General features: G+C 67.2%; 53 protein-coding genes, 1 tRNA gene and 1 pseudogene (1 of these 55 cut by a window edge). 30 read left to right on the forward strand and 25 right to left on the reverse strand.

Features of this window, described 5'->3' with window-relative positions; all coding sequences use genetic code 11:
* On the reverse strand, nt 1–251 hold the beginning of the coding sequence (gene rsmI, locus OXS27_RS06745) for a 16S rRNA (cytidine(1402)-2'-O)-methyltransferase (protein ID WP_267355159.1). The gene continues 706 nt to the left of window position 1, outside the view; only the first 251 of its 957 coding nucleotides appear in the window; the start codon lies at nt 249–251; its stop codon lies beyond the left edge, outside the window.
* A 135-nt stretch (nt 252–386) separates the two neighbouring features.
* On the opposite strand from rsmI, the gene OXS27_RS06750 reads away from it, so the two are divergent.
* Nucleotides 387–1,670 carry a penicillin-binding protein activator gene (locus OXS27_RS06750; protein ID WP_267355161.1) on the forward strand — a complete coding sequence of 428 codons (1,284 nt, stop codon included), beginning with the start codon at nt 387–389 and terminating at the stop codon, nt 1,668–1,670.
* On the opposite strand, the gene hemW is transcribed toward OXS27_RS06750, so the two are convergent.
* From hemW to rph, 3 genes are read right to left on the reverse strand one after another with little or no spacing between them, the layout of a single operon-like run.
* Nucleotides 1,671–2,846 carry a radical SAM family heme chaperone HemW gene (hemW, locus tag OXS27_RS06755; RefSeq protein ID WP_267355334.1) on the reverse strand — a complete coding sequence of 392 codons (1,176 nt, stop codon included), beginning with the start codon at nt 2,844–2,846 and terminating at the stop codon, nt 1,671–1,673.
* Between the two features lie 38 nt (nt 2,847–2,884).
* Complete coding sequence (gene rdgB / locus OXS27_RS06760) at nt 2,885–3,514, reverse strand: RdgB/HAM1 family non-canonical purine NTP pyrophosphatase (protein ID WP_267355163.1); 630 nt, start codon at nt 3,512–3,514, stop codon at nt 2,885–2,887.
* On the reverse strand, nt 3,511–4,224 hold the full coding sequence (rph, locus tag OXS27_RS06765; protein ID WP_243920092.1) for a ribonuclease PH: 714 nt from the start codon (nt 4,222–4,224) through the stop codon (nt 3,511–3,513). Before rph ends, rdgB begins: the two co-directional genes overlap by 4 nt.
* A 180-nt stretch (nt 4,225–4,404) precedes the next feature.
* On the opposite strand from rph, the gene hrcA reads away from it, so the two are divergent.
* Complete coding sequence (hrcA, locus tag OXS27_RS06770) at nt 4,405–5,460, forward strand: heat-inducible transcriptional repressor HrcA (RefSeq protein WP_267355335.1); 1,056 nt, start codon at nt 4,405–4,407, stop codon at nt 5,458–5,460.
* Between the two features lie 462 nt (nt 5,461–5,922).
* On the forward strand, nt 5,923–6,069 hold the full coding sequence (locus tag OXS27_RS06775) for a hypothetical protein (RefSeq protein WP_267355166.1): 147 nt from the start codon (nt 5,923–5,925) through the stop codon (nt 6,067–6,069).
* 24 nt (nt 6,070–6,093) lie between these two features.
* On the opposite strand, the gene OXS27_RS06780 is transcribed toward OXS27_RS06775, so the two are convergent.
* Both OXS27_RS06780 and OXS27_RS06785 read right to left on the reverse strand, forming a co-directional pair.
* Nucleotides 6,094–8,097: a methyl-accepting chemotaxis protein gene (locus OXS27_RS06780; RefSeq protein WP_267355168.1), complete on the reverse strand. Its 2,004-nt coding sequence runs from the start codon at nt 8,095–8,097 to the stop codon at nt 6,094–6,096.
* 272 nt (nt 8,098–8,369) lie between these two features.
* Nucleotides 8,370–9,179 (reverse strand): DUF1236 domain-containing protein, encoded by an 810-nt coding sequence (locus OXS27_RS06785; RefSeq protein WP_267355170.1) that lies wholly within the window; start codon nt 9,177–9,179, stop codon nt 8,370–8,372.
* Between the two features lie 235 nt (nt 9,180–9,414).
* On the opposite strand from OXS27_RS06785, the gene OXS27_RS06790 reads away from it, so the two are divergent.
* The 3 genes from OXS27_RS06790 to OXS27_RS06800 all read left to right on the forward strand — a co-directional run bounded on the left by OXS27_RS06790 (nt 9,415) and on the right by OXS27_RS06800 (nt 12,393).
* Nucleotides 9,415–10,779 (forward strand): MFS family transporter, encoded by a 1,365-nt coding sequence (locus OXS27_RS06790; RefSeq protein ID WP_267355172.1) that lies wholly within the window; start codon nt 9,415–9,417, stop codon nt 10,777–10,779.
* Between the two features lie 89 nt (nt 10,780–10,868).
* Nucleotides 10,869–12,050, forward strand: coding sequence for an alpha/beta hydrolase (locus OXS27_RS06795; protein ID WP_267355174.1), 1,182 nt, complete (start codon nt 10,869–10,871; stop codon nt 12,048–12,050).
* A gap of 55 nt (nt 12,051–12,105) precedes the next feature.
* Nucleotides 12,106–12,393 (forward strand): DUF2312 domain-containing protein, encoded by a 288-nt coding sequence (locus tag OXS27_RS06800; RefSeq protein WP_267355176.1) that lies wholly within the window; start codon nt 12,106–12,108, stop codon nt 12,391–12,393.
* A 43-nt stretch (nt 12,394–12,436) separates the two neighbouring features.
* Here the strand turns inward: OXS27_RS06800 and OXS27_RS06805 are convergent, their stop codons facing one another.
* Nucleotides 12,437–13,426: a phosphoribosylaminoimidazolesuccinocarboxamide synthase gene (locus OXS27_RS06805; RefSeq protein WP_267355178.1), complete on the reverse strand. Its 990-nt coding sequence runs from the start codon at nt 13,424–13,426 to the stop codon at nt 12,437–12,439.
* A 331-nt stretch (nt 13,427–13,757) separates the two neighbouring features.
* On the opposite strand from OXS27_RS06805, the gene OXS27_RS06810 reads away from it, so the two are divergent.
* Nucleotides 13,758–14,510 carry a Crp/Fnr family transcriptional regulator gene (locus tag OXS27_RS06810; RefSeq protein WP_267355180.1) on the forward strand — a complete coding sequence of 251 codons (753 nt, stop codon included), beginning with the start codon at nt 13,758–13,760 and terminating at the stop codon, nt 14,508–14,510.
* Here the strand turns inward: OXS27_RS06810 and OXS27_RS06815 are convergent.
* The 4 genes from OXS27_RS06815 to OXS27_RS06830 form a co-directional block, all read right to left on the reverse strand.
* Nucleotides 14,507–15,124 (reverse strand): PAS domain-containing protein, encoded by a 618-nt coding sequence (locus OXS27_RS06815; RefSeq protein WP_267355182.1) that lies wholly within the window; start codon nt 15,122–15,124, stop codon nt 14,507–14,509. The genes OXS27_RS06810 and OXS27_RS06815 overlap by 4 nt on opposite strands.
* A 361-nt stretch (nt 15,125–15,485) precedes the next feature.
* Nucleotides 15,486–15,561 (reverse strand) — tRNA-Phe (locus OXS27_RS06820).
* 106 nt (nt 15,562–15,667) lie between these two features.
* A complete protein-coding gene (yacG, locus tag OXS27_RS06825) occupies nt 15,668–15,850 on the reverse strand; it encodes a DNA gyrase inhibitor YacG (RefSeq protein ID WP_267355183.1) in 183 nt (60 codons plus the stop codon).
* Nucleotides 15,847–16,500 carry a Maf-like protein gene (locus tag OXS27_RS06830; protein WP_243920111.1) on the reverse strand — a complete coding sequence of 218 codons (654 nt, stop codon included), beginning with the start codon at nt 16,498–16,500 and terminating at the stop codon, nt 15,847–15,849. Before OXS27_RS06830 ends, yacG begins: the two co-directional genes overlap by 4 nt.
* 300 nt (nt 16,501–16,800) lie before the next feature.
* On the opposite strand from OXS27_RS06830, the gene OXS27_RS06835 reads away from it, so the two are divergent.
* From OXS27_RS06835 to OXS27_RS06880, 10 genes are all read left to right on the forward strand, one after another.
* Nucleotides 16,801–17,010, forward strand: a complete 210-nt coding sequence (locus OXS27_RS06835; protein ID WP_267355336.1) for a hypothetical protein — start codon at nt 16,801–16,803, stop codon at nt 17,008–17,010.
* A gap of 152 nt (nt 17,011–17,162) precedes the next feature.
* The gene (locus OXS27_RS06840; RefSeq protein ID WP_243920112.1) at nt 17,163–17,402 is read left to right on the forward strand and encodes a hypothetical protein; all 240 of its coding nucleotides are present in this window, start codon (nt 17,163–17,165) and stop codon (nt 17,400–17,402) included.
* A 273-nt stretch (nt 17,403–17,675) separates the two neighbouring features.
* Nucleotides 17,676–18,884 carry a polyhydroxyalkanoate depolymerase gene (phaZ, locus tag OXS27_RS06845; protein WP_267355185.1) on the forward strand — a complete coding sequence of 403 codons (1,209 nt, stop codon included), beginning with the start codon at nt 17,676–17,678 and terminating at the stop codon, nt 18,882–18,884.
* A 114-nt stretch (nt 18,885–18,998) separates the two neighbouring features.
* Entirely contained in the window at nt 18,999–21,626 is a 2,628-nt protein-coding gene (locus tag OXS27_RS06850; protein ID WP_267355187.1) for a TIGR02302 family protein, read from the forward strand.
* 69 nt (nt 21,627–21,695) lie between these two features.
* Nucleotides 21,696–21,881, forward strand: coding sequence for a twin transmembrane helix small protein (locus tag OXS27_RS06855; protein WP_244005905.1), 186 nt, complete (start codon nt 21,696–21,698; stop codon nt 21,879–21,881).
* Nucleotides 21,882–22,020: 139 nt separating this feature from the next.
* Nucleotides 22,021–22,650, forward strand: a complete 630-nt coding sequence (locus tag OXS27_RS06860; protein ID WP_267355192.1) for an acyloxyacyl hydrolase — start codon at nt 22,021–22,023, stop codon at nt 22,648–22,650.
* A gap of 13 nt (nt 22,651–22,663) precedes the next feature.
* Nucleotides 22,664–23,236, forward strand: a complete 573-nt coding sequence (locus tag OXS27_RS06865) for a cob(I)yrinic acid a,c-diamide adenosyltransferase (RefSeq protein WP_267355194.1) — start codon at nt 22,664–22,666, stop codon at nt 23,234–23,236.
* Between the two features lie 168 nt (nt 23,237–23,404).
* Nucleotides 23,405–24,154, forward strand: coding sequence for an electron transfer flavoprotein subunit beta/FixA family protein (locus tag OXS27_RS06870; protein WP_243920118.1), 750 nt, complete (start codon nt 23,405–23,407; stop codon nt 24,152–24,154).
* Nucleotides 24,155–24,221: 67 nt separating this feature from the next.
* Nucleotides 24,222–25,175: an FAD-binding protein gene (locus tag OXS27_RS06875; protein WP_243920119.1), complete on the forward strand. Its 954-nt coding sequence runs from the start codon at nt 24,222–24,224 to the stop codon at nt 25,173–25,175.
* Between the two features lie 186 nt (nt 25,176–25,361).
* Complete coding sequence (locus OXS27_RS06880) at nt 25,362–26,243, forward strand: 3-hydroxybutyryl-CoA dehydrogenase (RefSeq protein ID WP_243920120.1); 882 nt, start codon at nt 25,362–25,364, stop codon at nt 26,241–26,243.
* Between the two features lie 39 nt (nt 26,244–26,282).
* Here OXS27_RS06880 and OXS27_RS06885 read toward each other — a convergent pair whose 3' ends face one another.
* The 5 genes from OXS27_RS06885 to upp form a co-directional block, all read right to left on the reverse strand.
* Nucleotides 26,283–26,585, reverse strand: coding sequence for a hypothetical protein (locus tag OXS27_RS06885; RefSeq protein ID WP_243920122.1), 303 nt, complete (start codon nt 26,583–26,585; stop codon nt 26,283–26,285).
* Between the two features lie 113 nt (nt 26,586–26,698).
* Complete coding sequence (locus OXS27_RS06890; RefSeq protein WP_267355197.1) at nt 26,699–27,712, reverse strand: NAD(P)H-quinone oxidoreductase; 1,014 nt, start codon at nt 27,710–27,712, stop codon at nt 26,699–26,701.
* Nucleotides 27,713–27,819: 107 nt separating this feature from the next.
* Entirely contained in the window at nt 27,820–29,061 is a 1,242-nt protein-coding gene (locus OXS27_RS06895) for an ABC transporter substrate-binding protein (protein ID WP_267355199.1), read from the reverse strand.
* A 119-nt stretch (nt 29,062–29,180) separates the two neighbouring features.
* The gene (locus tag OXS27_RS06900) at nt 29,181–29,804 is read right to left on the reverse strand and encodes a DUF938 domain-containing protein (protein ID WP_267355201.1); all 624 of its coding nucleotides are present in this window, start codon (nt 29,802–29,804) and stop codon (nt 29,181–29,183) included.
* Between the two features lie 182 nt (nt 29,805–29,986).
* Nucleotides 29,987–30,622 (reverse strand): uracil phosphoribosyltransferase, encoded by a 636-nt coding sequence (gene upp, locus OXS27_RS06905; protein WP_243920127.1) that lies wholly within the window; start codon nt 30,620–30,622, stop codon nt 29,987–29,989.
* 592 nt (nt 30,623–31,214) lie between these two features.
* Here upp and OXS27_RS06910 point away from each other — a divergent pair.
* Nucleotides 31,215–32,904 (forward strand): annotated as a pseudogene (locus tag OXS27_RS06910) (methyl-accepting chemotaxis protein).
* 90 nt (nt 32,905–32,994) lie between these two features.
* On the opposite strand, the gene OXS27_RS06915 reads toward OXS27_RS06910, so the two are convergent.
* Together OXS27_RS06915 and OXS27_RS06920 are read right to left on the reverse strand one after the other, a co-directional pair.
* Entirely contained in the window at nt 32,995–33,459 is a 465-nt protein-coding gene (locus OXS27_RS06915) for a DUF2852 domain-containing protein (RefSeq protein WP_267355203.1), read from the reverse strand.
* Nucleotides 33,460–33,516: 57 nt separating this feature from the next.
* Nucleotides 33,517–34,176, reverse strand: a complete 660-nt coding sequence (locus OXS27_RS06920; RefSeq protein WP_243920130.1) for a TetR/AcrR family transcriptional regulator — start codon at nt 34,174–34,176, stop codon at nt 33,517–33,519.
* A gap of 262 nt (nt 34,177–34,438) precedes the next feature.
* Between OXS27_RS06920 and OXS27_RS06925 the strand changes: the two genes are divergently transcribed.
* The 3 genes from OXS27_RS06925 (at nt 34,439) to OXS27_RS06935 (ending at nt 36,557) form a co-directional block, all read left to right on the forward strand.
* Nucleotides 34,439–34,732 carry a hypothetical protein gene (locus OXS27_RS06925; RefSeq protein ID WP_267355205.1) on the forward strand — a complete coding sequence of 98 codons (294 nt, stop codon included), beginning with the start codon at nt 34,439–34,441 and terminating at the stop codon, nt 34,730–34,732.
* Nucleotides 34,733–34,859: 127 nt separating this feature from the next.
* Nucleotides 34,860–35,267: a thioredoxin family protein gene (locus OXS27_RS06930; protein WP_267355207.1), complete on the forward strand. Its 408-nt coding sequence runs from the start codon at nt 34,860–34,862 to the stop codon at nt 35,265–35,267.
* Nucleotides 35,268–35,387: 120 nt separating this feature from the next.
* Entirely contained in the window at nt 35,388–36,557 is a 1,170-nt protein-coding gene (locus tag OXS27_RS06935) for a glycosyltransferase (RefSeq protein WP_267355209.1), read from the forward strand.
* Here the strand turns inward: OXS27_RS06935 and OXS27_RS06940 are convergent.
* Both OXS27_RS06940 and OXS27_RS06945 read right to left on the reverse strand, forming a co-directional pair.
* A complete protein-coding gene (locus OXS27_RS06940; protein WP_267355211.1) occupies nt 36,524–37,429 on the reverse strand; it encodes a helix-turn-helix domain-containing protein in 906 nt (301 codons plus the stop codon). The two genes, OXS27_RS06935 and OXS27_RS06940, sit on opposite strands and share 34 nt — an antisense overlap.
* A gap of 704 nt (nt 37,430–38,133) precedes the next feature.
* The gene (locus tag OXS27_RS06945) at nt 38,134–38,895 is read right to left on the reverse strand and encodes a zinc-ribbon domain-containing protein (RefSeq protein WP_346732982.1); all 762 of its coding nucleotides are present in this window, start codon (nt 38,893–38,895) and stop codon (nt 38,134–38,136) included.
* Nucleotides 38,896–39,013: 118 nt separating this feature from the next.
* Between OXS27_RS06945 and ftsE the strand changes: the two genes are divergently transcribed.
* From ftsE to OXS27_RS06960, 3 genes are all read left to right on the forward strand, one after another.
* Entirely contained in the window at nt 39,014–39,760 is a 747-nt protein-coding gene (gene ftsE, locus OXS27_RS06950) for a cell division ATP-binding protein FtsE (RefSeq protein ID WP_243920171.1), read from the forward strand.
* On the forward strand, nt 39,757–40,725 hold the full coding sequence (locus OXS27_RS06955) for an ABC transporter permease (protein WP_243920140.1): 969 nt from the start codon (nt 39,757–39,759) through the stop codon (nt 40,723–40,725). The genes ftsE and OXS27_RS06955 overlap by 4 nt, the downstream gene beginning before the upstream one ends.
* A gap of 263 nt (nt 40,726–40,988) precedes the next feature.
* Nucleotides 40,989–41,681, forward strand: coding sequence for a YdcF family protein (locus OXS27_RS06960; RefSeq protein WP_267355338.1), 693 nt, complete (start codon nt 40,989–40,991; stop codon nt 41,679–41,681).
* Here OXS27_RS06960 and OXS27_RS06965 read toward each other — a convergent pair.
* The 3 genes from OXS27_RS06965 to raiA all read right to left on the reverse strand — a co-directional run bounded on the left by OXS27_RS06965 (nt 41,678) and on the right by raiA (nt 43,213).
* Nucleotides 41,678–42,010, reverse strand: a complete 333-nt coding sequence (locus tag OXS27_RS06965) for a hypothetical protein (protein ID WP_243920142.1) — start codon at nt 42,008–42,010, stop codon at nt 41,678–41,680. The genes OXS27_RS06960 and OXS27_RS06965 overlap by 4 nt on opposite strands.
* Nucleotides 42,010–42,477: a PTS IIA-like nitrogen regulatory protein PtsN gene (ptsN, locus tag OXS27_RS06970; RefSeq protein WP_243920143.1), complete on the reverse strand. Its 468-nt coding sequence runs from the start codon at nt 42,475–42,477 to the stop codon at nt 42,010–42,012. The genes OXS27_RS06965 and ptsN overlap by 1 nt, the downstream gene beginning before the upstream one ends.
* 139 nt (nt 42,478–42,616) lie before the next feature.
* Nucleotides 42,617–43,213, reverse strand: coding sequence for a ribosome-associated translation inhibitor RaiA (gene raiA, locus OXS27_RS06975; RefSeq protein WP_243920145.1), 597 nt, complete (start codon nt 43,211–43,213; stop codon nt 42,617–42,619).
* Nucleotides 43,214–43,468: 255 nt separating this feature from the next.
* Between raiA and OXS27_RS06980 the strand changes: the two genes are divergently transcribed.
* The 3 genes from OXS27_RS06980 to OXS27_RS06990 all read left to right on the forward strand — a co-directional run bounded on the left by OXS27_RS06980 (nt 43,469) and on the right by OXS27_RS06990 (nt 47,553).
* Complete coding sequence (locus tag OXS27_RS06980; protein WP_267355215.1) at nt 43,469–45,037, forward strand: glucan biosynthesis protein D; 1,569 nt, start codon at nt 43,469–43,471, stop codon at nt 45,035–45,037.
* A 51-nt stretch (nt 45,038–45,088) separates the two neighbouring features.
* A complete protein-coding gene (mdoH, locus tag OXS27_RS06985) occupies nt 45,089–47,245 on the forward strand; it encodes a glucans biosynthesis glucosyltransferase MdoH (RefSeq protein WP_267355217.1) in 2,157 nt (718 codons plus the stop codon).
* Between the two features lie 149 nt (nt 47,246–47,394).
* Nucleotides 47,395–47,553, forward strand: coding sequence for a hypothetical protein (locus OXS27_RS06990; RefSeq protein WP_243920150.1), 159 nt, complete (start codon nt 47,395–47,397; stop codon nt 47,551–47,553).
* Nucleotides 47,554–47,567: 14 nt separating this feature from the next.
* On the opposite strand, the gene OXS27_RS06995 is transcribed toward OXS27_RS06990, so the two are convergent.
* Complete coding sequence (locus OXS27_RS06995) at nt 47,568–47,768, reverse strand: hypothetical protein (RefSeq protein ID WP_243920152.1); 201 nt, start codon at nt 47,766–47,768, stop codon at nt 47,568–47,570.
* Between the two features lie 392 nt (nt 47,769–48,160).
* Here OXS27_RS06995 and OXS27_RS07000 point away from each other — a divergent pair, with 392 nt between their 5' ends.
* The 3 genes from OXS27_RS07000 to OXS27_RS07010 all read left to right on the forward strand — a co-directional run bounded on the left by OXS27_RS07000 (nt 48,161) and on the right by OXS27_RS07010 (nt 53,281).
* A complete protein-coding gene (locus OXS27_RS07000) occupies nt 48,161–50,479 on the forward strand; it encodes a Tex family protein (RefSeq protein ID WP_267355219.1) in 2,319 nt (772 codons plus the stop codon).
* A gap of 62 nt (nt 50,480–50,541) precedes the next feature.
* Nucleotides 50,542–51,750 (forward strand): hypothetical protein, encoded by a 1,209-nt coding sequence (locus OXS27_RS07005; RefSeq protein WP_267355221.1) that lies wholly within the window; start codon nt 50,542–50,544, stop codon nt 51,748–51,750.
* 343 nt (nt 51,751–52,093) lie between these two features.
* Nucleotides 52,094–53,281 (forward strand): flagellin, encoded by a 1,188-nt coding sequence (locus OXS27_RS07010; RefSeq protein WP_267355223.1) that lies wholly within the window; start codon nt 52,094–52,096, stop codon nt 53,279–53,281.
* Between the two features lie 282 nt (nt 53,282–53,563).
* On the opposite strand, the gene OXS27_RS07015 is transcribed toward OXS27_RS07010, so the two are convergent.
* Complete coding sequence (locus OXS27_RS07015) at nt 53,564–53,794, reverse strand: hypothetical protein (protein ID WP_267355225.1); 231 nt, start codon at nt 53,792–53,794, stop codon at nt 53,564–53,566.
* Nucleotides 53,795–54,375: the final 581 nt, after the last annotated feature.

Consider the following 54,375-nt stretch of genomic DNA (forward strand, 5'->3'; position numbering starts at 1 on the left):
TAATGGGCGAGTAGCGTCCGCGTGACTCGCGTATCCTCGGCCAGCACGGCATCGGCTGCCGCGAGGGTGGCGAGCGCACGAATGGTAATGTCGCGCAGGTTGCCGATCGGCGTCGCCACGATGTGCAGGCCGGGCGACAGCGGTTCGGTCTCGCTCGCCAGCCCGAAGGCCGTGAAGGTGGTGGCCCGTGGCCGATCCTGTCCCGGTTTCCGGGGCGGGGCTGTCGTGGGAGCGTCGAATCTGCGGGTCATCGTTGGCGATCTTGCCACACTGACCGGCTCTCGTCGCGCGTCGGCCGTCTTGGCGGGGGGCAGTCGTGCGCGCTGCGTTTACATTTCTGGATCCCGCGATCACGCTTCCCCGGCCTGCCCGAAGGAGATTGCGCCATGGCGCGCCTGATCGGCGCGCCGGTTCATCGCGTGCGCGTCCTTGCCCTCAGCGCCGTCCTCTGCGCGGCGCTCCTGCCCCTCGGTGGGTGCCTTGGCGGCGATATCGCCCGTCGCAGATCGGCGCCCCAAGCCGCCCTCACGCCACCTGTCGAGATCCCACAGTCGGACGCGTCGCAGGCGGCCCCGGCGCCTGCAGGTCCGGGGCCTGTCACCCCAATGGCGTCAGCAGGGCCGCGAATCGGCGCGGGCTCGATCAAGGTCGGCCTGATCCTGCCCTGTACCGGACAAGGATCGACCGTCGGAAACGCCATGCGCAACGCGGCGCAGCTCGCCTTCGAAGAGGCACAGCAGCCGGACCTGACGCTCCTCGTGGAAGACGACCGCGGCACACCCGAGGGCGCGCGGGAGGCGACCCAGGACGCTCTCCGGCAGGGCGCCGAAATCGTGCTCGGGCCGCTCTTCGCCGGCAGCGTCCAGTCCGCCGCCGCCGTGGCGAAGGCAGCCGGCAAGCCGGTCATCGGCTTCTCCACCGACGTCACCGTGGCGGCGCCGAACGTCTATCTCCTGAGTTTCCTGCCGCAGCCGGAGGTCGACCGGGTGGTCGAGGAATCGGTTGCCGGCGGCAAACGCTCCTTTGCGGCGCTGATCCCCGAGACGGCCTACGGCAATGCCGTCGAAGCGGCCTTCCGCGAGGCCGTGGGGCGCCGCGGCGCGCGGGTCGCGGCCGTGGAGCGCTATCCGGAGGGCAATCCGGGGCCCGCGGTGGCGCGTCTGGCCCGCGTCACCATAGGCCCCGGCGCGACGGCCGACGCGCTGTTCATTCCGGAAACGGCGGAGGCCATGCCGGCCGTCGCGGCGGCGCTGAGCAAGGCCGGCTTCGCGCCGGCGCGTGTCCGGCCGGTCGGAACGGCTTTGTGGAACGAGCCGGCGCTCTTCGCTCTCCCAGCCCTCCAGGGCGGCCACTTCGCCGCACCGGATCGCGGCGGGTTCTCGGCTTTCAGTGGGCGCTATCAGGCGCGGTTTGGCGCCGCGCCGCCGCGCGTGACATCCCTCGCCTACGACGCCGTGACGCTCGCGGCGGCGCTGGCGCGCCAGTACGGCTCGCAGCGCTTCGCCGAGCCGACATTGACCAATGGCGCGGGTTTCGCCGGGGTGGACGGCACGTTCCGTTTCCGTCCGGACGGGCAGAGCGAGCGGGCGCTGGCGGTCTACGAGATCCGCAACAACGCCGCGACGCCGGTGAGCCCGGCCCCCAGGGTCCTGGCAAAGCCTGGCATCTGATCAGCCGGCGAGTTCGGCGACGATCGCGTTGAGGACCGGTGCGCCACGTGCGGTTGCGGCGATGCGACCTCCGGAGCGCCGCTCCAGCAGGCCGTCACCAACCAGCATACCGATCCGGTTGCCGTTCAGGGGGCGGCCCTTGAGGGCGGCGTAGCGCTCCGAATCGATTCCTTCGCGCAGCCGCAGGCCCATCACCAGGAACTCGTCGGCCTGGTCGGCGGGAGTGAGGGTTTCCGTCTCGACGATCCCCTGACCGTCGCGCTCTACCCGAGCGAGCCACGCCTCGGGCGCACGCTCGGTCACGGTGCCGATCCGGCCCGCCTCGGTGACAAGGCGTCCATGCGCCCCGGGGCCGATCCCGGCATACTCGCCGTAACGCCAGTAGAGCAGGTTGTGGCGGGATTCCGCGCCGGGCCGGGCGTGGTTCGAGATCTCGTAGGCGGGAAGACCGGCGCCCGCGCAGAGATCCTGCGTCACGTCGTAGAGGGCGCGCCCCGTATCGTCGTCCGGCACGACCAGCTTGCCCGTGCTGGCGAGGCCGTAGAAGGGCGTGCCGGGCTCGATGGTCAGCTGGTAGAGGGAGAGATGCTCGCCGGCCCGTTTCAGGGCCTCGGCAAGCTCGTCCCGCCACATCGTCGGCGTCTGGCCTGGTCGGGCATAGATCAGATCGAATGAGGTGCGCGCGAAGGTGGCCTGCGCGACGCGGATCGCGTCGAGCGCCTGCGCCACATCGTGCAGCCGGCCGAGGGTACGCAACGATGCGTCGTTCAGCGCTTGTACGCCGAGCGACACGCGGTTGACCCCGGCGGCGCGGTAGCCTTCGAAACGGGCCGCCTCGACGCTCGACGGGTTGGCCTCCAACGTGATCTCGACATCCGGCGCGACGGGCCAGCGCGAAGCGACGGCGTCGAGCAATCCGGCGACCGTGGCGGGCTGCATCAGCGACGGGGTGCCACCGCCCAGAAAGATGCTGGTGACGGTCCGGCCGGGCGTCCGCTCGGCAGCGTGGTCGATTTCGGCCCGGAACGCGTCGAGGAAGCGCGGCTCGTCCACGCCGGCATGGCGCACGTGGCTGTTGAAGTCGCAATAGGGGCACTTCGCGGCGCAGAAGGGCCAGTGCAGGTAGATGCCGAAGCCCGCATCGCGGGTCGGGTGGTCCGGGCCGGTCGCTTGCATGGTGGTGGTGATGTGAGCGGCGCGGCCCGGTTTGGCAATCACGCGCTGGGTGCGAGGCAAGCTCGGCCGAGATCCACGAAGGCCCGGGCGCGGTGCGAGAGCCCCTGCCCTCGCTGCCAATCGACTCCGTGCTTCTCCTCGGCGGTCATCTCGCCGAAGGTCCGGTCGTGGCCGTCCGGCCGGAAGATCGGATCATAGCCGAACCCGGCCGAGCCGCGGGGCTCCACGAGGTCGCCGAATACCCGGCCCTCAAACAGCTCGGTATGGCCGTCCGGCCATGCCAGCACCAGCGCAGAGACGAAATGTGCCCGGCGATCCTGAGCGCCGCGCCTGTCCATCTCCGAGGCGATCCGCGCCATGGCGCCGGCGAAGTCCTTGGTCGGGCCGGCCCAGCGCGCGGAGAAAATGCCCGGCGCCCCGTCGAGGGCATCGACGCACAGGCCCGAATCGTCCGCGAAGGCGGGCAAGCCCGTGGCTTGCGTGGCGGCCAGGGCCTTGATCGCCGCGTTCTCGGCGAACATCGTACCGGTCTCCTCCGGCTCAAGAAGGCCGAGTTCGCCGGCCGACACCGCTTCGATCCCGAAGGGCGCGAGCAATTCGCGCATCTCGGTGAGCTTGCCGGCATTGTGGGTGGCGATGACCACCCTGCCCGTCAGGCGCCGGCTCACGCGATTGCCTCCTTCTGAAGCGCGACCAGCCGCTCGGTGCCTGCGCGCGCGAGGCGCAGCAATTCGAGCAGCTGATCCTGCGAGAACGGCTCCATCTCGGCCGTGCCCTGAACCTCTACGATCCCGCCCCGGCCGGTGAGTACGAAGTTGGCATCGGTCTCGGCGGCTGAATCCTCGGCGTAGTCGAGGTCCAGCACCGGTGTGCCCTTGTAGAGGCCGCAGGAGACGGCAGCGACGTGGTCGCGCAGCGGATCGACCGAGATGATCGAGCGCGTCCGCATCCAGGCGAAGCAATCGTGCAGCGCCACCCAGGCGCCCGTGATGGCGGCGGTGCGGGTGCCGCCATCGGCCTGGATCACGTCGCAATCGACCGTCACCTGCCGTTCGCCGAGCGCCGGCAGGTTGGTCACCGCCCGCAGCGAGCGCCCGATCAGCCGCTGGATCTCCTGCGTCCGCCCCGAGGGCTTGCCGGAACCGACTTCGCGGCGGGTGCGTTCGTGGGTCGCACGCGGCAGCATCGCGTACTCGGCCGTCACCCAGCCCTTGCCCGAACCGCGCAGCCACGGCGGGCCGCGCTCCTCCAGCGAAGCCGTGCAGAGCACCCGGGTGTTGCCGAAGCTGACGAGGCACGAACCCTCGGCATAGCGCGAAACCGCGCGCTCCAGGCTCACGGGCCGCAATTCGTCGGCGGCACGCTTGGAAGGCCGCATTGCGGACCCCTTCTGTGAGGAAAGTCGAGGGCCGGGCTCTTAGGCCGCCATGTCGGCGCGGGCAAGCGGCGCAGCGAAGCCGCAATGTACGGATTGATCCAGACTGGACGGTTGGACATGATCGGCCCACAGGATCAGCGCGTGACAGACCCGAACCCACGATTTCTCGACGGCCCATCGATGCAGGCGCTTGCCGCGCTCAACGAACGCGCCCGGGAGATCTTCCGGCAGATCGTCGAGAGCTACCTCACCACCGGCGAACCGGTCGGATCGCGCAATCTTGCGCGGATACTCCCGATGGCCCTGTCGCCGGCCTCGATCCGCAACGTCATGGCGGATCTGGAGCATTCCGGCCTGATCTTCGCGCCGCATACATCGGCGGGCCGGCTCCCGACCGAGCTCGGCCTGCGCTTTTTCGTCGACGCCATGCTGGAACTCGGCGACGTCAGCCAGGACGAGCAGGCCCGGATCGAGGCACAGATGCGAGCCGCGGCCTCGGGCCACACCTTCGACTCGGCGTTGGCCGAGGCCTCGACCATGCTGTCGGGTGTCTCGCGCGGCGCCGGCGTGGTTCTAACCACCAAGGCGAACGTGAACCTGAAGCATATCGAGTTCGTGCGCCTCGACCCGGCCCGGGCGCTCGTCGTGCTGGTCTCGGACGACGGCTCGGTGGAAAACCGCCTGGTCGATCTGCCGCCAGGCCTGCCCACCGGCGCACTGCAGGAAGCCACGAACTTCCTGAACGCCCGGCTTCGGGGCCGGACCCTGGGCTCCCTGCGGGCCGAGATCGAGGCCAGCCGCAAGGCGATGAAGCGGGAACTCGACGCCCTGACCGAGCGCCTCGTGGATGCTGGGCTCGCGACGCCGGTCGGCCCATCCGAAGCGCGCCAGCTGATCGTGCGCGGTCAGGCCAACCTGCTCGACGATCTGAAGGCCGTCGAGGATCTGGAGCGCATCCGCCTGCTGTTCAACGATCTGGAGAGCCAGAAGGACGTGATCGACCTGCTCGCCCGGGCCGAAGGCGGCGACGGCGTGCGGATCTTCATCGGCTCGGAGAACAAGCTGTTCTCGCTCTCCGGCTCATCGCTGATCGCCGCGCCGTTCCGCGACGGAGCTCAGAAGATCGTCGGCGTGGTCGGGGTGATCGGGCCGACGCGCCTGAATTATGCCCGCATCGTGCCAATGGTCGACTACACCGCCCGGGTGGTCTCGAAGCTGTTGGATGGTGGGCGGTGATACAGTCGTTGCAGCACCAAGCACGGAGCTTCATTTCGGGAGTGAGATGTGCGTCGGCATTCGGCTGTTCACTGGCATTCACCGTTTCCGGTATTGCCGAATTCGGAGCGGAATTGCGAGGTCCAGCGTGACTCTTCACTCGCCATTCGCTTCTCCGGATCATGCCAGAGAAACGACCATCCTCTGAACTCCCGGCCACCGCCGACCACGTACGCCCTCGCAGGTGAGTCGGTTAAACTCACGGGTCTATGATACGGCCGAACGGGCGATCGCCATTACAAGTCCGCGAGCTGTCGCATGAGCGCCTGCGCAAGCTCTTCGTGATGGGACTGCCGATCAATTTGCTCAATCCGAAAAGAGCGGTCGTGTACCTGTCGCGGCTTCCTCGGTTCACCGAACCGGAATGTAGAAGTGTGCCGTTGCAAGCGCTGTTTTTGCGCCACGCTGCTTGTCGTCAACGTGATGACGAATTCTGTCTCCATCGTCTTAGCTGCTACGATCGCCGGCTTTTTCACCCGGCGACCGCTCTGGAGCGCCGTTCAGCGGTGGCTGATGGAGACGGTGCTGGCGGCGCTCGCGGTCCGCATGGCGGCCGAGGCGCATCGCTGATCGCCTCGGCACCGGATTGCATCGTCAGGCGGCTCTGACCGACTCCAGGAAACGCGCGACCTCGACACCCAGATGGTCGGATTGTCGGGACAGCTCCGTCGCGGAATCTAGAACCTTATGCGCGGCCTGGCCGGTCTGCGCCGCGGCTTCGGCCACGCCGGCAATGTTCGTCGTGACCTCGGCGGTCCCGGTCGAGGCCTGACTGACGTTGCGCGCGATCTCCTGCGTAGCAGATTCCTGCTGGCTCACTGAGGCGGCGACCGCACTCGCCACGTCGTTAATGTCGCGCACGCGTGCCACGATCCCATTGAGCGCCCGGGCGGCCGCGCCGGTCGAGCCCTGGACGCGCGCGATATGGTCCGTGATCTCCTTAGTCGCCCGGGCGGTCTGGGCGGCCAGCTCCTTCACCTCGGCGGCCACGACGGCGAAACCACGCCCCGCCTCGCCCGCACGCGCTGCCTCGATCGTGGCATTCAACGCGAGGAGATTCGTCTGTGCCGCGATCGAGGAGATCAGCCCGGCGGCGGCGCCGATCTTCGATACGGCCTCGGAGAGGTCCTGCACCCGGCGCCCGGTCTCGTCGGCCTCATCGACCGCCGTTTGGGCGAGCCGCGACGAGGCAGCGACCTGCCCGGCCACCTCCTGCACGCTCGCGCCGAGTTGCTCGGCCGCCGCCGCGACAGTGCGGACATTGGCGGATGCCTCTTGGGCGGCAGCCGCTACGCCGCTGGACTGCGCCGCCGCCTGCGTGGCCGCGACCGTCAGCGTCTCCGCGGTGGTGTGAAGGTCGGCGGCCGCGGACGAGACCGAACCCACGATCGTGCCGACGACCCGCTCGAACCCATCGGCCAGTTCGGTCATCGTACGCCTGCGCTCGGCTGCGGCGGCCGCATCGGCCTGGCGGCGCACCTCGGCCTGCTCGCGCGCCTTGTCCGCCACGACGGCCTTGATGCCCTCGACGGCCCGGCCGACCATGCCGATCTCGTCCCGTCGGCGGGCCTCCGCAATCTCGGTATCCAACTCGCCCTGGTTCATCCGCTGAAGGACGCCGACGAGTCGATTGAGGGGCCGCGCGACCGTAGTCACCATGGTCTGGCTGACCGCGACCGCCAGCGCCAGGAGCATGATGACGGTTGCGACCGCCATGTCCCGCGTGAGGTGGTCGATTGGCGCGACGGCCGCTGAGCGGTTGAAGGACAGCGCCACGTACCAGTCGAGGGCCGACGGTAGATCCGGGACGCGGGCGAACACCGTGAGGGTTGCGCGACCGGCTTCGCTGGTCTCGATCGCGCGGCCCGCGGCGCTGTCCAGCTTCGCATCGCCGATCAAGTCCGAGAGAGGTTTCCCGACGAGATCACCTTTGGGATGGATCAGGATCTTGCCGGCGCCGGAGACGAGATAGGCGTAACCGGCGCCGCCCGGCACAACGTCGGCGATCATTCGGGCCAGGGTCCCGACATCGAAATCGCCGGCGGCCACGCCGGATAGCTTATGCTGCGCGTCCTCGACCGGTGCGGCCGCCGTCAAAACCATGCTGCCCCGGCTGGCGGATGTGTAGGGTACGGTCAGAATCGCGCCCTTCGTCGCCGCGACCTCCTTGAACCACGGCCGCTGCCGCGGATCGTAGCCCGGCGGGATCGGCGCCTTGGGCATCTTCGTGTAGAAGCCGTCGATGCGCCCGAAGTAGCCGACGTAGAATCCCTGGCGGACGATCGATGCGTCGAGCACGCGGTCAGCCTCCGGACCGATCCCGGTGCCTGCAATTTCCTCGGCCACCAATTGCATGAGATCGAGCTTTCCGCACAGCCAATTACCGATGCTCCGCGCGGCGGCACCACTCAGGCTGGACATGCTGGCGTTGATGTCCTTGCGCAGCAGCGCCGTCTGCGATGTGTGGATGTAAACCGAGCACGTGAGGAAGGCGGTGAACGCGATCGCCAGGGTCAGGAGCGTTGCCCGACCCGCTATCCCGAGGCGCAGGCGCGTGGCCCGCACGGATACTCGCGAACCAGAATTATCAATCGACATACCACTCTCCAAACGGAGACGACGCGTGAACAGCCCTATCTCGTATCTGAAATTCACGGTCCGTGGCGCTTAGTATTATTGTATTTTCAGACGTATCATTCAACAGAATAGAGATTTATATTTTCAGCGGCGTCTTTCTTGCGTGGATCCGGATCTCTCCGGATCCACGCAGTCGCGTCTGTACGAGATTTTTCTTTCGCTTTCTTCGCAAAAGTTGGCCAAACGCGTCAGAAATTCGCCCTGCCGGGCGTGCTGCACGACGGCAGAGCGGGTCAGACCGGGATCACATCCACGATCTCGTAGGTGTCGGGATCAATGATCACGATGTCGTCGCGCACCAAGACGAAGTCGTAGCCCTCGTATTCCGGCACGATCTCGACGATGGCCGGCGGCAGCCGGTGCAGGGACACCGAACGCGGGATCGCCGTGCCGACGGCCAGACCGAAGGCGACATCCCGGAGCGGCGAGACGCCCAGGCGGGTGATCGATGACCGGAACTCGGTGCGCTGCCGCGTGTCGAGACGGCCGACCGCACCGCGGACTGAACCGCCGTCACGGGCGCCCGCACGGCCGCCACGCTCACCCCCGGGGCCGCGTTCGCGATCGCCGGCTGGGCCACGACCACCCTGGTTGGGCCCAGCCGCATCACGGTTGCCCCGCTCGCCACCCGGGCCGGGCTCCCGCGCACCGCGCTCATTGGGACCGCGCTCGCCGGGACCGGGATTCGCGCCCGGCGCGCCCCGCTCGGCCGGTCCACCGCGCTCGTTGGCACCGCCGGCGCGGCCGGGCCCTTCGGCACCGCGGCCCCCGGGTCCGCCCGGCTCGGCACCACGCGGGCCACCTTCGCCACCGGGCCCGCGCATGGCGCCACCCTCGGCTCCGCTCCGCATGCCGCCGCCTGCACCGCCGGGACCACCACCCGGACCCGCGCCACCACCCGGGCCAGCGCCGGCACCTGGAGCACCGCCGCCTGCACCGGGTCCCGCGCCGCCCGGCCCACCGGGGCCACCTTGCGCGAAGGCGGTTGTCGCCCCCGCAATCACGATGGCAACCGCCACGGTGTCTCTGAGAATCCGCTTCATGGCCACGCCTCTCTCGCCTGGGGAGCGCCATCGGCGCCCGCGCCGGGCCGCAACGGACCCCCATGGCAAACCGTTCCGGTTTTTGGCTGCGGCGGCGGCGCACGTGACAGGCGCCGGGCGCCTCCCGTGGAAAGACTCATCACGGACTTGCGATCACGGTCATCACCTGTAACGTCGCGTCACATGAAGAAGAGGCTGGCAATCGCCGCCCCTATAAGAGCTTGAGGGAGACGCCATGTCCGCATTGCGAAACGACACGATCGGCATCGCAGCGGGCACGCACGACGACGCTGCGGACCGGAAGCGGCGCATCTGGGCGATCGTCGGCTCATCCTCGGGCAATCTGGTCGAGTGGTACGACTTCTACTGCTACGCCTTCTTCGCGCTCTACTTCGCGCCAGCCTTCTTTCCGAAGGGTGATTCCACCACCCAGCTCCTTCAAACGGCCGGCATCTTCGCGGTGGGCTTCTTCATGCGCCCGGTCGGTGGCTGGCTGTTCGGACGCATCGCCGACCGGGTCGGGCGGCGGACCTCGATGGTCGTCTCCGTCCTGATGATGTGCTTCGGCTCGCTGCTGATCGGCATCCTGCCGACCTACGAGCATGTCGGCACCCTGGCGCCGGTGCTGCTGCTCCTCGCCCGCATGCTGCAGGGCCTGTCGGTGGGCGGCGAGTACGGCACCTCGGCGACCTACATGAGCGAGGTGGCGATCAAGGGGAAACGCGGCTTCTTCGCGTCGTTCCAGTACGTCACGCTGATCGGCGGCCAGCTCCTGGCCTCGCTGGTCCTGGTTCTGCTCCAGACCGTGATGACCGCGCCGGAGCTCACCGCCTGGGGCTGGCGCATCCCGTTCTTCATCGGCGCCGGGCTCGCGGTCGTGGCTTTGTATCTCCGGCGCTCCCTGGCCGAGACCAAGGAAGCCGGCGACAAGGAGAATGCCGGCACCTTCGCCGAGCTGTTCAAGCATTGGCGGGCGTTCTGCGTCGTCCTGGCCTACACGGCCGGCGGCAGCCTGAGCTTCTACACCTTCACCACGTACATGCAGAAATATCTGGTCAACACCGCCGGCCTCCCCAAGACGTCGGCCTCGCAGATCATGACCTGCGTCCTGTTCGTCTACATGGTGATTCAGCCGCTGTTCGGCGCACTCTCCGACAAGATCGGCCGCAAGGCCAACATGCTGCTCTACAGCGGCCTTGGGACGCTGATGGTGGTGCCGCTGATGACGGCCTTGGGGACCAACAAGGATCCTTACCTGGCCTTCGCGCTGATAACCCTGGGGCTGTCCGTCGTGTCGTTCTACACCGGCATCAGCGGCATCGTGAAAGCCGAGCTGTTCCCCACCAACGTGCGCGCGCTGGGCGTCGGCCTGTCCTACGCGCTGGCCAACGCCATGTTCGGCGGCACCGCCGAATTCGTCGCCTTGTGGTTCAAGGATGCCGGCGCGGAGAGCACGTTCTTCTGGTACGTCACGGTGCTGATGGCGATTGCCTTCGTGGCCTCGCTGATCATGCCGAACCCGAAGGTCCACGGCTATCTCGACGGTGCCGGCACCGTCGAGGAGGCGCTTGGCAAGAAGCCGCGCTTCGCGCACGCCTGATTGAAATCGGCGTGGCCGCTGGACCCGGCCGTGCGGCCACGCCGATATACCGCCCTCCGGGCGCGCCAGATGCCCGGCGGGAGGACGCTATGCTGAGGAAGACGGCCGCAGGGGTACTGACCCTGCTCTGCCTTGCGACTGGACCGGCGCCGCGCGCCGCCGAACCGGGATCGGGCTCCGCGCCGTTCAAGCCGCAGCAGACCAGCGGATACTTCTTCGTCGGCGGCCGCTACACGCGTGTAGGCGACAAGACCACGGCCCTCGGGCAGATGTTCGTGGAGTATCGCGCACCGAAGCAGATCACGCAGCCCTACCCGGTTGTCATGGTGCACGGCACCGCGCAGACCGGGACCAACTTCCTCGGCACGCCGGACGGCCGGCCCGGCTGGGCGGACCGCTTCGCCGCGAAGGGCTTTGCGGTGTATGTCGTGGATCAGGTCGGGCGTGGCCGTTCGGGCAGCGACCCGGAGACCTATGGGCCCTATGCCCGCCTCCCGGTCGAGGATCTGGAAACGGTCTTCACCGGGCAGGAGCGGTTCTCGCTGTATCCGCAGGCGAAACTGCACAGCCAATGGCCGGATGGCCCGGGCGTGCGGGGGAACGCCGCCTTCGACCAGTTCTACCTGTCCCAGGTCCCCTACATCGCCAGCGCGCTGAAGAGCGAGGAGCTGGTCGACCCGGCACTGATCGCCCTTCTGGAGAAGATCGGCCCCGCGATCCTCCTGACGCATTCGCAGGCGGGTGTCTTCGGCTGGGCGGTCTCGGACCAGCGGCCGGACCTCGTCAAGGCGCACATCGCCGTGGAACCCAATGGGCCGACCTTCTACGACATTCGCTTCAAGGGCGGCGCCGACTGGTACGAGCGCGTCGGCGATGCGCGCGCCCGGCCCTATGGCATCACGCGGGTGCCGCTCCATTTCGAGCCGCCGGTGAGCGCTCCGACCGACATCACCGTGGTTCAGGCCGAGACAACCGCGGCACCCGAAAAGATCCGCTGCTGGCTCCAGGCCGAGCCTGTGCACACCTTACCGAACCTCGCCCGGGTGCCCGCCGTGATCGTCACCGCCGAGGCGTCGTTCCGCGCCACGATGGATGATTGCACCGCGGCGTTCCTCACGCAGGCCGGTGCCAAGCCGGACCGTCTCGTGCTCGCCGACCACGGCATCCATGGCAACGGCCACATGATGATGCTGGAGGCCAACAGCGACGCCGTGGCGGACGCGATCATCGGCTGGATCGCAGGCAGCACCCAGACCCCGGCGCGGCCTTAACCCGTCGCTTACCTTGTGCCGGCGAGGATGCCCCCGTCATCCGACGAGGGATTGCATGACCGATTTGACCGATACCGTGGGCGTTGCGGGCGACCGGATCCGCTCGATCATCGAGCGGGTGGAACGGCTTGAGGAAGAGATCAAGGATCTCATGGAGGCCAAGAAGGAGGTGTTCGCCGAGGCTAAGGGCGAGGGCCTGGACGTCAAGATCCTCAAGGAGATCCTGAAGATCCGCAAGCAGGACAAGGACGAGCGCGACGAGCACGAGACGCTGCTCGACGTCTACCTGCGCGCGATGGATGCCCCTGCCCCTGCCCCGGCCCCGCTGGCAGCGGCGGCCTGAGCCATCGCCGGGACCGGTCTGGGGCGGCGCAGCGCGCCGCCCTTCAGCGATCCGGATTCGTCGCCAGATAGGATTCGAGGTTGCGGCGCACACGGTCGAGCGGCACCTCGGCCGGATCCGGCAGCGTGAATCGCGCACCGGTGATCGTCTCATAGGCTTTGATGTAGACCGCGGCCGTTTCGAGAATGACGTCGGCGGGGATCTCGGGGATTGGATCCCGATAGGGATCGCAGCGGGCCACGACCCAGTTGCGCACGAAGTCCTTGTCGAAGCTCTCGGGCGCCGTCTCGCTGGCGAACCGCTCCGGGTAGCTCTGTGCAAACCAGTAGCGGCTGCTGTCCGGCGTGTGGATCTCGTCCGCCAGGACGATCCTGCCCTCGGGGTCCGTACCGAACTCGTACTTGGTGTCCGCGAGGATCAACCCACGCTCAGCCGCCAGAGCCTGCCCGCGGGCGAACAACGCCAAGGCCGCCTCCGAGACAGTGCGCCATTGCTGGTTCGTGAGCAGGCCGCGGCCCAGAATCTCGGTCTCGGTGAGCGGCTCATCATGACCGCCGTCGAAAGCCTTCGTGGTCGGCGTGATGATGGGCGCCGGCAGGCGCTCGTTCGGGCGCATCCCGTCGGGGAAGCGATGACCGTACATCTCCCGCTCGCCGGCCCTGTATCGGGTCAGCACGGAGGTCGACGTCGTGCCCGCGAGATAGCCGCGGACCACCACTTCCACGGGCAGAATTTCCAGCCGCTGCCCGACGACGACGTTCGGGTCGGGATAAGCCAGGACGTGGTTCGGGCAGAGATCGCTCGTCCGTTCGAACCAGAAGCGGGCGGTCTGCGTCAGAACCTGCCCCTTGAACGGAATCGCGGCGAGCGCCCGATCAAAGGCGCTGATCCGGTCGGTGGTGATCAGGATGCGGCGGCCGTCCGCCAGATCGTAATTCTCCCGGACCTTGCCGCGGTAATGGTTCGGCAGTTCGGGCAGCGTCGCTTCGGCCAGGACCTGATGCGCGTGCGGGGCGAGATCGGTCGTGTTCATCCGAGCGTTCCGTCAGGCTGGGCGGCGACGCCGCCGCGCCACCTGTGTGCGCGGACGGGTCGGAGATTTCCAGCCCCATCACCAACCCGGCGCGCCTCACTACCCTGGTGAATGCACCAGCTCGGCTGCTCCGATACGATCCGAACGAGCTTGACCTTGCTAAAATCCGAGTTTCTGTCTCTGCTCGCTCGATCGCGCTCGAACTCTATGTATCGATCCCGATCCTCGCGCTTCGCCCCAGTCAGTTGATGGTGCCGAAGCATCTGAATACCCCGTGTCCACCCGGTACAGGCGTCCCCAGCCGGATCTGCCTGTGGCCGAATGAGGTAAGATGAGCGGAACAAGCCAACACGCGGATCGGCATCCGTTGCTGCGCAAGCTCGAAGGCATCGCGCTCTTCGAGCTCACAGCCGAGGAGCGCGCCGCAATCGAAGCCATGCCGATGCAGCCTGCGCTGATCGATGCCTATCTGGACATCGTACGCGAGGGGGACCGCCCCGGCCGGAGCTTCGCCATCTTATCGGGCATGGCGAGCACCTATAAGTCGACCCGGGCTGGCAAACGGCAGGTCATGAGCTACCACGTTGCCGGCGACGTGCCGGATTTCCAGAGCCTCCATCTCCAGACGCTCGATATCAGCATCGCGACGGTCACCCCCTGCCGCATCGGGTTCGTCCAGCACGATGCGGTGCGCGCCTTACTGCGCGCGCAGCCGCGGCTCGGCGAGGTCTTCTGGCGGGCGACGCTCATCGACGCGGCCATCGTGCGGGAATGGACGCTCAACACCGGCCGGCGCGACGCCTACGCCCGGATGGCCCATCTGTTCTGCGAATTGATCACGCGCCTCGGCGCGGTCGGACTCGCGCCGGACTTCAGTTGCGATCTGCCCATGACCCAACCGGAACTGGCCGATGCCCTCGGAATCACGCCGGTTCACGTCAATCGCACGATCCGGGATCTGAAGGCCGCAGGATTGATCTCGCTGCGCAGCCGTCACTTGGTCGTGCACGACTGGGATGGTCTGGTCGCGGCAGCCGAGTTCGACCCGACCTACCTCCATCTGAGGGGACAGGACCAGCGCTAGTTCAGGCGCTGGCGGTCGTCTTCGGCTTCCTGAGTCGCGAGCCTGCGGCCGATCTCGAACAGGAGTGCTTCGGCGCGCGCTGTCAGGCCCGGATCGTTCAAGGGACCGATGGCCTGGAAAGCCGCGATCGCTGCGGCCGCGGCACGGTCCAGCGATGTTTCGGGTGGGTCTTCGGACAACGGCCCGGCCGGGGCCCGGTCCCCATCTCGCGACTGCAGGTCGCTGATGTCCACTATGATCCCGTGGCCCGATAGCGGGCGACCGCGGTGATCGTAGGAGAAGCGGCCGCGTGACAGGACCAGACGCAGGCCCCCGCCAGACGCTCGCACGCGGTACTCAAGGGCCATGTGCCCATCCTGGCGTGCCTCCGCGCGAAAGCTGGCCAGGACACGCGATTGATCCGGGGGGTGGATCTGTGCCGCGAAAACCGAGAGCGGCACGCCGGCTTCGGCTTCCTCGGGATTGATGTCGAACAGCAGCGCGACGAACGTATCAGCCCATACGCAATCGCGCTCGGCGTCCCATGTCCAGAACCCAAGCGCATCCGGTCCACCCAAAACAAGTTTGGATTTTTCCCGCGGCCTTCGGCCAGCGAGAAGCTTGAGTTTTGGCATCGCGCAGTCAACGTCTCGTCGTCACCCTAACCCATGTTAGATCGATTTTCGACAACATCAAGCTATTGTGGAGACTGAATTAGCGCCATTGTCGATAAGTAATCATATTACAGCCGCTTCGAGCGAAGCTGATGCGAAGCCGAGCAGTCATAGGGTGGGCGTGATCAAGTCGCGTGCGTCTAAGTGACAGATCGCAATACGATCTGATGCCAAAAGAAAATAAAGGTGGCTAGCAGATCGGACGCGTCACGTCGTTCAAACGAACGCTCGACGCCGTCCGCGGATCAACGCGTTCGTCGCATGCGTATATTTGTCGTCGAGACTTTACGTAGAAACGTCGCTCCCGAATCTAGTGGGAGGATGGTGCCCAGGGACGGAGTCGAACCGCCGACACTGCGATTTTCAGTCGCATGCTCTACCAACTGAGCTACCTGGGCATCGCCCGTGGCCGTGCCGGCCTCGGACGCCGCGGGGTATAGTCAGTGCGTCGCGGCCTGTCCAGTCATGCTGTCATACCGGCGGCATCGAAACGGCGTAAAAATTTCACGCCTCCGGATCCGGCTCGGGTGGCGGCCGGTCCGAGTCGATTTCCTCGGGGATGGCGTAGCGCTCATTGAGCCATCGGCCGAGATCGACATCGGCACAGCGCTGCGAGCAGAAGGGCTGGTACTCCGGCTCGGCGGGCTTGCGGCAGATCGGGCAGGCCGGGCGGCGCTCGCGGCTCATGCGAGGCCACCCCAGCCGGCGCGGACGGGATAGCCTTCGCCGTCGAGCAGGCTCTGCGTCTCGTAGAGCGGCAGCCCGACCACCGAACTGTAGGATCCGATCAGCTTGACCACGAAGGCGCCGGCCAGCCCCTGGATCGCGTAGCCGCCCGCCTTCCCCCGCCATTCGCCGGAGGCCACATAGCCTTGGATATCCCGGCTCGAAAGGCGCTTGAACCGAACCCGTGTCTCGACGATCCGCTCGCGCCGGCCCCGCGGCGAAAGCAGGCAGACGGCCGTGAAGACGCGGTGCTGGCGACCCGACAGGAGCCGCAGGCAATCCGCCGCCTCATCCGGGACCTCGGCCTTGGGCAGCACGCGCCGGCCCACGGCCACGACCGTGTCGGCCGACAGAAGCCACGTCGGCGCGGTCTTGTCGCCGAGATGCAGGGCAGCCTCCGCGGCGGCGAGCTTCGTGCGCGCCAGACGGCGGGCGAGGTCGCGCGGCGGTTCAGCCTGGCGCGGCGTCTCGTCGATGTCGGCAGGCAGGAGGGCGTCAGGCTCGATCCCGATCTGCTGGAGCAGCGCCAGGCGGCGCGGCGAGGCCGAGGCGAGCACGAGCCGAGCCGTCGGTCGCTGCGCCGAGCCGATCGCGTCTGGTATGGCGTCCATGATGTTCCGTTCGCACGACCGGCGGAGCGCGGCGCAGGCCCGTCGCGGCGCCCTACCCCGCCGGTCCGGCCTCATTCCCCAGCCTGATAAGCGATGGGTGTTGCCTTGTGAACCGGAGCCCAGACCTCGCACGTCCGACGAAGCGCCATGCTCCGGCGCCGCTCTGTCGGGTCGACAAATCCGAGATTCACAGGCGTAACAATGCTCCTTCAAGTTGAGAGCAAGATGTCAGATCGAGGGGTAACCGAACGTTAACCACGATCGCAGATGATCGGGCTCATCGGGTGGGAGTTATCGCAGATGCTGAATGCCGATCCATTGTTGCGGCGCCCGAAGCTGCTGAACAAGGCGCGGGTCGCCCGCGCCCTTGAAGGCTTCAGGCCGAAGGCGGGCTCGCCCGATCAAGTGTGGCGGATGCTCACCGATCACTATGTTGTCGACCTCGACGCCGTCGCGGCCCTGCTGCCGGCCAATGAGCCCGAGACACGCTGGTTGCCGGCACGCGACTGACCCCTCGACGGTGGTAGGTCGTTGGATAGCTGGCATGAGACTTGCAACCGCAGGTCAACATCATTGAGGAAACACCCAGGCAACGACAACGCGGCGGCTCGCACGCCAGAGCACCCCGCGGACCTTTCGATCACTCGAAACCGAGGTCCGTCATGTCTGAACTGCTCTCCGTTGCCCTGGTCTGCGCCGGCACGTTGCTGGCCCAGGACTGCTCCCGCGATACCGCGCTCGACGTCATCATCGCGCCGGCCCACACCCCGATGGAGTGCCTGATGCACGCGCAAACCATGGCCGCGCAGGCTGGGTTGCCCGGGGGCGGCGATCGGTACCTCAAGATCGCCTGCGAGCACCGGCGGACGGCGATCGACGTGGCCATCCGCCGAGCATCCTGATCGCGGGGATCGGTGAGGACTTTACGGCATCGACGCCGCACGGATTTCCGACGGTCGCGTGTTGACCACGTCGAGGGCGTCTCAGAAACCCGGATGATGCACCAAAGTCACGTCGGTAGTCTTCTTCGCGACACTGGACCTCTGGACGGTTGCCGACCCTCGGGGAGGCGACCATTCTGCACGGCCAAGCTGATGCAATTCTAATCTGGCATCCGCCTCCATTGTCGACCCGTTAGCCCGCGTGCCGGGCAGGGCTCAGCGAGTGCCTGCCTGATGCTGTACGAAGCGTTCGACCTGCAGACCGACATCGCGGCCCAGACGCGGTCGTGGGGGAAACTCGTCAACGACGTGTGGTCGCCCTGGGTCGGCCTCGGCGAGCCGATCACGTGGATGTCGGCGGGCGCCCGGATGATGATGCGCGCCGGACTGACCTTCACGCGGCCGCCCTATGGCATCGCAGCCGTGGACGTGGGCAACCGGAGCGTCCCGGTCTCCGAGGAGGTCGTGGTGGTGACGCCGTTCGCGACCCTGCTGCACTTCAAGAAGGACATCCACACCGAGCAGCCCAAGGTGCTGATGGTGGCGCCAATGTCCGGCCACTTCGCGACGCTGCTGCGGGCAACCGTGCGCACCATGCTGCCGGACCACGACGTCTACATCACCGACTGGCACAACGCCCGCGACGTTCCGCTGTCGGAAGGCCCGTTCGCCTTCGACGACTACGTCGCTCACCTCGTCCACTTCCTGCAGACGATTGGTGAAGGCGCCCACATGGTGGCGGTCTGCCAGCCCGCGGTGCAGGCGTTGGTGGCCGCCGCCGCGATGGCGCAGGCGAAGGACGCGGCCGCACCGCGCAGCATGACCCTCATGGCTGGCCCGGTGGACTGCCGGATCAACCCGACGGGCGTCAACGAGCTCGCCAACTCGAAGCCGATCACGTGGTTCGAGCAGAACCTGATCGCGACGGTTCCGAACCGGCACAAGGGCGCCGGCCGCCGGGTCTATCCGGGCTTCATGCAGGTCTCCGCCTTCATGTCGATGAACGCGAAACGCCACGTCCAGGGGCATTCCGATCTGTTCTGGCACATGGCCAATGGCGAGCAGGCCAAGGCCGAAGCGATCGAGACGTTCTACGACGAGTACTTCGCCGTCCTCGACCTCGCGGCCGAGTTCTATCTCGAGACCGTCAAGACCGTGTTCCAGGATCATGCCCTGGCTCGCAATGCCGTCACCTATCGCGGCGAGCCGATCGATCTGCGATCCATCCGCCGGACAGCCCTGATGACCGTCGAGGGCGAGCGGGATGATATCTGCGCCGTGGGCCAGACCATGGCGGCCCACGACCTCTGCACCGGTCTCGCCCCGTACATGCGGACCCACCACCTGCAGGCGGGTGTCGGCCATTACGGGGTCTTCGCCGGGCGGCGCTGGGAGACGCAGATCTACCCGCAGGTGCGCAACTTCATCCAGGCGCACAACTAAACCGAACCGTCGCGCCGATTTGACCCGCCGACCGCCGCGGCCCACCATGTTAGCCTTGGACGATCGGAGCCGGGACCACACCCGGCGCCACGAGCGCAAGGCGGAACGATCGGCGTGATCGGCAACAACGGATCCGAAAGCGGCGGCGAGATCGGTTCGACGCCGCAAACCGCGACGGCGTCCACGCAGCTCGACCGTTTGGTCGCCCGGGCACGCGTCGCCGACCTGTGGGAGCAGGTCTGGCCGGTCCTCTGGCGCGGGCTCGCCGTCGCGCTGCTGTTCCTGATCGTGTCGTGGTCGGGTCTGTGGCTCGATCTCTCGCCGCTCGGGCGGCAGGTCGGCCTGGGTATCCTGGCTGTCCTGCTTGTCGTCGCCCTTCAACCCCTCATCCATCTCAGGCGGATCGAGCGGCGCTCGGCGCTGACCCGGCTGGACCGGGAAGCGGCGCTGCGCGATCCGTCCCTCCGCCACGGCCCGGCTTCGACCGCGCAGGATTCCCTCGCCGTCGGCGCCGCCGACGCGGGCAGCCGGGCCCTCTGGGATTTGCATCAGCGTCGTGCGGCGCGGGATGTGGCGGGGCTTCGCATTGGCCTGCCGCGGCCCGGCATGGTCCGGCGCGACCCCTTCGCACTGCGCGCCGGCCTGATCGTCGCGACCGCCGCCAGCCTGTTCGTGGCCGGCCCTGAATGGCGCGACCGGATCGGTGCCGCCTTCGATTGGCACGAGCCGGCGACCCCCGGCCCGAACTTCCGCGTCGACGGGTGGATCGATCCGCCGCTCTACACCCGCATGCCGCCGCTGCTGATCGCCATGGACGGCAGCGACCAACACCTGCGGGCCCCGGTCAACGCCCAACTCATCGTGCGCATTGCCGGACAGGGGAAGGCTGCGGCCAACACCACGCTGACGGCCAATGCCGGGCTCGTGACTGTGCCCGGCCAGGAGCCGCGTCCGGACCTGCGCGAGGAGCGCTACCGGATCGCCGGCAATGCGGAACTGACGATCGTGACGCCGGCCGGCCGGCAACGTTTGACCGTGGACGCGATCCCCGATCGCCCGCCGGAGGTGACGGCCATCGGCGGCCCCGAGGTGAACGGGCGCGGGACCTTCAATTTGACCTACCGCGCAAAGGACGATTACGGGCTTAGCTCGGCCGAGGCCGTGATCGCACCGGTCAAACCCGGCCGCTCCCTCGTTCCGATCCCGAACATCAGCCTCGCTCTGCCCAGCGACGCCTCCGGCGACACCGAGATCAAGACACTTGTCGATCTGACCGACAATCCTTGGTCAGGTGCCCGCGTGCGCTACCAGATCGTCGTCAAGGATGAGGCCGGGCAGGAAGGTCGCACGACCGAGACCGAGATCACGCTGCCGGCCCGCCCGTTCCGCGATCCGCTGGCGCGCGCGCTGGCGGAAGAACGGCGTCGGCTCGTGACCGCGCCCGATACGGACAGGCTCTGGGTTCAGTCCGCGCTCGACGCGCTGTTGGTTGCCCCCGACATGTTCACGCCGCAGCCGGCGATCTACCTCGGCCTGCGCACGGCCACGACACGCCTGCGCCGGGCCCGCGCGGATTCCGACCTCGTCGACGTCGCCGACCTGCTCTGGGAAATGGCCCTGAAGATCGAGGATGGCGACCTGTCGGACGCCGAGAAGCAACTGCGTCAGGCTCAGGACCGGCTGAAGGAAGCGATCGAGCGCAATGCGCCCGACGACGAGGTCAAGCGCCTTACCCAGGACCTGAAGCAGGCGCTCGACAAGTTCCTGTCCGAAATGGCGCAGAAGCAGGGTCGCGATCCGAACAAGTCCGGCGAGCGCCAACAGAACAACCAGCAATCGAAAAGCGTCACGCCCGAGGGTCTCGACAAGATGATCCAGGACATGGCCGAGGCGATGAAGCGCGGCGACACCGCCGAGGCGCAGCGCCTGATGGACCAGTTGCGCAACATCCTTGAGAATCTCCAGACCGCCGAACGTGGCCAGTCCGATCAGACGTCGCGCGAGATGCAGAAGCAGATGCGCGATCTCGACGCGATGGCGCGCGAGCAGCAAGGCCTGCGCGATCAGACCTTCAAGGACGGGCAGGACCAGCAAGGCGGCCAGCGCCAGCCGAAGAGCGGCCAGCCGCAGCAGGGCCAGCGCGGCCAGCAGGGACAGAAGCAGCAAGGTCAGCAGGGCCAGAGCCAGCAAGGGCAGAAAGGCCAGGGTCAGAAGGGCCAGGGGCAGCAGGGTGACGCCGGCGAGCAGCAGCAGGCGCTTCGGCAGCGGCTCGAGCAGCTCGAGCAACGCATGAAGGAGAACGGCATGCGCGGCGAGCAGGGCCTGGCGGATGCCGAGAATGCCATGCGCGAGGCCGAGAACGCCCTGAAGCAGGGCGATTCCGACGAGGCGGTGGATGCGCAGGGTCGCGCTCTCGACGGTCTGAAGCGCGGTGCCGAGGGTATGGCGCAGCAGATGCAGGAGATGGCCGAGGGCCAGGGCCAAGGCCAGGGTGAGGGCCAGCAGGAGGGCGGGCAGCAGCCGGGGCAACAGGGTCAGGCCGGCGCCCGTGACGACGACCCGCTCGGCCGCCCCACCCGCGGTCGCGACATGAGCGACGGACGCGTTCGCGTACCCACGGCCGACGAATCCGCCGTCCAGCGCGCCCGGCGCATCATGGAGGAGCTGCGGCGCAAGCTCGGCGATCCGACACGCCCACGCGAGGAACTCGACTATTTCGAGCGCCTGCTCCGCCGCAACTAAGCCTCTCTCTTCTCAACCCGCGATGCGGAACCGGGCGCCGGTTCCCGTCAGGCCCGGATCGTCGCTGCCATGTCGTCCAACACCCTCGTCCTTCTCGCCTGCCTGGCCGTGGCCTTCGTGCTGTTTTTCGGCCTCGCCAACATGATGCGCGGTGGCAGCGCCAACCTATCGCAGAAATTGATGCGTCTGCGCGTCCTGCTGCAGTTCGTCGCCATCGTGATCATCATGGGCGTGGTCTGGTGGCGCTCGGCCTGAGCCCGGCAGCGCCGGTGTGACCGGCCTGCCGCACCCGTGGTCTTTCGCGGCCCGGGGGGATGAATTGGCGGCCTGGGCGTGAGGAGGCCGTGCTACGCTCGGTAGTATCGAACCGTCACGTCGCTTCGGCCGAGTGTCTATGACCGCCCCTTTCCGCACCTGTCTCATGGGCCTGATCTCCGCCGCGGCGATCCTGCCCGTCTCGGCTGCGGATCTGCCGCCTGCCCCGGCGACCTACTACGCGCCGCCGGCACAGCCGCTCAGCATCGTCTCCGAGGTCCGCATCGGCGGCTCGGTGCAGGATCCGGGCAGCGCCGAGGGCAAGCTGCCCGGTTTCAGCAAGGGGAATGTCAACGGCGAGATCCTGTTCGCGAAGCCGGTGATCAGCGCGGATCCGTTCTGGCAGGCCTTCGTGCCGCGGCCCACGGTGGGCGGCAGCTACAACACCGGCGGCCGGACGAGCTACGCCTATCTCGGCGCGACCTGGACCCTCGAGATCTTCCCCGAGACCTTTAACCGTCGCGTCTTCCTGGACGGGTTCTTCGGTGGCGTGGCCCATAACGGTTATACCGGCCCGAAGGCGCTGACGCCCTACGGCTTCAACACCCTCGGGTGCTCGCCGATGTTCCGCGAAGCCGCCGCCTTGGGCTTCCGTCTGACCGAGCATTGGAGCATCATGGCCACCGTCGAGCATATGTCGAACGCGGGCCTCTGTGCGAACAACCGCGGTTTGACCAATTTCGGCGGCAAGATCGGCTACACCTTCTGAGGCGTCCCGCTGCGTGGTCAAGCTCAACAAGATTTATACGCGCACCGGCGATAACGGTACGACCGCTCTGGCGGACGGGCAGCGGCGCTCCAAGGCGGATCTGCGGGTCGAGACCTACGGGACCGTCGACGAGACCAATGCCTGTCTCGGCCTCGTTCGCCTGCACACGACGGGCGCGCTCGATGGGATGCTCGGCGCGATCCAGAACGATCTGTTCGATCTCGGCGCGGATCTCGCGACACCGCCGAGCCCGGAGCCCCTGCCCTACGAACCGCTGCGGATCGTGGCACGCCAGGTCGAGCGGCTCGAGCGCGACATCGACGCCGTGAACGCCGCGATCCCGCCGCTCAAATCCTTCGTGCTGCCCGGCGGCTCGCCGGCCTCTGCCGCCCTGCACCTCGCCCGCACGGTCTGCCGCCGGGCCGAGCGTCTGGCGGTCGCGCTCGCTGCGGACGAGAACGAAATCGTCTCGCCGGAGGCGCTGCGTTATCTCAACCGCCTGTCGGATTTTCTGTTCGTGGCCGGCCGCGCAGCCAATGCCGACGGCGCCGACGACGTGCTCTGGGTGCCCGGCGCCAACCGCTGAGTCGCCGAACCCTTTTCCCGCAGCCTCCACTGCGCCGCGTTGACAAGGCGGAAATGTGGCCGCTACGGTCCGGCCGCCCTGCACGCCCCCCGCGACGGCGCCTCCGTGGCGCCGACGGGACCGGCCTGCACGATGATAAGAATCCTCCTGGGAAGGATCGTAACCGCCATGAAGGTGCTGGTGCCCGTCAAGCGGGTTGTGGACTACAACGTCAAGATCCGCGTGAAGGCCGATGGCTCCGGGGTCGAGCTCGCCAACGTCAAGATGTCGATGAATCCCTTCGACGAGATCGCCGTCGAGGAGGCGATCCGGCTGAAGGAGAAGGGCAAGGTCACCGAGATCGTCGCCGTCTCGATCGGCCCGCAGCAGGCGCAGGAGACGCTCCGTACCGCGCTGGCCATGGGCGCCGACCGGGCGATCCTGATCAAGACCGATGTCAATTGCGAGCCGCTGGCGGTGGCCAAGCTCCTGAAGGCCGTGGTCGACAAGGAAGGCCCGCAGCTTGTCATCTTGGGCAAGCAGGCGATCGACGACGATTCGAACCAGACCGGCCAGATGCTCGGCGCGCTGCTCGGCTGGCCGCAGGGAACCTTCGCCTTCAAGGTCGAGGTCGGCGAGGGCAGCCTCGACGTCACCCGCGAGGTCGATGGCGGCCTGCAGACGGTGGCGCTGCAGCTGCCGGCGATCGTCACGACCGACCTGCGCCTCAACGAGCCGCGCTATGCGAGCTTGCCCAACATCATGAAGGCCAAGAAGAAGCCGCTCGAAGAGCTGGCACCCGACGCTCTGGGCGTCGACGTCACCCCGAAGCTCAAGGTCCTCAAGACCGCGGAGCCTCCGGGGCGCTCGGCCGGCGTGAAGGTGGGTTCTGCGGCCGAGCTGGTCCAGAAGCTCAAGGTCGAAGCCGGCGTGATCTGATCTGCGGGCGAGGCTCCCCGTCCGGGGTCGAGCCTCGCATCACCACATTCGGGGATTCGAGACGACCATGACGACACTCCTCTTCGTCGAGCACGGCAACGGCCAGATCAAGGACGGGACGCTCAAGGCGTTGACCGCCGCCAAGGATATCGGGGCGCCGATCCACGCCCTCGTGCTCGGCGCCGGATCCAAGTCGGTCGCCGATGCGGCGGCCAAGCTCGACGGCGTCGACAAGGTGCTGGTCGCCGAGGACGCCGCCTACGACCATGATCTGGCCGAGCCGGTCTCGGCGCTGATCGCGTCGATTGCCGAGCCCTACGACACGATCATCGCCTCGGCCTCGACCACGGGCAAGAACGTGCTGCCGCGCGTCGCCGCCCTGCTCGACGTGGCGCAGGTCTCCGACATCATCAAGGTCGTCGCGCCCGACACGTTCGAGCGGCCGATCTACGCCGGCAACGCGATCCAGACCGTCCAGACGGCGGCCGGCAAGCGGGTCATCACCGTGCGGACCGCAGCCTTCAAGGCCGCCGGCGAGGGCGGTTCCTCGGCCGCGGTCGAGCCGGTCTCCGCCTCCACGCCCGAGGCCGCCGGTTCGAGCTTCAAGGGCGAGGAGATCGCCAAGTCCGACCGGCCGGAACTGGCTGCGGCACGGATCATCGTGTCAGGCGGCCGATCGCTCGGGTCTTCGGACAAATTCCACGAGCTGATCGAACCGCTCGCCGATACGCTCGGCGCCGCTGTGGGCGCCTCCCGCGCGGCAGTGGACGCGGGCTACGCGCCGAACGACTGGCAGGTCGGCCAGACCGGCAAGGTGGTGGCGCCCGATCTCTACGTGGCGGTCGGCATCTCCGGCGCGATCCAGCATCTTGCCGGCATGAAGGACTCGAAGGTCATCGTCGCCATCAACAAGGACGAGGACGCACCGATCTTCCAGGTTGCGGATTACGGTCTCGTCGGTGACCTGTTTCAGGTCGTTCCGGAGCTGCAATCGGAGCTCGGCAAGGCGAAGGGCCAGTAACCGGCCGGATTACTTGCCGGTCGCGCGCGCGGGTATTTCCAGGCCCACGCGCGCCCGCGGGTTCCTTCGGCATCGGTGATTGGTCTAGAAGGCGGCGACGGCGTGAGTGCAGGCCGTCGTCTTCGCGCAGTCCGTCGGGTCCGGCGGCCGTGCAGCGGCAACGGCATCAGGGGCACAGGTCGGTCAATGGGCATGGAGATCAAGCGGGTCGGCATCATCGGCGCGGGCCAGATGGGCAGCGGCATCGCGCAGGTCTGCGCTTCGGCCGGTCTCGACGTCCTGCTGAACGACCGCGATCCGGTCCGCCTGGAGAATGGCTTGAGCCTGATCGAGGGCAACCTGGGCCGCCTCGTCTCCAAGGGCACCATCACCGACGAGGATAGCCGCGAGGCCCGGTCGCGCATCAATCCGGCGCGGGACTTCGACGCGCTGGGCCCCTGCGACCTCGTGATCGAGGCTGCGACCGAGAACGAGGCCACGAAGCGCGAGATCTTCACGTCCCTGTGCCCGTCGCTCAAGCCGGAGACGCTGGTCGCCACCAACACGTCGTCGATCTCGATCACCCGGCTCGCCGCCGCGACGGATCGGCCGGAGCGGTTCATCGGCATCCATTTCATGAACCCGGTGCCGGTGATGCAGCTCGTCGAGCTGATCCGCGGCATCGCCACCGAAGACGCGACCTACGAGACCTCCAAGGCGTTCATCGCCAAGCTGGGTAAGACTTCGACGATGTCGGAGGATTTTCCGGCGTTCATCGTCAACCGCATCCTACTGCCGATGATCAACGAGGCGATCTACACGCTTTATGAGGGTGTCGGCTCGGTTGAGTCGATCGATACGGCGATGCGGCTCGGCGCGAACCATCCGATGGGCCCGCTCCAGCTCGCCGACTTCATCGGCCTCGATACCTGCCTCTCGGTGATGCAGGTGCTCTACGAGGGGCTGGCGGATTCGAAGTACCGCCCCTGCCCGCTGCTCGTCAAATATGTCGAGGCCGGCTGGCTCGGCCGGAAGGCGAAGCGCGGCTTCTACGATTACCGCGGACCGACCCCGGTCCCGACACGCTGATCGAGCCTAGGGGCGGCCGCGGGGCCGCCCCGTCATTCCTTACTTCGCTGCGCCATTCGCGCCGGGCTGGGCCGGCTGCGGATAGGACGGGTTGCCGCCCGGCACCGCGGTGCTGTTCGAGGACGACGCCGCCCCGGACTGACCGTTGACCGAGCCCGTTACCTCTTTCCGCGAGGCATCCTGGCTCTGGCTGGCGTAATCCTTCGGCGAATTCGCGCTGTTCCACGTCAGCAGCCCCACCGTCGCAATGGCCAGGAGCACGAGGCTCGCCACCAGAACCCAGAGCACGGGCTTGCCGCGCTCGCCCTGACGGCTGTCCTGCGGGTTCAATCTCTCGGCCATCTGCACACATCCTCGCCTGCGGGACGCAACACGCGGCAGCGTGGTCTGCGACACGATCCCGTTACCGGCGGCCAACGCGGGCCCGGTGAAGCAAGTTCCTGCCGCGGGGTCGGTCAGCGGCCGGTGGTCAGCAGGATCTTGCCGAGATGCGCGCTCGATTCCATTAGCGCGTGCGCCTCCTGGGCCTTCTCCAACGGGAAGGTCGCGTGCGTGACGGTGCGGATGCGGCCGGCATCGAGTTCGGGCCAGACATCCCGACGCAGGCCCTCGGCGATCGCAGCCTTATCGGCCTTCGGGCGGGGGCGTAGCGTCGAGCCGGTGAAGGTCAGGCGGCTGCGCATGATCGGCGTGATGTTCAGCCCATCGACCTTGTAGCCGCCCATGAGGGCGATCATCACCAGCCGCCCATCCGGCGCCAGGGATTTCAGGTTCCGGGGAAGATAGCTCGCGCCGATCATGTCGAGGATGACGTCGACCCCGCGGCCGTCCGTGAGGCGCTTTACCTCCTCGGCGAAATCCGCCTGCTTGTAGTCGATCGCCGCCTCGGCGCCGAGGTCCTCGCAGAACCGGCACTTCTCGGCCGAGCCGGCGGTGGCGAACACCCGCGCGCCGACATGCTTGGCGATCTGGATCGCGGTGGCGCCGATGCCGCTCGACCCGCCGTGGACGAGGAAGCTCTCCCCCGCGGCGAGCCGACCGCGCTGGACCACGTTCGAATAGACGGTGAAGAACGTCTCCGGCAGGCCGCCGGCATCCACGAGCGAGACGGCCTGCGGACGCGGCAGGCAATGGCTGGCCTCGGCCACCGCGAATTCGGCGTAGCCGCCGCTGATCACGAGGGCACACACCTCGTCGCCGACCGACAGGGTCTCGACACCTGCGCCGAGCGCTGCGACCCGACCGGCGATCTCCAGGCCCGGGACCTCGGTCGCTCCGGGCGGCGGCGGATACAAACCCGCCCGCTGCATCATGTCGGGGCGGTTCACGCCCGCAGCGACAACTTCGATCAGCACCTGACCCGGTCCTGGCGACGGCAGCGACACGATCTCGACCGCGATCACCTCCGGGCCACCCGCACCCGTGAAGCGGATCTGGCGCATGGTGTCGGGCAGGGCAGTGCTGGCCATCAAGGCGTCCTCAACGCATGCGTTTCCGGGCCGCGCCTTCTGGGCGCGGTCCGTCTTGATTGCGGCAACCACCGCGCTTGGCAAGCGCGGCCTTTGGCGGCGGCTGCCTAACGGGCCGCGGCTTTCACGGCGGGCGGGAGCACGATCTGTCCCTGGGCCAGGCTCTTCGGCCAGACCGCGATCTGCTTGCCGTCCTGCCACTGCGCCATCAACCCGGTCACGAAACCCTGCCCGTACTTGATCGAGTGCGTGAAGGGATCGTCCTTGCCGTAGAACTGCGTGCGCCCGACCGTCCCTTCCCAATCGGTCGTCTCCAGGGCGTCGACCAGCTTGTCGGCCTCCGTGGAACCGGCACGCTTCACGGCGTCGGCGGCGTAGTAGACCTGATCGTAGGCCATGTAGCCCGCGTAGGACGGGTCGCTGTTGAACCGCTTCTTGAACGCCTCGCTGAAGGCGAGCGACTTTCCAGTGATCGCGGCACCCGGCACCGCGATGCTCTGGAAGATCACCCCTTGCGTCGCACCGTTGGTGTTCGACCAGAAGGTCGAGGAGGTCGCCTGCGAGTTCATGCCGGTCATGGCGAGCGGCACCTGCTGGTTCTGCCACTGCACGGTCGGCTGCACGCCGACATGCGAGATGCCGGTGACGATCAGATCCGGCTTGGCCGCCTCGATCTTGTTGTAGATCGGCGTGAAATCGCCGGTGTCCGGCGAGAAGCGGATGTGATCGACCACCTTCACGCCGATCTCGGGTAGGCACTTCTCGTAGGCGACGTCGAGCGGTCGGGTCCAGGCCGCGTCCTCGCTCATAATCGCGGCGGTCTTAATCTTCATCAGGTCGATCAGCATGTCCTTGGTCGAGTCGCAGATCGACTGCGCCAGCGCCGCCGAGGTCAGGTAGCCGTGGAAGGTGTACTTGTTGCGGGCGTAATCCTTGTGGACGGCGAGGCTGATCTCGTTGGAGGCCGCGCCCGGCGTGATCATGGGCGTCTTGAGCCGGGCCGCCCAGGGCATCAGCGCCAGCACAACTTCGGAGATGTAGCTGGCGATAACGAGATTGACCTTGTCCTCGGACACGGCTCGCTGGAAGGCGCGGACCGCATCGGAGGCGGAACTCTTATCGTCGTAGGTGACGACCTGGATCTGGCGGCCATCGACGCCGCCCTTGGCGTTGATCTCATCGGCGGCGAGTTGCACCGCCTGCGGGATCGAGGCCCCGACCACCGACTGTGCCTCGGCGATCACGCCGATTCTGATCGGGTCGGCGGCCCGCGCCGGCCCCGCACCCACCAGTCCGGCCACTGCGAGCAGGGCCAGGGCCCGGTTCGAAACACTGCGTTCCATCGGCATGGGCTTCCTCCTGCGGCCCGTGCGGCTTTTGCCGCCGCATCGGGTTCGGGGCAGGAGTGTGCAACACCCATTGGCCTGAATTCAATGTACACATTTGCGAATGCATGACGAAGAGCGCGTCAGCTTTCCGCGCGGCGGAAGATCAGGCTCGTGTTGTTGGCCGGCATGGCCACGCGCTCAGCCGACACGAACCCATGCAGCGCCGCCAAAGCGGCCACGGCCTCAAGGTCGCGGACACCCCATTCCGGGTCCCGGGCGCGCAAGGACGCGTCGAAGGCAGCGTTGCTTTCCGCGCTGAGCTGCCCGTCCTCGCGGAACGGTCCGTAGAGGAACAGGAGCCCGGTCCCGGTCAGGACGCGGGAGGCCCCGGCCATCAGCCCCTCGGTTGCGGACCAGGGGGCGATGTGGATCATGTTGATGCAAATGACCGCATCGACACGGCCGGTCGGCCAAGCGCTCGCCTGTGCTTCGAGCGCGAGCGGCGGCCGGATATTGGTGAGCCCGGCCAAGCGGGTATGAGCCGCGATGCTGCGCCGCGCTTCGGGCTCGGGATCGCTCGGAAGCCAGGTCAGGCCGGGCAGCGCCGCAGCAATGTGGATCGCGTGCTCACCGGATCCGCTGGCGATCTCGAGAACGGACCCATCCGCCGGAAGCACCCGCCGCAGGACCGCGAGGATCGCGTCACGATTGCGCGCTACGGCGGGCGCCGTGAGGGCATCCCGATCGACCTCCCAATCCAGCATGATCACCATCTCCAGAATCGCCGATAACGCACGGACTTCAACCACAGGCCGCCCGCGAAAGGCTGAACCGCGATGGTCTCGAAACACACGTCGGCCCGATGCGCCGCGACCGGGACCCAACCCGGCCGGATGCGATCGTGATCGAAATGATCGCGCGGACCGGCCCGCGGGGGCTTCACCGGTTACCGGGTGCCGTACATCCGATCGCCGGCGTCGCCGAGACCCGGAACGATGTAGCCGTGATCGTTCAGGTGGCTGTCAATCGCTGCGGTCCAGACCGGCACGTCGGGATGAGCCTCCTGGAACTTGGCCAGCCCCTCCGGAGCGGCCAGGAGACAGACGAAACGCAGATCGGACGCGCCACGGGCCTTCAGCAGATCCAGCGCTGCGATCGCCGAATTGGCGGTTGCCAGCATCGGATCGAGGACGAGCACCGTCCGGTCGGCGAGGTCTGACGGCGCTTTGAAGTAATACTCGACCGCCTGGAGGGTATCCGGGTCCCGGTAGAGACCGACATGCGCGACCCTGGCCGAGGGAACCAGCGATAGCATCCCATCCAGAAACCCGACCCCCGCGCGCAGGATCGGCGCCAGGACCAGCTTCTTGCCCTGGATCTGGCGGCCCTCCATCGGCTGCAACGGTGTCTCGATCGTCACGGCTTCCAGCGGCAGGTCGCGCGTGACTTCGTAGGCGAGGAGCATGCCGATCTCATTCAGGATCTGGCGGAAGCCCTTGGTCGAGCGGTTCTTGTCGCGCAGGTACGTGAGCTTGTGCTGCACGAGTGGGTGATCCACCACGGTGACCCGGCCCATCGGCATAGCCCTCCCCTCAGCCTCGTCCACCGAGACATGCAGGACACCGGGCGGGGGTGCAACTTGGAAGACTGGGCGACTCGGCGCGCCGCTTCGACCTGGGGCGTCTGTCCGTCCAAGGGCGACTAAGCGCTCGGACCTGAAGGCTCCGATTGCGCAAGGCGCATTTGCGGGACAGCGTCGAGCCCTATCATGGGCAGATTAAAAACATTCGCCTCTCACTTGGACAGATCCTGATGGTTGTACAAATATTTATACCCTGGCTTCGCCTATTGCAGGTCAGAAAACTAGCATGTCGGGGCAAAATTCGATCTTTTATCCCGCAAGCATCGGAGGTTCAAATTTTTAATCGTTTGAAGAAAATTTCAGCCGCTTACTTGAAAGTCTATATCAATTTAGTTCTACCTCAGGAGGCAGGCAGCATCTAATAATATTGATCTTATTTTTGTACAGAAATGCAATATTGCAGAATTATCAGAATTTCATTCTTCGCCGCAACGCTGTCCTCGGCTTGCTGTTCGCGCAGTCCGGCCTAAGTCGGGCTTCGCATTTTTTGCTTCCGACCAGCACCCCTGAAGCAGGCAGAACCGAACGCGCCATGCGGCTCAATCTCTCCATCAAAGCGACCCTGACGATCCTGTTCGGTGTGCTTGCGCTGATCTCGACAGGACAGGGCGGGCTGTCGCTCCGTGATGCGGCCGCGGTACGCCGATTCACGACGGCTCTGGCGATCAACTGGCTTCCCTCCGTCGAGAAGATCAGTACGATCGAGATCGCGGTTTCCGAAGTGCGGATCAAGCAATACCGCCTGATCCTGCTGTCGAACACGCCGGATAAGCGCACTGAGAATGAGGCCAACCTCGCAGCCACGCATGCGCGCCTGCGCGAGGCGCGCAACGTCTATGAGTCCCTGATCACCACCCCCGACGAGCGCACGTTCTACGACGCCTTCGCGGCGGCCTGGAGCAAGTTCGAGGGGGTGGATGGTGATGCGCGCCGCCTCGTAGCGGCCGGACAAACCCAAGACGCCATGGCGCTGCTGGTCAAAGCCGATGTCGTCGCCCTCTACGACGACGCCCGAAAGACCCTTACGCGTCTCGTCGCACATGACGAGGAGATGGCCGGGCGGGACGCGAATGACGCGATGGCGGGCGCGAACTCGGCATCCATCACGGCGATGACCGGGATCGGGCTTGCGCTCGCCTCGGCCCTGGGCGCAGCCATTTTCGGCCACCTATACATCTCGCGGCCGATCCAGCGCATGACCGCGGCGATGTCGAAGCTCGCGGACGGCGAAACAAGTACGGCGGTGCCGCATATCGGCCGCCACGACGAAATCGGCGCGATGGCGTCAGCCGTGCAGGTGTTCAAGGACAACCTGATCCGCAGCCACGCCCTGGAGGCCGAAGCGGTGCAGGCGCGCGGCGGTGGAAGAGCAGCGAAAGGCCGGCATGCGCGAGATGGCCGACAGCTTCGAACGGGCGGTCGGCGGCATCGTCGGGCAAGTCACGGCCTCCGCCACGGAACTGCAAGCGACCGCCGGCTCGATGTCGGCCATGGCCGGCCAGACCTCGGCCCAGTCGACCGCGGTTGCTGCCGCCGCCGAGGAAGCCGGCGCCAACGTCAACACCGTGGCGGCCGCGGCCGAGGAACTAGGCTCCTCCGTGCAGGAGATCGGCCGACAGGTTCAGGGCTCGTCCCAGCTCGCCCAGGCGGCCGTCGACGAGGCGGATCAGACCGGCGCACTGGTGCAGGAGCTGAGCACCGCCGTGGCCCGGATCGGCGACGTGGTCGGGCTGATCACATCGATCGCCGGCCAGACCAACCTGCTCGCGCTGAACGCCACAATCGAGGCGGCGCGGGCTGGCGCCGCCGGCCGTGGCTTCGCGGTGGTGGCCTCCGAGGTCAAGGCGCTGGCCGAGCAGACCGCCAAGGCCACCGAGGAGATCGGCCAGCAGATCGGCCGGGTCCAGGGCGTGACCGGTCAGGCGGTGGGCGCGATCGGCACGATCACGGCGCGCATCCGCGAGCTCAACGCTGTGGCCACCACGATCGCGGCGTCGGTCGAGCAGCAGGGCACGGCCACGCAGGAGATCGTGCGGAATGTCGGGCAGGCGGCGCAGGGCACCGGCGAGGTGACCAGCAACATCGTGGGTGTCGCCGAGGCCGCCGAGGAGACGGGTCGGGCGGCGAGCCAAGTGTTGGGCGCGGCCTCGGAACTATCGCGTCAGTCCGAGCACCTGACCGCCGAAGTCAGCCGCTTCCTCACCAGCGTGCGCGCCGCCTGACGTCGGCGGCTACCGGGTGTCGGTAGCGGTCACGGTCCGATCCTGCTCCGCGGGCGCATGCTCTGGCACCCGCGGAGCCGGATTGCGGGTTCAGGCCGTCTGGCCCTCGCCGCCGGTGGTCCCGCGCTTCGCCATGAAGGCGTCGAACTGCTCGCGGTCCTTCGCCCGCTTCAGTTCATCGACGAACGCCGTAAAGGCGCGGCTCTCGTCTTCGAGGGCGCGCCGCTGCGCTTCCAGCCGGTCGAGTTCCTCCCGGCGATAGGCGTCGAAGGCGGCATTGCCGGTGCTGCTGCGACGGTTGGCGGCCTCGAAGGCCCGGGCGAACCGGGAGACCGGGCGCGCGCCCTCAAAATCGGACATGGTCCGTCGCGCCGTATCGCGCATCTCGGCGAAGGCCGGATAGCCGGTGAACTTCCAGGCCAGCAACGCGAGGCCGACTGGCCACCAATAGATGAAGCCGACGACGATCGCGCCGATCTCCAGGGAACGACGCGGGAACGGGCCAGAGCGGCTTAGCTTGCCGGTCGCCCAGGGTGAGGAGGTTTGAGAGGTCACGGCAAAGCTCCGCTGTTCATGTGAACGGAGTTAACATGCGGGCGCCGGGCGCAGCTTTCAAGGCCGCCCGGAAGCGGGTCCGTGGGCTGCCCCATGGACGAGGGCGAGAACGCCGGCCCGAAGCAACTCGTATTTGTCGGGAAAGCCGGGGCCGCGCGGCAGATGCCCGGCAGCCGAGAGGGTCGCGAGACCGTGGGCGAGTGCCCAAACTTCCAGTGCGATGAAGCGGGGCGCGACGCCACCGAACCCATCGGCGAACGTCGCCTGAAGCGCTTCCACCAGGAGATCGAATGGGCTCGGCCGGGCAACCGGGGTGCCTGCGCCGGACCCGTCATCCTGCTCGGCGGTCGGCAGGCCGCGGGTCTCGAAGATCGCGGCGTAATAAGCCGGCTCCTCCTCGGCGAAGGCGAGGTAGGTCTCCCCCATGCGGGTGAATCGCTCCAGCGGCGTACCGCGCGATGTGAGCGCCCGGGCGAGCCGGGCGGCCAGTTCGGCGAAGCCGCGCCCGGCCAGTTCCTCCAGCAGGGCTTCGCGGCCACGGAAGTGCCTGTACAGGGCGGCCGGCGTGACACCGACGAGGCGTGCGGCGTCCACCAGCGTGAAGCCACCGATTCCGCGCTCGGCGATGAAGCGGCGCGCTGCCTCGATAAGCGCCTCTTTCAGGTTGCCGTGGTGGTAATTCCGCCGGTCGTTCGGTCCGTCCCGCCAGGGTCGCAATATCCCAAATCCTTCGCGCGCTCGTGTGCACCTCACAGACCTTCCGCGATGCTGTCGAGTCGGAAGACCGCTGGGACGGATGGATTTCGCGGGGCGCCGTCCAGCATTACCATTGAACGCGCGCTTTGTTGCGATTCAGGATTTCGCGGTCGCGCTTGACCAGCGCGGATCCGCGCTCCACCCTCACTGAGAATGGATCGGCCGACGTCGCGTGCTCAGGCGTCCGCCGCCGGGCCCGCGCGACTGAGGACACGCCTCCCACATGGCTTTTGTCAGCCTCAAGGCTTGGCGTGCGCGCTCAGCGGAACGCGCCGAGATCGCGGCCAGGCTCAAGCGCGAACTGATCGCCGCCCTCGACCTCGGTGAGGCCGACGCCCTGGCGGTGAACGAGATCAGCTGCCCCGATCCCGGCTGCCCCGACATGGAGACGGTCGTTCTGGTGATGCGCGCGGGGGCGCCAACCCGGGCTCTGCGGATCCGATGCCCGATGGAGGCCGTCGGCCCTGCCGACATCGACGCTCTGGTCGCGGAGGACCGCAACGGCTCATCCCGATGATGTGACCGGCCATGCGCACTTTCGGGTCGTCAGCACGGTGGGGTGGAGCAACCTTTCGAGGCCGGTCGCGTACTGTACGCCGATGCCCCGAAACAACGGGGATCGGACCGTCCGGGAGGGGCGAACCATGAAGACCCGCCGTCACGCCATGGCCCTGTCGTGCCTTGCCGCGCTGGGATTGATCCTGGCCATCGCTGCCGATCCGGCGGCCGCCGGCGAGAGCATGCCGTTCTCCGACACCGCCTTCGAGGCGGCGCAGAAGAGCGGCAAGCCGATCCTCATCGAGGTCAGCGCGCCCTGGTGCCCGATCTGCAAAACCCAGAGACCGATTCTCGCCAAGCTGGCGCAGGAGCCGCGCTTCAAGGACCTCCAGATCTTCGATATCGATTTCGACAGCCAGAAGCCGCTCCTGAAGCGGTTGGATGTGCGCATGCAGAGCACGCTGATCGCCTACAAGGGGGCGACCGAGGTTGGCCGGTCCGTCGGCGAGACGCAGCCGGAATGGATCGAAGGGCTGATCGAGAAGACGCTCTGATCGGGCAGCCCCTGGACGGCGTCTGCGCGACACCGATACGCTTTTGCATTCGTTCAGGCAGCCTCCGGTAGAGCGCCACGGAGCCCGACCGCTTCGTCGGGGCCCGACGGAGACGATTCGGTGTCGTGCGTTCCTCCCCCAGCCGCCCCGATCCCGGATGCGATCATCGCGATACCGGTGCGTAACGAGGAGGAGCGCATCGCGGCCTGCCTGCAGTCCATCGACGCGCAGGTCGGCCTTGAGCCTGGACGTCTCGGGCTCATCCTGTTCCTGAACAACTGCACGGACCGGACCCAGCAGATCGTCGCCGCCACGGTACCGACCCTGTCGATCCCGGTCCGCGTCCTGACCGAGTCGTTCGCCGGCGCGCATGCCGGTTGGGCCCGGCGCCGCGCCATGGATGCCGCCGCGGACTGGCTCGGAGACACCGGCGGCGGCGGGATCATCCTGTCGACCGATGCGGACAGCCGCGTGCCGCCGGATTGGGTCGCGCGCAATTGGGCGGCGATCCGGGCGGGAGCGGATGCGGTTGCCGGCCGCGTCGAGCTCAATGAGGCCGAAGCGGCGCTGCTGCCGCCGTTCCTGCCGGCCCGCGGCCGGCTCGAGGATCGCTACGATGCGCTGATCACCGAAGCGGAGGCGCGGATCGATCCCGATCCGCACGATCCCTGGCCGTGCCATCGGACAGCGATCGGCGCGACGCTGGCGGTGACGCGCGCCGCCTACCATGCGGTCGGGGGCATGCCGGAGATCCCCTTGGGTGAGGACGGCGCCTTCATCGCCCGCCTGATCGAGCACGGCCTGCGGGTGCGGCACGCCACCGATGTCTGCGTGACCATTTCGGCCCGGCTCGCCGGGCGGGCCCCCGGTGGGGTCGCCGATACGATTCGCGCGCGGTGTGAGGAGCCGGACGCCCTCTGCGATGCCCGGATGGAATCGTTTGTCCACGCCGTGCGCCGCTACGTCTGGCGGCGGCGATTCCGGCAGCAGCACGGAAGCGGGCGGCTTGCACGGGATGATGCCTGGGCGCGGCGGCTTGGGATCGGCACCGCCGAGGCCGGCCGGATCGCGGCCTTGCCCCTCGGCCAGGCCGTGGCGGAGGCCGAGCGCGCGAGCCACCGACTCGCCTACCGCCCCATAGGCCCGCGCCAGTTGCCGCGGGAGATCCGCATCGCCCGCACGGGCGTCGCGATGATCCGCATGTCCTCGGCTCTCGCGAAAACGCTGCGCCGGGTCACAGCGGCCTTGCCTGAGCGTCACATCATCGATGCGGAACGGGGACGCTCCTGATCGACCCGGGTATCACCCAGGGCGAGCAAATCCCGGGGTGAGAGTCCGAAGCGCTGCCGGAACGCACGGCTGAACGCGGCCGGATCGGTCAGACCGCAACTCGCCATGATCGACCCGATCCGGAACCCCATCCTGGGCGCCCGAAGGATCCGTTCATGCGCGCGGTCGAGCCGCGCGTTGCGGATCGTGGCCGCGATCCCCTCGCCGCCCGCGAAGGCCGCGTAGAGACGGCTGCGGGACACGCGAAGGTCGGCCACGAGATTCGCCGGCCCGAACGCGGAGTCGTGCAGACATCGCTCGATCCGCGCCAAGGCCAACGACCGCAGGGCATACGCCGAGATGTCCTGTTCCGCGTCCGGGTTGTGCCCATGGACGATGCCACGGAGCAGGTGGAGCGCACCCTCGATGGCGATGGCGGTCTCAGCCTCCGACATGGTGTGGACCGAAGCCGCGAAGCTGCGAAGATAGGCGGAGAACAGCTCGTTCAGCGGACCAGCCGGGATCTTACTTCCGGCAAGCTCACTGAGATTGCCGATCTGAGATTGAAATGTCTCCCGGGGAATCAGGAGGCGAACCTCGTCGAAATCGGTCAAACCGCCTCCTGAACCGGGTTTACTCCAGGTCTGAAACGCGATGTCGCCGACGCCCAGTCGCGTTCCGTTGCGGCCGTTCTCAAGATAGCCGCGCCCCTTGCGCACCAACATGACGCCGACCTCGTCGCGGCCATCCCGGCGGATGTGGGTCGGCGTTCGTTCGAGGCTGTAGGGCCGACTGATCGTGTGAATGATGCCCCCGTGCCGCGACTGCGCGATCATGCGACTGGCCGAGAACGGTCTGTCCAGATCCAGCTGCTGCAGATCGACGGTCGACATGACCGTACTGCGCCAATAGTCGAAGGCTCGTTTCTCTTCGACCGACGCCGTCGTTCCAAAGAAAACTGGGACCGTTCTTGTCGCACTCACAGCGGACCAGCCTCACTTCCCTCGGCCGACGACGCGCAGTTTTTTGCCGAAGCGCCGGCAGGTTCAGACTTTCAGAACAGGCCCTCCGACGCAATCGCGCAACAATGTTTCTCAAAACCTTGAGTTGTTAACGCTACACACTTCAAGACTTTTAGATCTATTGAGAACCACATGGAATTGAAAAACTATCCGATCAACGGTTCTTGTTCACAATCGCTCGCAAGGACTGCTATCGGCATCGCGACAATTTTGCAGCAGCGTTCAAGAAAAAGACTCTGCGCAACCTTTCACGGTTGTTTCTCGCAATAGCGATGCCACTGCACTTTGGTCGTGTGCTCTTGAGCCGGATGTCGATGGCGCGGGCCTTTCATCGACCCAGACGATCGATTGCGCCCTGAGCTGTCTGGAATGGCGTTGGATGCGCAGCCGTTTGGATCGATCGGCCATCAACGCGGCTCGATCTTTCCTTGGTGCGGTCGAACGGGTCGCGGATTCCGTCGGCAGCGGGAGGCTTAAAGTCGTGGCCGCGCGCTACACGAGCATGGGGGGCTCCCAGGCTTCGTCGCAGAGCGTTCCTGCATTCCGGACCGGTGTGTATCTCGGCAGGAGGGCGGCTAGTCGTGTCCGGACGCGATCCGCGCCGCCGCCCGCGAAGGATCCGTCTGAGCGAATCGCACCACGATGGCGCGCCCTTCAGCAGGGGGGCTCGTCAGCGAGCCACGGAATCGCGCGGCCTCGGCGTGACCGAGCACCGCCCGCGGTGCTGCGACCGGGAACGTCCGGAGAACGCGGCCTCCGGCGTCGAGGATCTCGGCGCTGAGCGGCGCGACCGGTACGTCCGACGCTGCAACACCCATCAGATCGCCCTCGACGACGAGCTCGGCCGCCCGGCCGTCTTCGCTCGGGTTGCTGTAGGCCATGACATCGCGGATCGCGATGCCGCGCAGGTTCACCGGAAGGCCGATCCGGGCGAACAAGGCTGCGGTTTGCGGCACCGCGCGCACCACGGTCGCGCGCGCCAGACAAACGAGCGGCAGAGCCGCCAGCAGCGTCAGCCCGAAAGCCAGGGCCGGCGTGAGGCCGATTCCCCAGCTGCGTGCCTTTGGGCGCTTCGCTGTGCTTGCGCGGGCGACGGGGATCGGAAGATCGGCGGCCTCCCAAACCGCGGCGGTCGCCTCCTCCCAGGCCGAATCGGCGACGGGATCCGTCTCCGCCGCCAATTCGGCTTCGTGCCCGGCCAAAACGTCCGCCGGCGAGATGAACCACGTCTCACGGCAGGCTGCGCACCGGACCGAACGGCCCTCCATGCCGACCTTGCCGGCCTCAATCTCGTACGCGCTCGCGCAGCTCGGGCAGACGATCAGCATACGCACCATACTCGCATCGATCGGCCGTACCGGGGCCGGACAGTGAATTCGATTGAGAAACTGTCGCTGAACAGGGTTAAGCGGCCGTGAAATCCGGTAGGCCTTGAAAACGCCCGCCGGTCCGGCGATGCCGGGATCGGGATCGGCGAGACACGGCACGGCGTTGAATTCACAGGCGAGCACGAGAAGCCTGCTGCCCGGCGCGGAGCGGCCGGTGGTGCAGTTCGAGAATGTCGGCATGCGCTACGGCCTCGGGCCGGAGGTGCTGTCGGATGTGAGCTTCCGCATCGCCCCGCGCTCGTTCCAGTTCCTCACCGGGCCGTCAGGCGCCGGCAAGACGACGCTGCTGCGGCTGATCCTGCTCTCGGCGCGGCCGACGCGGGGGCTGGTCTCGATCTTCGGCGAAGAGGTGAGCGGCATCTCGGCCAAGGCGCTGACCGGGCTGCGGCGCCGGATGGGCGTGGTGTTCCAGGATTTCCGCCTGCTCGACCATCTGACGACCTACGAGAACGTGGCGCTGCCGCTGCGCGTCCAGGGACGGACGGAGGCGAGCTACCGGGCCGAGGTGGTCGAGCTGCTGCGTTGGGTCGGGCTCGGCGAGCGGATGCACGCCCTGCCGCCGCTCCTGTCGGGCGGCGAGAAGCAGCGTGCCGCCATCGCCCGGGCGCTGATCGCCCGGCCCGACCTGCTGCTCGCCGACGAACCCACCGGCAACGTCGATCCGGGTCTCGGCCGGCGTCTGCTGCGGCTGTTCCTCGAGTTGAACAAGCTCGGGACCTCGGTCGTCATCGCCACCCACGATTTCGGCATCATGGATGCGGTCGACGCCCGGCGCATGGTGCTGGGCGAAGGCCGGCTGCGGATCGAGGAATGAGCACCCAAGCCATCCCACGTGCGCGGCCGGAGCCTGTCGCCGGTGCGCCCTCCCCGCCTGTTCCGGCGCAACTGCGTCGCAACGCGGCTTTGGTACCGACCGATACCGCGGCCGGACGATCCCTGGCGGCGGTCATCGCCATCCTGACCTTCCTCGCAGGGCTCTGCGCCGGCGCCGCCGAGATGGTGGCGGCCAACGCCGCCCAGTGGCAGGGCGACGTGGCCCAGGAGGTCACGATCCAGATCCGCCCGAGCCCAGGCCGCGACGTCGATGCAGATCTGGCCCGGGCGGCCGGCATCGCCAAGGCGGAGAAGGGCATCGCCGAGACACGGGTCTTCTCGAAGGCCGAGGCCGAGCGGCTGCTGGAACCCTGGCTCGGCACCGGACTCGATCTTTCCGACTTGCCGGTGCCGCGGCTGATCGCACTCAAGCTCGACCGGGGACAGGGTGCCGACCTGAAGCGGCTGCGGGCACGGCTGCTCGAGGCGCTGCCCGGCGTCGCGAGCCTCGACGACCACGCGCTCTGGCTCCAGCGGCTGTCGACCGCGGCCGGCGCGTTCGTGGGGATCGGGATCGGGCTCGTGATCCTCGTGCTGGTGGCCACGGGCCTTGCCGTCACCTTCGCCACGCGGGGCGCCATGGCGAGCAACCGCGAGGTGGTCGAGGTGCTGCACTTCGTGGGCGCCGACGACGACTACATCGCCAAGGCGTTCCAGCGGCGGTTCTTCGGTCTCGGGCTTCGCGGCGGCGCCATCGGCGCGGGCTGCGCTATCCTGGCCTTCGTGATCTTGGGGCTGCTGGCCCGGGCGGCGCGGTCCGGGCCGGCGGGACAAGAGGTCGAAGCCCTGTTCGGGGCCTTCCAGATCGGGCTGCGCGGCTATGCCAGCGTCGTCCTCATCGGTGTGATCGCCTCGCTCGTCACGGGCGTGGTCTCCCGCATCACGGTCCGCCGGTTCCTCGCCTGACCGACGGCGGCGTGGATTCCGGGGGCCTCTGCGGCGCGTTTACGAACCGGAAACTTAATCGTCGCGGTGTGGTTGTCGGCTTCCGGACCGCCTCCGGGCCGCCGTAATCGAAGCCGATCCTCTGGAGGATGACCACGCGTATGCTGCGCGCATCGGATCCGCACCAGACCGACACCGTCGGCTGGTCCTGGCACGAATGGAGCCTCCCGCACCGGGCGGCCTGCCCCGCGTTGCCGCGCCATCGCGGCCCCATCCTCTGGCAGATGCTCGGTCTCGGAGCGGGTATCGCGACGGCGGCCCTGCTGGCCGGCTTCCTGATCTTCGTCGGCGCCCTCGCCCGCCAGGAGCGAACCCCGTCCGATCGGGCCGACGGCATCGTGGCCCTCACCGGTGGCGCGCAACGCATCGGCGACGCCATCGACCTCTTGGCCGGTGGTTACGGGCGACGCCTGCTCATCACGGGGGTCAACGAGCGCACCAGCCGAGACGAGATCGCCCGGCTGAACCCGAACCAGCGCGCGCTGATCGCCTGCTGCGTGGATCTCGATTATCGCGCCCGCAACACCATCGGGAACGCGATCGAGACCCGCCGCTGGATGCGGGCGCATCGGTTCAGCACCGTGGCGGTGGTCACCTCGAACTACCACATGCCGCGGACGCTGATCGAACTGGTGCACGCGCTGCAGGACAGCGACCGCGTCCTGCCGCACCCGGTCGTCACGGAAGCGTTCGACGCCGACCGCTGGTGGCAGAGCCCGCCGGCCGCGCGGCTCGTCGCTTCGGAGTACGTGAAGTTCCTGGCGAGCTGGGTCCGGACCCGGTTCGAGGACGATCCCGAACGCTCCCGGGCCGCGATTCTGATCGGACGCGGCAAACCCGTGAAGGTGGTGTCGAACCGCTTTCTGCCCGCACCCTGGACCGACGCGTCTCGCTATCGCGATGCTACGCTGCCCTAAGAGCCGTGACAGCGGGCCTTGATAGCCGCCGAGAATTCCCGGTCCGAGCCCTGAACCTGGGCCAGGCGCTCGCCGCGTTCCGAACCGGACAGGCAGCGTCCGTAGACCCCTGCGACCCGGCGCATGGTCTCGACGTGCCGCCGCCAGATGCGGCAGTTCTTGGCCTCTTCGCCGTCCGCCTGCTCCAGCTGATCGACCGCCTGCCGCTGCATCGACTGCGCCACGAGGAGATCGCGCGCGCAGGTGGACTCACCCTGCGCCAGGGCGGGACCGGCCGTCACTCCTGCAGCCAGCAGCAGGCCCGCAGCTGCGAGTCGAGAATCGGACATCAGGCGGCCTGCGGTGCCGTGGAGCGGGTCAGCAGGGCGTAGAGCGCGCCCGCGTCCCGGGCGGCCCGGATGTGGGCCAGCATCCCGGGCTCGCGAAGGACGCGCGCAACCTGTGCCAGAGCCTTCAGGTGATCGGCCCCGGCCCCCTCCGGCGCCAGCAGCAGAAACGCGATGTCGACCGGCTGACCGTCCAACGCCTCGAAGTCCACCGGCCGGTCGAACCGTGCGAACAGGCCGAACAGCCGGTCCAATCCCGGCAGCTTGCCGTGGGGGATCGCCACGCCGTCTCCGATGCCGGTCGATCCCAACCGCTCCCGCTGCAACAGCGTGTCGAAGACGGGACGCTCGCCGAGGGCTGGCAGACGACGCGCCGCCTGGGCGGCGAGGTCCTGAAGCACCTGCTTCTTGGCCCGCGCGCGCAGCGACTGCACGACCGACTCAGGGTCGAGGAATTCGAGAACTGGCATCGAACGACCGTTGCCCCGTCGCCCGTCCGGCGGGACGGGCCTCGTCGCGGGAGCATCGACGGCCAGCTCGGCCGTGCCCCCACTCACCAATCGACCGGGAAACAAGCCGGTTCCGGCTCCGTTCCTCCCGACCGCCGCGTTAATCGACGGCGTTCGGCGGGTCCACCCAGCCAATCGCGCCGTCGCTGCGCCGATATACGACGTTGATGCGCCCGGTGCCAGCGTGGACGAACACGACCACCGGCGAGCCGGTGAGATCGAGGGCCGTGACCGCCTCGCCGATGGTGCGGCGCTGCAGCGTCCGGGTGCTCTCGGCGACGATCGGGGGATGCGCATCCCCTTCGGCCGGCTCGTCGTCGTCGTCCTCTTCCGGAGCGGCGAGAACCGCGTAGGCCGCCTCGACGGCCAGGTCGTTGCTCGGCCCGGTGGCGTGCTGCTTGAGCCTGTGCTTGTAGCGGCGCAGCCGGGTCTCCAGCCGCTCAGCCGTTTGATCGAAGCTGGACCGCGCGTCGTGCGCGAAGCCGTTCGCCTCGATGGTCAGGCCGGACGTGAGATGCAGCACGCAATCCGTCCGGAAGGCGGTGCCATCCCGCCTCAGGGTGACGTGGCCGGTGCAGGCGTCGTTCATGTGCGCGTCGAGGTACTTGGCCTGTATCGCAGCCATGCGTTCCTCGACGCGGCCGCGCAGACTCTCTCCGAGATCCACGCCGTGACCCGTGACACGCAACGACCCCATGCTGCCTCCCCCGTTTCGATGCAGGTGGCCGAATTAGAGAGCCGGCTCGGGTTAAGTCAACGGAGCGGCTGATGGTTCGATCGCGCGCTTAACCCTGGGTTCAGCGGGAATGTCCGTATAGAGACCGATGCTAAGCGGGTCCCGACCGTACGGCGCCGGGCGCGGACATCGCTCCGGCGCCGTACGGTCGCCTGGGATCCGACCCGAAGCCTGCACAGCCGGGGACGGCGTGAGACACGAGAGACCGACCACCGCATGACGAGACACGCTCGCCAGCCCGTTGCCCTGAGCCGCCGCGTCGTGCTGGCGGCCGCCCTCGGCGCGGCCGCAGGCTCGCTGCCCGGCCCCACGCTGGCGGCCGATCCCGAGAAGGTGCCGGACCTCCCCCGCGCGGGCGAGGCGTTCGAGGCGAATACGCTGACCGATCTGGCCCGCGCCCGCTCCAAGGTGGCTTACGTCGGCCCCAAATCCGGCGATCTGCCGGCTTCCCTCAAGAACCTGTCGCGGGACGCCTACGAGGCGATCCGGCCAGCCGAGGGGCGCGGGATCTGGGCTGGGCAGGATATCGGCTACAGTCTCGAACCACTGTTGCGCGGCTCGATCTACGACACACCGGTCGCACTGTTCCTCGTCGAGAACGGCCTCGTACGGCCGGTTTCCTACGACAAGGCCTCGTTCTCGGCCCCGGGCTTCGATCTGCCCGACCTCACGGACGACGCCGCGTTCTCGGGTTTCCGGCTGCGGGCACGCTTCGCTGACGGGGGTGCCCTGTCGGATTTCGCCCTGTTCCAGGGCGGCTCGTTCTTTCGCCTCGTGGCGGAGGGGCAGGATTTCGGCATCAACGCCCGGGCGCTGGCCCTCCGGCCGGCCGATGCCCGCGGCGAAGAATTCCCGCTGTTCCGCGCCCTGTTCATCGAGACCCCCGCTCCGGGGCAGCCGATCGTGATCCACGCGCTCGCCGAATCCGAATCCGCCACGGCGGCTTTCAAACTTACACTCACACCGGGCCGGGAAGCCTCGGTGGCGGCGATCGACGGCACGGTCTTCGCACGGGCCGATCTCGATCATATCGGGCTCGGCGGCATGCAGGGCAGCTATCTGTTCGGGCCGCTCGACCGCCGCCACGTCGATGACCTGCGCGCCGCCGCGTTCTCGGTGGAAGGCCTGGCGATCCACAACGGCTACGGCGAGCCGCTCTGGCGCCCCGTGCACAACCCCGAAACCCTGCAGGTGTCGGCCTTCGTGGATCGCGGGCCCAAGGGCTTCGGCCTGATGCAGCGCGCCCGCGCGTACACCGATTTCGATGACGACCGGCGGCATTGGGAACAGCGGCCGTCCCTGTGGCTGGAACCGCTGGACGACTGGAACGAGGGCGCCGTCACGCTCCTCGAGATCCCGAGCGATTCCGAACGCAACGAAAACGTCTTCGCCTACTGGCGTCCCAAGGCGATGCTCGCCAAGGGCGGGGAGATGCGCTTCCTCTGCCGCCAGCATTGGTCCAAGGGCTGGCCCGATCCGTTGCCGCCCGAGATCGCGCGGGTCAGCGACAGCCGCTGCGGACACGGCAGCACCGGCAACCGACGCCTGTTCGCCGTCGATTTCCAAGGCGACGCGCTGTTCGAGCCCGGGGACATCGACGTCGAACTCAGTGCCTCCGCCGGAACGATCACCCGGCAGGACCAGTACCGCTATGCCGGTCGCAAGACCCTGCGGATCGTGTTCGAGCTCGATCCGGGTAGTGAACGAGCCAGCGAGCTGCGCCTCGCCCTCCGGCGCGGACAAGTCCGGGCCAGCGAGACCTGGCTCTATCGCTGGACACCCTAAACCCCACTCTTTGAACGAGGATCAGCCACCGCCGTGCGATTGGACGAGACGATGACCCTGCCTCAGCCCGCGCTCCAGCCGGTCTCCGCGTCCGGCGCGGCGACGCCGGAGATCGGACCCGTGCTTCCGCCTGATGCACCGCTGGCGATGCCGGTTCAGAACCTGGCGCGCTGGGACGGGACAGCCGCCCACCGACCCGCGCATGAGCGACGCAGCCCCTGGCTTGCGCGGCTCTGGGTGTTCGGCGGCGCGCTGGCGCTCACGGCTTACGGCGGCTGGCAGATGGTCGAGACCGTGTCGGTCTCCGGCAGCCCGACCGCGCTCCAGCTCGCCCTCGTCGTTCTGTTCTGCCTGACGTTCTCGTGGATCGCGCTGGCCTTCACCAGCGGGCTGCTGGGCTTCGCGATGCTGCTGCGCCGCGAACGTCCGTCGCCGACGAGTCCGGCGGCGCTGACGACCCGGACCGCGATCCTGATGCCGGTCTACAACGAGGCGACGGCCCGCACCTTCGCGGGCGTCGAGGCGATGCGGGAGGCCGTGGAAGCGACCGGCCTCGGGCGGCATTTCGATTGGTTCGTGCTGTCCGATTCAACGCAGGCCGATGCCTGGATCGCCGAGGAGCGCGCCTTCCTCGACCTGCGCCACCGCCTCGGCCCGGACGCGCGCCTCTACTACCGCCACCGGCCGAAGAACCACCACCGCAAGGCCGGCAATATCGGCGATTTCGTCACCCGATGGGGCGGCCGCTACGACCACATGCTCGTGCTCGATGCCGACAGCCTGATGAACGGTCCGGCGATCGTGGCGCTCGCCGCCGCCATGGAGGCGGACCCGGATGCCGGCATCATCCAGACGCTGCCGCTGATCATCAACCGCAACACGCTGTTCGCCCGGCTTCAGCAATTCGCCGCGCGGATCTACGGCCCGGTGATCGCCGCGGGGCTCTCCGCATGGTCCGGCCGGGACGGTAATTACTGGGGCCACAACGCCATCATCCGGACCCGCGCCTTCGCGGAATCCTGCGGCCTGCCGGATCTGCCGGGCAAGCCCCCCTTCGGCGGCCATATCCTGTCGCACGACTTCGTGGAGGCCGCTCTGATCCGCCGGGCCGGCTGGGCGGTCTACATGCTGCATCGCCTGGAGGGCTCCTACGAGGAGAGCCCGCCATCCCTGATCGACGTGGCTGTCCGTGACCGGCGCTGGGCCCAGGGCAACCTCCAGCACGCCCGGGTGATCGGCGCCGCGGGCCTGCATCCGGCCACCCGCCAGCACTTCGCTACCGGGATCGCCGGCTATCTCGCCTCGCCGCTCTGGCTGCTGCAGCTGGTGGTGGGTATCCTGCTGGTCCTCCAGACCGCCACGGAGCGACCGGACTATTTCGGCGGTGCCGGCTTCTCGCCGGTCTTTCCGCGCTTCGACCCGGTCCGCGCGCTCCAGCTGTTCGGTCTGACCATGGCGGTGCTGCTGGCGCCGAAATTTCTGGGTCTGATCCTCGCCCTACTCGACCGGTCGGTTCGGCAGGCCTGCGGCGGCGGCGGGCGGCTCGTCCTCTCCAGCTTGGTCGAGATCCTGCTTTCGGCCCTGGTCGCGCCGGTGGCGATGGTGGTTCAATCCGGCTCCGTCATGAGCATCCTGCTCGGGCGCGACACGGGCTGGAACCCGCAGCGCCGCGACGATGGCTCGATCCCGCTGCGCGACATCGTCGGCCGGCACACGTGGCACACGCTGCTCGGTGTCGTGGCGGGCATCTCGGCCTTCGCCATCGCGACCTCGCTGTTCCTCTGGATGAGCCCCACGATCGTGGGCCTGGTGCTGGCCATCCCGATCTCCTGGGCCAGCGGCCAGCTCGGTCTGGGACTGGCGCTCAAACGCCGGCGCCTGCTCGCCACACCGGAGGAGGTCGCACCCCCCGCAATCGCAACCCGTGCCGCTCACCTGGCGGCCCGCAACGTGGAAGCCGGGTTCGACGAGGCCGATTCCCTCGCCGTGCTCCACGCCGACCCGAACCTGGCCGAGACGCATGCCGACATGCTGCCGCCCGGTCAGCATCGGCCCCGTGGCGCGATCGACCCCGACCGAACCCTCGCCGCCGCCAAGATCGGCGAAGCCGAGACGGTTGCGGAGGCGCAGGCTTGGCTGACGCCGCGGGAGCGCATGGCGTTGCTGCACGATCCGGCCCTGATCGAACGATTGGTTCGGCTCGCTTGACCTGAACGCAGGGAGGTCACTGCGTCGCGGACCGCGCGAGACGATCCTGTGCCCGGGATCGTCCCAGCGGCTCCAGCCGTTCCGACGCAATTAACCATTCAGCCGGTAGATTCGCCCCGGTCCATCGATCCTGTCGACCGGAACGCGCCATGATTCTGCTGTTCGGTTTCCTGCTCCTTCCGCTGACGGTCGCCATCGTGCTGGCGCGTGGGGAACCTGTCCGCACCATCAGCTGTCTCGGCGCCATGGGCGTGGGCTGCGCGATCGCATGCCTCAGCCTGATCGGCTTGGTCCGTCACCGGACCTGACAGACCGCCTGCAATCAAAAGAAGCCGATCTGACGCGGACCACCCGACAAGGTGCGCCCGGCCCGGGCAACGAGTTGCGAGAACGCCAGGGCGGCAGCGGTCGCCTGCGCCCGCGATGGAAAGCTCCGGCGCGACTCGGTGACCGTCTCGGCTGTCTCGTTCACGAGCACCCAGGACCACAGAGACCGATTATTCTCGCGGATCTCGAACTGCACGAGGCGCCTGCCTTTCGAAGCATGCGACGGGAGAAGGATTACATTCGGCTGTGACATCGGGATGACACGCACAGTCCGTCGTCAAGATCCGGGCAGCTGGCCAGACGGGCGCTTCAGCCGATGGACTGAGGCGGCAAAGCATTCGCAAGATTTGACATGCGCGGCTTGTCGCGCTTTTCGTGAGAGAGTTGCGGGTTTCCGGTTCTGCCGATACGCTCATCGCTTCGGCCCGGTTGTCCGAGCCTTGTCCACAGATTGAACCTTCGGATCATTCCGGTTTCGGGTTGGAACCAGCCGTGGCGGTTCACGGTGCCGAGCGATCGCCACGTTTCCGGCGGCTTGGCAGGCCAGGCGCATCTCACCCAACAGTCACCCTTCCGATCGGAGACCGCATGAAAGCCGTGACCGCGCTCATCGCCGAGGAACTCGGCGTCGCCGAAGCGCAGGTGGCAGCCACGGTGGCGCTGCTCGACGGCGGGGCGACCGTTCCCTTCATCGCGCGCTACCGCAAGGAGAATACCGGCGGGCTCGACGATACGCAGTTGCGCAAACTTGAGGAGCGCCTGTCCTACCTGCGCGACCTGAACGACCGCCGCCGCGCCATCGTGGCGAGCATCGAGTCTCAGGGCCGGATGAACCCGTCCCTGGCTGCAGCCCTGGCGGCGGCCGACACGAAGGCGCGTCTCGAGGACCTGTACCTGCCCTTCCGCCCCAAGCGCCGCAGCAAGGCTCAGACCGCCCGCGAGGCCGGTCTCGAACCGCTGGCCCAGGCGATCTTGAAGCACGCCGATCGCGATCCCGAAGCAGCCGCGGCGGCTTACGTGTCCGCCGAGCGCGGCGTGGCCGACGTGGCGGCGGCGTTGGAGGGCGCCCGGGCGATCCTGATCGAGAACTTCTCCGAGGATGCCGACCTGATCGGCCGCCTCCGGACGGATTACTGGCGCAGCGGCCAGCTCGTCTCCAAAGTCCGCAAGGGCAAGGCGAACGAGGGGGCGAAGTTCTCGGACTACTTCGCCTGGAACGAGCGGCTGGATCGGATGCCGTCGCATCGTATCCTGGCGATCTTCCGCGGCGAACGCGAGGAAATCCTGGACATCGTCTACGCAGCGGACGGCGAAGACTCCCCGCCCGGTATTCCCGGCCCGTTCGAGACAGCGATCTGCCGGCGTTTCGGTGTCGCGGCTTCGGGCCGTCCGGGCGACGCATGGCTCCTCGAAACCGTACGAACCGCCTGGCGCACCAAGATCCGCACCGGGATCAAGCAGGACATGCGCACCCGGCTGTTCGAACGCGCGGAGGACGAGGCGGTCAAGGTTTTTGCCGGGAACCTCAAGGACTTGATCCTGGCCGCACCGGCCGGGGGTCGGCCCACGATGGGGCTCGATCCGGGCTATCGCAACGGCGTGAAGGTCGCGGTCGCGGACCGGACCGGCCGGATCGTCGCGGTCGAGACCACCTATCCGCACGAGCCGCAACGCCGCTGGCGCGAGGCCGTGGCCTCACTCGGGCGGCTCTGTCGTCTTCACGGCGTCGAACTCCTCGCCATCGGCAACGGCACCGCATCCCGCGAGACCGAGCGGCTGGCCGCCGAGATCGTCGCCGAGAACGCCGACCTGAAACTCGTCAAGGTTACGGTTTCGGAGGCTGGCGCATCGGTCTACTCGGCCTCCGAGATCGCGTCGCGTGAATTGCCCGATCTCGACGTGTCCCACCGCGGGGCGGCTTCGATCGCCCGGCGCCTGCAAGACCCCCTGGCCGAGCTGGTGAAGATCGATCCGAAATCCATCGGGGTCGGCCAGTATCAGCACGATGTCAGCGAGGCGAAATTGTCGCGCTCGCTGTCGGCGGTGGTGGAAGATGCTGTGAACGCGGTCGGAGTCGATGTGAACACGGCCTCCCCGGCGCTGCTGGCACAGGTGTCCGGACTCGGATCGGCCCTGGCGGACAGGATCGTGACGCACCGGGACACGCATGGCCCGTTCCGCTCGCGAGCCGCCCTGAAGGCTGTGCCGGGCCTCGGTCCGAAGACCTTCGAGCTGGCCGCGGGCTTCCTGCGGATCCGCGCGGGCGACGATCCGCTCGACGCGTCCGGCGTCCACCCCGAGGCCTATCCGGTGGTGCGGCGGATCCTGCAGGCGACCAAGAGCGACATCCACGTCCTGCTCGGCAACACGGCAACCCTCGCCAAGCTCAACCCCGAAAGCTTCGTCGATGCGCGGTTCGGCCTGCCGACCGTGCGCGATATCATGACCGAGCTGGAGAAGCCGGGCCGTGATCCGCGCCCCGGGTTCAAGACCGCACATTTCGAGGAGGGCGTCGAGACGATCGGCGACCTGCGGCCGGGAATGCAATTGGAAGGCGTGGTCACCAACGTGGCGGCGTTCGGCGCCTTCGTGGATATTGGCGTCCATCAGGACGGCCTCGTCCACATCTCCGCGATGGCGCGCCGCCGGATTGCATCGCCCACCGAGGTGGTGCGCATCGGCGAGGTGATCCGCGTCCTGGTGCTCGGCGTCGACGTTCCGCGCAAGCGGATCGCGTTGTCGATGCGTCTCGACGATCCCGTGGAGACGCAGGCTCCGACGCGACCCGCGAGGGACGCACGATCCGAATCGCGGCCGGCGCGCCCGCCCGCAGCGCCGGAGTCCACGCCGAGCGGCCCGCTCGCGGATGCGCTCCGCCGGGCGGCCTCATCCCCGCGACGGCGCTGACCCGCCGCCCACGACTCACGTGAAACGGCCGAGACGGGCAGGCCCTCGGCGGGAGTGATCCGATGTCATCGCCAGCGACGTACGAAGCCGATCCCAGCCCGATGATCGGGCCTGCGCGCCTGATTCGAGCGGCGTTCGAGGGGGCCGATATGGCCGCCCGGGCCGACGCGATCCTGACGCAGGCCGAGAGCGGTGACCTCGAGGCCGGTACGGCTCTCGATCTATCGACCACCCTGTTGCTGATGCATCGCTTCGAGCCTGCCCTGCAGCTGCAGAACGAGGTCCTGCAGAGCTGCCGGCATTTCCAGCTTCAGGCGAACGGGCCCGACGCGAAAACGCGTGTGTTGGTCATCGTCACGGCGGGCGACCTCATGGCCAACACGCCTGTCGACTTCCTGTTGGACCACCCGAGTTTCCGGCTCGAATACCTCTTCGTTCTCCCTGGAGAGGCGGTTCCTGCAACTCTACCCGATCACGACGTGTGCGTCGTCGGCGTTGCGTATTCCACGGCGAACGAGCCGGTGCTCGAAGCCTTGGCCAGTGCGGCGTCGCACTGGGACCGCCCGGTGGTCAACCATCCGCGCCACGTGCTCAAGACATCCCGCCACGGGCTGGCCGAAGCGCTCGATGGGGCGGAGGGCCTCCTGATCCCGCGCGTCGTCCGCACGACGGCCGCAGAGATCATCGCCGCGGCCTACCAGCCGCCGGCGCATCTCAGCTTTCCGGTGCTTATCCGGCCGATCGATACCCATGCCGGCAATGCGCTGCAGAAGATCGATCGCAGCGAGGATCTTGCAGCGTATCTCCAAAACACTGAAGCGGCGACGTACTACATCACGCAATTCTACGATTACAGCGGGCCGGATGGGCTGTACCGGAAGCTCCGGATCGTCCTGATCGATGGCGTCCCGTTCCTCTGCCACATGGCGATCCGGGATCATTGGATGATCCATTATCTGAATGCGGGCATGAGTGCCGATGCCGCCAAGCGCAGCGCCGAGGCCGCGGCGATGGCCGAGTTCGACGCTCTGTTCGTTCCACGCCACCGGACGGCTTTCACCGAGATCCATCGTCGGACCGGGCTCGACTACCTGATCCTGGATTGCGCCGAGGGTCGCGATGGCCGGTTGCTCATCTTCGAAGGCGATACCGGCATGGTCATCCACGACATGGATCCGGTGGAACTCTATCCCTACAAACGACCGCAGATGCACAGGGTCTTTGCTGCCTTCCAGCGCGCCGTCCAAACCAGGGCCGAGGGCTCGACATAGCACGTCGGCGCGTCGTCTGACCCAAACGCAGCGCTGCGCCGGCAATCGATGCACTCACGCATCCGGTGGCGCTATGTATCGCTCGTTTTTTCTTCATAGTCTCAATAAATTTAAGTATTACTGCACTTATGAACGACATATCCAAAGTCGCAGCGTTAAAAAATACAGATTGCCTCGATACACACCGGCGATTACAGAAAATATTAATCAAGATACCGGTGAAAAATTAAGGATCGTCTCGCTTACTTGCAAACGCCGTCTCGCTTTAACGCGAAAGAAACTTCTGCGGCCGCATTACTGCGGCACCCGAGAAACGGGTGGTACTTAATCAGAAAGATCTTCGATGTCCTCCATCACCCTGTCGGCCGCCACGCGTCAGAACCTGCTCTCGCTGCAGGACACGGCGGCCCTGACCGCGACCACCCAGAACCGCCTGTCCACCGGCAAGAAGGTCAACTCGGCCCTCGACGATCCGCTGAGCTTCTTCACCGCTCAGAGCCTTGACAACCGGTCTAACGACCTGAACAACCTGCTCAACGGCGTCAGCAACGGCGTGCAGGTCATCCAGGCTGCCAACCAGGGCATCACCAGCATCCAGAAGCTGATCGACAGCGCGAAGTCGCTCGCAAACCAGGCGCTAGCCAGCAAGAACTATGCTACCGCTGCGGTACCCGGCTCTACGACTTCCACGACGGCCGACTCTGCTTATACGGCATCTACTTCCGCTTCTACGACTGTGAATTTTACAGTTGATGGCGTGGCGAAGACCGCGACGCTTGCGGCTGGAACCGGTACTTCTGGCGCGACGACGGCTGGCGACTTGGCAACAGCCGTCAGCGCACTTAATAGCGCGGCAGGTACCACCGCGTTCTCAGTCGACTCTGGAGGCACCAAAATCGTCGCCGCTTCGTCCACCAACGCAATCACGTTCGACTCGGCGAACGGCACGAAGATCGGCTTCACGTCCGGCATCACGGGAACCGCAGGTACGGCTGCCTCGGGCGATGCCACCCGCACCAGCCTTGCCAGCCAGTTCAACAACCTGCTGACGCAGATCGACCAGTTGGCCTCCGATGCGAGCTACAACGGCGTCAACCTCCTCGGCGGCGGCGGCTCGAACCAGCTCAAGATCCAGTTCAACGAAAACGGAAAGTCGAATCTTCAGGTCCAGGGCGTCGATTTCTCGTCGTCCGGCCTCAATCTGTCGGCTGTCGCCACGTCGGGCGCCAACTCCAACTTCCAGGCGGATACGGATATCACTGCCGTCCTGACCAAGCTCGACAGCGCCTCTTCGACGCTGCGCGCTCAGTCCGGCACCTTCGGTTCCAACCTGACCGTCGTGCAGAACCGCCAGGACTTCACCAAGCAGCTGATCAACATTCTCGGCACGGGCTCGGCGAACCTCACCAACGCCGATCTCAACGAGGAGGCCGCCAACTCGCAGGCGCTGTCGACCCGTCAGTCGATGGGTATCTCGGCCCTGTCGCTGGCAAACTCCGCGCAGCAGGGTGTGCTGCAGCTCCTGCGCTAAGACAGCCCTCGATCAACATAGCAGCCGGCCGGGGTCATCCCCGGCCGGCTTTTTCATATGCGTCTCCGATCGGCGCCGTTCCGACCAACGTCCGTCACCAGCGGACAGGCAGAAGAAAGCTGCGGCTTCGGGCGAGCGGAGTCAGGCTTCAGGGGTAGCAGCGACCAGGTCGAACGGGCATCGGGGCATCAGGCCATTCCGGCATCGAACCGATGCGCGACCCCCCGCGGTGACAGTTCAGGAATTTTGCGGCTTCGGCCGCCAACCCAAACAGCGGGCCTGCTACTCAGCGGCCTCAGGCGCAACGACGTCACGCCCCGTCTCGTGGCGCACGATTTCAAGGATGCGCTGACGAACTTCCGGCTGCCGGATTCTGCTCCAGAGGCTCAGCAGCTCGCTGGTCATACCGACATCGAACGCATCTTCGCCGGGTGCGTAGAAGCTCTCGACCGGGCAACCCAGGAGTGCTGCGATCTCGACCAGGCGCCCAGCGGAGGAGTCTTCGACGGCCATGTCAGCCTCTATCAACGCACCCGCCTTGCGCATTGTATACCGTGTAGCGGATACCGACAAGTAATCGATACGTACTAGATATGACAGATTCTTACTAGGTCAGATCAGGTTTGGGCAGCCTAACGCCCGGCACCGATTTGATGATTGTAGCCTGTCATACGATCGATCCACACGTCCCCGCGCTCCATCGGTCACTGAACTGACGCAAGCTTGCGCCTCGGTCGCGCGGCGACAATCCGCGAGACCGCATCGCGCTCGAATCCGCGACCTCAGTAATTCTGGACGCGGTGATCGATGAGAATTGGGGCTTGGCGGGTTTTAGAAACAGAGACCCAGTGTTGACCCTCGATTAACCGCGCCAGCGTAGTCACATGGAGGCTGTTGCAGAAGCAGTTTCAATTGGGTGGGGCGCGGCTTCGATGATCGTCCTGTTGTCCGTCGCACTCGGCACCGGTTTCCTGGCCGCGATTGCCCTCCTTCCTCTCGGGGCATGGGCGGTAGCCGTTGGCGCGTCCCTCGCGGCGAGTTCGGCAACGGCTCTGGTCGGATGCTTTATGGCGTGGCGCGCTCTTCGACATGAC

It is taken from the genome of Methylobacterium sp. GC_Met_3, assembly GCF_026540775.1.
In the GTDB taxonomy this organism is placed as follows: Bacteria; Pseudomonadota; Alphaproteobacteria; order Rhizobiales; family Beijerinckiaceae; genus Methylobacterium.

What these genes read in the sequence shown, in the direction of transcription:
- OXS27_RS06750 (WP_267355161.1), top strand. Translation starts at nt 387, where the DNA reads ATGGCGCGCCTGATCGGCGCGCCGGTTCATCGCGTGCGCGTCCTTGCC.
- hemW (WP_267355334.1), bottom strand. Translation starts at nt 2,846, where the DNA reads ATGCAAGCGACCGGCCCGGACCACCCGACCCGCGATGCGGGCTTCGGC.
- rph (WP_243920092.1), bottom strand. Translation starts at nt 4,224, where the DNA reads ATGCGGCCTTCCAAGCGTGCCGCCGACGAATTGCGGCCCGTGAGCCTG.
- hrcA (WP_267355335.1), top strand. Translation starts at nt 4,405, where the DNA reads ATGCAGGCGCTTGCCGCGCTCAACGAACGCGCCCGGGAGATCTTCCGG.
- OXS27_RS06775 (WP_267355166.1), top strand. Translation starts at nt 5,923, where the DNA reads ATGACGAATTCTGTCTCCATCGTCTTAGCTGCTACGATCGCCGGCTTT.
- OXS27_RS06780 (WP_267355168.1), bottom strand. Translation starts at nt 8,097, where the DNA reads ATGTCGATTGATAATTCTGGTTCGCGAGTATCCGTGCGGGCCACGCGC.
- OXS27_RS06785 (WP_267355170.1), bottom strand. Translation starts at nt 9,179, where the DNA reads ATGAAGCGGATTCTCAGAGACACCGTGGCGGTTGCCATCGTGATTGCG.
- OXS27_RS06790 (WP_267355172.1), top strand. Translation starts at nt 9,415, where the DNA reads ATGTCCGCATTGCGAAACGACACGATCGGCATCGCAGCGGGCACGCAC.
- OXS27_RS06795 (WP_267355174.1), top strand. Translation starts at nt 10,869, where the DNA reads ATGCTGAGGAAGACGGCCGCAGGGGTACTGACCCTGCTCTGCCTTGCG.
- OXS27_RS06800 (WP_267355176.1), top strand. Translation starts at nt 12,106, where the DNA reads ATGACCGATTTGACCGATACCGTGGGCGTTGCGGGCGACCGGATCCGC.
- OXS27_RS06805 (WP_267355178.1), bottom strand. Translation starts at nt 13,426, where the DNA reads ATGAACACGACCGATCTCGCCCCGCACGCGCATCAGGTCCTGGCCGAA.
- OXS27_RS06810 (WP_267355180.1), top strand. Translation starts at nt 13,758, where the DNA reads ATGAGCGGAACAAGCCAACACGCGGATCGGCATCCGTTGCTGCGCAAG.
- OXS27_RS06815 (WP_267355182.1), bottom strand. Translation starts at nt 15,124, where the DNA reads ATGCCAAAACTCAAGCTTCTCGCTGGCCGAAGGCCGCGGGAAAAATCC.
- yacG (WP_267355183.1), bottom strand. Translation starts at nt 15,850, where the DNA reads ATGAGCCGCGAGCGCCGCCCGGCCTGCCCGATCTGCCGCAAGCCCGCC.
- OXS27_RS06830 (WP_243920111.1), bottom strand. Translation starts at nt 16,500, where the DNA reads ATGGACGCCATACCAGACGCGATCGGCTCGGCGCAGCGACCGACGGCT.
- OXS27_RS06835 (WP_267355336.1), top strand. Translation starts at nt 16,801, where the DNA reads ATGCTGAATGCCGATCCATTGTTGCGGCGCCCGAAGCTGCTGAACAAG.
- OXS27_RS06840 (WP_243920112.1), top strand. Translation starts at nt 17,163, where the DNA reads ATGTCTGAACTGCTCTCCGTTGCCCTGGTCTGCGCCGGCACGTTGCTG.
- phaZ (WP_267355185.1), top strand. Translation starts at nt 17,676, where the DNA reads ATGCTGTACGAAGCGTTCGACCTGCAGACCGACATCGCGGCCCAGACG.
- OXS27_RS06855 (WP_244005905.1), top strand. Translation starts at nt 21,696, where the DNA reads ATGTCGTCCAACACCCTCGTCCTTCTCGCCTGCCTGGCCGTGGCCTTC.
- OXS27_RS06860 (WP_267355192.1), top strand. Translation starts at nt 22,021, where the DNA reads ATGACCGCCCCTTTCCGCACCTGTCTCATGGGCCTGATCTCCGCCGCG.
- OXS27_RS06870 (WP_243920118.1), top strand. Translation starts at nt 23,405, where the DNA reads ATGAAGGTGCTGGTGCCCGTCAAGCGGGTTGTGGACTACAACGTCAAG.
- OXS27_RS06875 (WP_243920119.1), top strand. Translation starts at nt 24,222, where the DNA reads ATGACGACACTCCTCTTCGTCGAGCACGGCAACGGCCAGATCAAGGAC.
- OXS27_RS06880 (WP_243920120.1), top strand. Translation starts at nt 25,362, where the DNA reads ATGGGCATGGAGATCAAGCGGGTCGGCATCATCGGCGCGGGCCAGATG.
- OXS27_RS06885 (WP_243920122.1), bottom strand. Translation starts at nt 26,585, where the DNA reads ATGGCCGAGAGATTGAACCCGCAGGACAGCCGTCAGGGCGAGCGCGGC.
- OXS27_RS06890 (WP_267355197.1), bottom strand. Translation starts at nt 27,712, where the DNA reads ATGGCCAGCACTGCCCTGCCCGACACCATGCGCCAGATCCGCTTCACG.
- OXS27_RS06895 (WP_267355199.1), bottom strand. Translation starts at nt 29,061, where the DNA reads ATGCCGATGGAACGCAGTGTTTCGAACCGGGCCCTGGCCCTGCTCGCA.
- OXS27_RS06900 (WP_267355201.1), bottom strand. Translation starts at nt 29,804, where the DNA reads ATGCTGGATTGGGAGGTCGATCGGGATGCCCTCACGGCGCCCGCCGTA.
- upp (WP_243920127.1), bottom strand. Translation starts at nt 30,622, where the DNA reads ATGCCGATGGGCCGGGTCACCGTGGTGGATCACCCACTCGTGCAGCAC.
- OXS27_RS06925 (WP_267355205.1), top strand. Translation starts at nt 34,439, where the DNA reads ATGGCTTTTGTCAGCCTCAAGGCTTGGCGTGCGCGCTCAGCGGAACGC.
- OXS27_RS06930 (WP_267355207.1), top strand. Translation starts at nt 34,860, where the DNA reads ATGAAGACCCGCCGTCACGCCATGGCCCTGTCGTGCCTTGCCGCGCTG.
- OXS27_RS06940 (WP_267355211.1), bottom strand. Translation starts at nt 37,429, where the DNA reads ATGTCGACCGTCGATCTGCAGCAGCTGGATCTGGACAGACCGTTCTCG.
- OXS27_RS06945 (WP_346732982.1), bottom strand. Translation starts at nt 38,895, where the DNA reads ATGGTGCGTATGCTGATCGTCTGCCCGAGCTGCGCGAGCGCGTACGAG.
- ftsE (WP_243920171.1), top strand. Translation starts at nt 39,014, where the DNA reads ATGCCGGGATCGGGATCGGCGAGACACGGCACGGCGTTGAATTCACAG.
- OXS27_RS06955 (WP_243920140.1), top strand. Translation starts at nt 39,757, where the DNA reads ATGAGCACCCAAGCCATCCCACGTGCGCGGCCGGAGCCTGTCGCCGGT.
- OXS27_RS06960 (WP_267355338.1), top strand. Translation starts at nt 40,989, where the DNA reads ATGCTCGGTCTCGGAGCGGGTATCGCGACGGCGGCCCTGCTGGCCGGC.
- OXS27_RS06965 (WP_243920142.1), bottom strand. Translation starts at nt 42,010, where the DNA reads ATGTCCGATTCTCGACTCGCAGCTGCGGGCCTGCTGCTGGCTGCAGGA.
- ptsN (WP_243920143.1), bottom strand. Translation starts at nt 42,477, where the DNA reads ATGCCAGTTCTCGAATTCCTCGACCCTGAGTCGGTCGTGCAGTCGCTG.
- raiA (WP_243920145.1), bottom strand. Translation starts at nt 43,213, where the DNA reads ATGGGGTCGTTGCGTGTCACGGGTCACGGCGTGGATCTCGGAGAGAGT.
- OXS27_RS06980 (WP_267355215.1), top strand. Translation starts at nt 43,469, where the DNA reads ATGACGAGACACGCTCGCCAGCCCGTTGCCCTGAGCCGCCGCGTCGTG.
- mdoH (WP_267355217.1), top strand. Translation starts at nt 45,089, where the DNA reads ATGACCCTGCCTCAGCCCGCGCTCCAGCCGGTCTCCGCGTCCGGCGCG.
- OXS27_RS06990 (WP_243920150.1), top strand. Translation starts at nt 47,395, where the DNA reads ATGATTCTGCTGTTCGGTTTCCTGCTCCTTCCGCTGACGGTCGCCATC.
- OXS27_RS07000 (WP_267355219.1), top strand. Translation starts at nt 48,161, where the DNA reads ATGAAAGCCGTGACCGCGCTCATCGCCGAGGAACTCGGCGTCGCCGAA.
- OXS27_RS07005 (WP_267355221.1), top strand. Translation starts at nt 50,542, where the DNA reads ATGTCATCGCCAGCGACGTACGAAGCCGATCCCAGCCCGATGATCGGG.
- OXS27_RS07010 (WP_267355223.1), top strand. Translation starts at nt 52,094, where the DNA reads ATGTCCTCCATCACCCTGTCGGCCGCCACGCGTCAGAACCTGCTCTCG.
- OXS27_RS07015 (WP_267355225.1), bottom strand. Translation starts at nt 53,794, where the DNA reads ATGGCCGTCGAAGACTCCTCCGCTGGGCGCCTGGTCGAGATCGCAGCA.